General features: G+C 63.7%; 49 protein-coding genes, 1 tRNA gene, 4 pseudogenes and 1 riboswitch (2 of these 55 only partly in view). Of the genes and pseudogenes, 29 read left to right on the top strand and 25 right to left on the bottom strand.

Translation table 11 applies throughout. The features are described 5' to 3' along the window. A protein-coding gene (locus PTE31013_RS02000; RefSeq protein ID WP_150611148.1) for an acid phosphatase crosses the window boundary here: on the top strand, positions 1-810 show its end. It extends 909 nt beyond the left edge of the window; 810 of the gene's 1,719 nt are visible here — the last part of the coding sequence; the start codon falls outside the window, past its left edge; the stop codon is at positions 808-810. 197 nt (positions 811-1,007) lie between these two features. On the opposite strand, the gene PTE31013_RS01995 is transcribed toward PTE31013_RS02000, so the two are convergent. Beyond that, on the bottom strand, positions 1,008-1,463 hold the full coding sequence (locus PTE31013_RS01995; protein ID WP_150611147.1) for a MarR family winged helix-turn-helix transcriptional regulator: 456 nt from the start codon (positions 1,461-1,463) through the stop codon (positions 1,008-1,010). A 191-nt stretch (positions 1,464-1,654) separates the two neighbouring features. Between PTE31013_RS01995 and PTE31013_RS01990 the strand changes: the two genes are divergently transcribed. The 6 genes and pseudogenes from PTE31013_RS01990 (at position 1,655) to PTE31013_RS01965 (ending at position 6,696) form a co-directional block, all read left to right on the top strand. After that, positions 1,655-3,340 (top strand): FAD-dependent monooxygenase, encoded by a 1,686-nt coding sequence (locus PTE31013_RS01990; protein WP_150611146.1) that lies wholly within the window; start codon positions 1,655-1,657, stop codon positions 3,338-3,340. 29 nt (positions 3,341-3,369) lie between these two features. Then, a complete protein-coding gene (locus PTE31013_RS01985; RefSeq protein WP_150611145.1) occupies positions 3,370-3,564 on the top strand; it encodes a hypothetical protein in 195 nt (64 codons plus the stop codon). Positions 3,565-3,662: 98 nt separating this feature from the next. Next, positions 3,663-5,072: an MFS transporter gene (locus PTE31013_RS01980; protein WP_150611144.1), complete on the top strand. Its 1,410-nt coding sequence runs from the start codon at positions 3,663-3,665 to the stop codon at positions 5,070-5,072. A 72-nt stretch (positions 5,073-5,144) separates the two neighbouring features. Further along, a pseudogene (locus tag PTE31013_RS01975) lies at positions 5,145-5,915 on the top strand (NYN domain-containing protein); the annotation flags it as partial. A 102-nt stretch (positions 5,916-6,017) separates the two neighbouring features. Then, positions 6,018-6,094, top strand: a tRNA-Val gene (locus tag PTE31013_RS01970). Positions 6,095-6,399: 305 nt separating this feature from the next. After that, entirely contained in the window at positions 6,400-6,696 is a 297-nt protein-coding gene (locus tag PTE31013_RS01965) for a hypothetical protein (protein WP_150611142.1), read from the top strand. A 108-nt stretch (positions 6,697-6,804) separates the two neighbouring features. Here the strand turns inward: PTE31013_RS01965 and PTE31013_RS01960 are convergent, their stop codons facing one another. Then, on the bottom strand, positions 6,805-7,707 hold the full coding sequence (locus PTE31013_RS01960; RefSeq protein WP_150611141.1) for a LysR family transcriptional regulator: 903 nt from the start codon (positions 7,705-7,707) through the stop codon (positions 6,805-6,807). A gap of 144 nt (positions 7,708-7,851) precedes the next feature. Between PTE31013_RS01960 and PTE31013_RS01955 the strand changes: the two genes are divergently transcribed. The 7 genes from PTE31013_RS01955 to PTE31013_RS01925 all read left to right on the top strand — a co-directional run bounded on the left by PTE31013_RS01955 (position 7,852) and on the right by PTE31013_RS01925 (position 16,238). Next, entirely contained in the window at positions 7,852-8,550 is a 699-nt protein-coding gene (locus tag PTE31013_RS01955; protein ID WP_217426210.1) for a glutathione S-transferase family protein, read from the top strand. A 16-nt stretch (positions 8,551-8,566) separates the two neighbouring features. Next, the gene (locus PTE31013_RS01950; RefSeq protein WP_150611140.1) at positions 8,567-9,541 is read left to right on the top strand and encodes a pyridoxamine 5'-phosphate oxidase family protein; all 975 of its coding nucleotides are present in this window, start codon (positions 8,567-8,569) and stop codon (positions 9,539-9,541) included. A 444-nt stretch (positions 9,542-9,985) separates the two neighbouring features. Next, positions 9,986-10,834 (top strand): DMT family transporter, encoded by an 849-nt coding sequence (locus PTE31013_RS01945; protein ID WP_150611139.1) that lies wholly within the window; start codon positions 9,986-9,988, stop codon positions 10,832-10,834. A 105-nt stretch (positions 10,835-10,939) separates the two neighbouring features. Continuing rightward, on the top strand, positions 10,940-11,836 hold the full coding sequence (locus tag PTE31013_RS01940) for a LysR family transcriptional regulator (protein ID WP_150611138.1): 897 nt from the start codon (positions 10,940-10,942) through the stop codon (positions 11,834-11,836). A gap of 112 nt (positions 11,837-11,948) precedes the next feature. After that, the gene (gene argG, locus PTE31013_RS01935) at positions 11,949-13,283 is read left to right on the top strand and encodes an argininosuccinate synthase (RefSeq protein WP_150611137.1); all 1,335 of its coding nucleotides are present in this window, start codon (positions 11,949-11,951) and stop codon (positions 13,281-13,283) included. 216 nt (positions 13,284-13,499) lie between these two features. After that, positions 13,500-14,903, top strand: a complete 1,404-nt coding sequence (locus PTE31013_RS01930) for an HdeD family acid-resistance protein (RefSeq protein ID WP_150611136.1) — start codon at positions 13,500-13,502, stop codon at positions 14,901-14,903. Between the two features lie 162 nt (positions 14,904-15,065). Continuing rightward, on the top strand, positions 15,066-16,238 hold the full coding sequence (locus tag PTE31013_RS01925) for an alpha/beta fold hydrolase (protein WP_150611135.1): 1,173 nt from the start codon (positions 15,066-15,068) through the stop codon (positions 16,236-16,238). Positions 16,239-16,493: 255 nt separating this feature from the next. On the opposite strand, the gene PTE31013_RS25335 is transcribed toward PTE31013_RS01925, so the two are convergent. From PTE31013_RS25335 to PTE31013_RS01905, 4 genes are all read right to left on the bottom strand, one after another. Further along, entirely contained in the window at positions 16,494-16,664 is a 171-nt protein-coding gene (locus PTE31013_RS25335) for a DUF6726 family protein (protein ID WP_425495531.1), read from the bottom strand. Between the two features lie 228 nt (positions 16,665-16,892). Further along, a complete protein-coding gene (locus tag PTE31013_RS01915; protein ID WP_150611133.1) occupies positions 16,893-17,174 on the bottom strand; it encodes a DUF1653 domain-containing protein in 282 nt (93 codons plus the stop codon). A gap of 66 nt (positions 17,175-17,240) precedes the next feature. Next, positions 17,241-18,032 (bottom strand): bestrophin-like domain, encoded by a 792-nt coding sequence (locus PTE31013_RS01910; RefSeq protein WP_150611132.1) that lies wholly within the window; start codon positions 18,030-18,032, stop codon positions 17,241-17,243. A gap of 194 nt (positions 18,033-18,226) precedes the next feature. Then, complete coding sequence (locus PTE31013_RS01905; RefSeq protein ID WP_150611131.1) at positions 18,227-20,311, bottom strand: ATP-dependent helicase; 2,085 nt, start codon at positions 20,309-20,311, stop codon at positions 18,227-18,229. 166 nt (positions 20,312-20,477) lie between these two features. Between PTE31013_RS01905 and PTE31013_RS01900 the strand changes: the two genes are divergently transcribed. Then, the gene (locus PTE31013_RS01900) at positions 20,478-21,419 is read left to right on the top strand and encodes a DUF72 domain-containing protein (protein WP_150611130.1); all 942 of its coding nucleotides are present in this window, start codon (positions 20,478-20,480) and stop codon (positions 21,417-21,419) included. Here the strand turns inward: PTE31013_RS01900 and PTE31013_RS01895 are convergent. The 5 genes and pseudogenes from PTE31013_RS01895 to PTE31013_RS01875 all read right to left on the bottom strand — a co-directional run bounded on the left by PTE31013_RS01895 (position 21,416) and on the right by PTE31013_RS01875 (position 29,090). Then, positions 21,416-22,753: a voltage-gated chloride channel family protein gene (locus PTE31013_RS01895; RefSeq protein WP_174978398.1), complete on the bottom strand. Its 1,338-nt coding sequence runs from the start codon at positions 22,751-22,753 to the stop codon at positions 21,416-21,418. The genes PTE31013_RS01900 and PTE31013_RS01895 overlap by 4 nt on opposite strands. A 129-nt stretch (positions 22,754-22,882) precedes the next feature. Then, positions 22,883-22,961, bottom strand: a riboswitch (Fluoride riboswitch). 91 nt (positions 22,962-23,052) lie between these two features. Beyond that, positions 23,053-24,210 (bottom strand): annotated as a pseudogene (locus tag PTE31013_RS01890) (cysteine desulfurase family protein); the annotation flags it as partial. 266 nt (positions 24,211-24,476) lie between these two features. Beyond that, positions 24,477-25,574, bottom strand: a complete 1,098-nt coding sequence (locus PTE31013_RS01885) for a saccharopine dehydrogenase family protein (RefSeq protein WP_150611128.1) — start codon at positions 25,572-25,574, stop codon at positions 24,477-24,479. A 307-nt stretch (positions 25,575-25,881) separates the two neighbouring features. Further along, a complete protein-coding gene (locus PTE31013_RS01880) occupies positions 25,882-27,003 on the bottom strand; it encodes a nickel/cobalt efflux protein RcnA (RefSeq protein WP_150611127.1) in 1,122 nt (373 codons plus the stop codon). A gap of 83 nt (positions 27,004-27,086) precedes the next feature. Then, positions 27,087-29,090 carry an aconitase family protein gene (locus PTE31013_RS01875; RefSeq protein ID WP_150611126.1) on the bottom strand — a complete coding sequence of 668 codons (2,004 nt, stop codon included), beginning with the start codon at positions 29,088-29,090 and terminating at the stop codon, positions 27,087-27,089. 293 nt (positions 29,091-29,383) lie between these two features. Here PTE31013_RS01875 and PTE31013_RS01870 point away from each other — a divergent pair, with 293 nt between their 5' ends. Next, entirely contained in the window at positions 29,384-30,370 is a 987-nt protein-coding gene (locus PTE31013_RS01870; RefSeq protein WP_174978397.1) for an SLAC1 anion channel family protein, read from the top strand. A 79-nt stretch (positions 30,371-30,449) separates the two neighbouring features. Further along, positions 30,450-30,776, top strand: a complete 327-nt coding sequence (locus tag PTE31013_RS01865; protein WP_150611125.1) for a DMT family transporter — start codon at positions 30,450-30,452, stop codon at positions 30,774-30,776. Positions 30,777-30,968: 192 nt separating this feature from the next. On the opposite strand, the gene PTE31013_RS01860 is transcribed toward PTE31013_RS01865, so the two are convergent. Next, positions 30,969-31,928 carry a GlxA family transcriptional regulator gene (locus PTE31013_RS01860; RefSeq protein WP_150611124.1) on the bottom strand — a complete coding sequence of 320 codons (960 nt, stop codon included), beginning with the start codon at positions 31,926-31,928 and terminating at the stop codon, positions 30,969-30,971. Between the two features lie 719 nt (positions 31,929-32,647). On the opposite strand from PTE31013_RS01860, the gene PTE31013_RS01855 reads away from it, so the two are divergent. From PTE31013_RS01855 to PTE31013_RS01845, 3 genes are all read left to right on the top strand, one after another. After that, complete coding sequence (locus tag PTE31013_RS01855; RefSeq protein WP_150611123.1) at positions 32,648-32,950, top strand: DUF4031 domain-containing protein; 303 nt, start codon at positions 32,648-32,650, stop codon at positions 32,948-32,950. A 71-nt stretch (positions 32,951-33,021) separates the two neighbouring features. Beyond that, positions 33,022-34,065 (top strand): thymidylate synthase, encoded by a 1,044-nt coding sequence (locus tag PTE31013_RS01850; protein WP_150611122.1) that lies wholly within the window; start codon positions 33,022-33,024, stop codon positions 34,063-34,065. 43 nt (positions 34,066-34,108) lie between these two features. Next, complete coding sequence (locus PTE31013_RS01845) at positions 34,109-35,047, top strand: alpha-glutamyl/putrescinyl thymine pyrophosphorylase clade 3 protein (protein WP_150611121.1); 939 nt, start codon at positions 34,109-34,111, stop codon at positions 35,045-35,047. Between the two features lie 3 nt (positions 35,048-35,050). Here the strand turns inward: PTE31013_RS01845 and PTE31013_RS01840 are convergent, their stop codons facing one another. Then, a complete protein-coding gene (locus PTE31013_RS01840) occupies positions 35,051-36,082 on the bottom strand; it encodes an ImmA/IrrE family metallo-endopeptidase (RefSeq protein WP_246173858.1) in 1,032 nt (343 codons plus the stop codon). 62 nt (positions 36,083-36,144) lie between these two features. Beyond that, positions 36,145-36,474 carry a hypothetical protein gene (locus PTE31013_RS01835; protein ID WP_150611119.1) on the bottom strand — a complete coding sequence of 110 codons (330 nt, stop codon included), beginning with the start codon at positions 36,472-36,474 and terminating at the stop codon, positions 36,145-36,147. 524 nt (positions 36,475-36,998) lie between these two features. On the opposite strand from PTE31013_RS01835, the gene PTE31013_RS01830 reads away from it, so the two are divergent. Next, positions 36,999-37,223: a DUF6471 domain-containing protein gene (locus PTE31013_RS01830; RefSeq protein WP_150611118.1), complete on the top strand. Its 225-nt coding sequence runs from the start codon at positions 36,999-37,001 to the stop codon at positions 37,221-37,223. Positions 37,224-37,247: 24 nt separating this feature from the next. Here PTE31013_RS01830 and PTE31013_RS01825 read toward each other — a convergent pair. Next, positions 37,248-37,970 (bottom strand): annotated as a pseudogene (locus PTE31013_RS01825) (integrase core domain-containing protein). Between the two features lie 128 nt (positions 37,971-38,098). Here PTE31013_RS01825 and PTE31013_RS01820 point away from each other — a divergent pair. Further along, positions 38,099-39,205 (top strand): annotated as a pseudogene (locus tag PTE31013_RS01820) (IS5 family transposase). A gap of 656 nt (positions 39,206-39,861) precedes the next feature. Here PTE31013_RS01820 and glmS read toward each other — a convergent pair. The 5 genes from glmS to PTE31013_RS01795 form a co-directional block, all read right to left on the bottom strand. Next, positions 39,862-41,691 (bottom strand): glutamine--fructose-6-phosphate transaminase (isomerizing), encoded by a 1,830-nt coding sequence (glmS, locus tag PTE31013_RS01815; RefSeq protein WP_150611117.1) that lies wholly within the window; start codon positions 41,689-41,691, stop codon positions 39,862-39,864. A gap of 118 nt (positions 41,692-41,809) precedes the next feature. Next, a complete protein-coding gene (glmU, locus tag PTE31013_RS01810; protein WP_150611116.1) occupies positions 41,810-43,171 on the bottom strand; it encodes a bifunctional UDP-N-acetylglucosamine diphosphorylase/glucosamine-1-phosphate N-acetyltransferase GlmU in 1,362 nt (453 codons plus the stop codon). Between the two features lie 111 nt (positions 43,172-43,282). Continuing rightward, the gene (gene ttcA / locus PTE31013_RS01805; protein ID WP_150611115.1) at positions 43,283-44,239 is read right to left on the bottom strand and encodes a tRNA 2-thiocytidine(32) synthetase TtcA; all 957 of its coding nucleotides are present in this window, start codon (positions 44,237-44,239) and stop codon (positions 43,283-43,285) included. A 1-nt stretch (position 44,240) separates the two neighbouring features. After that, positions 44,241-44,636: a dihydroneopterin aldolase gene (locus PTE31013_RS01800; protein WP_150611114.1), complete on the bottom strand. Its 396-nt coding sequence runs from the start codon at positions 44,634-44,636 to the stop codon at positions 44,241-44,243. 21 nt (positions 44,637-44,657) lie between these two features. Further along, positions 44,658-45,500 carry an SDR family oxidoreductase gene (locus tag PTE31013_RS01795; RefSeq protein WP_174978396.1) on the bottom strand — a complete coding sequence of 281 codons (843 nt, stop codon included), beginning with the start codon at positions 45,498-45,500 and terminating at the stop codon, positions 44,658-44,660. A gap of 268 nt (positions 45,501-45,768) precedes the next feature. Here PTE31013_RS01795 and PTE31013_RS01790 point away from each other — a divergent pair, with 268 nt between their 5' ends. From PTE31013_RS01790 to PTE31013_RS01780, 3 genes are all read left to right on the top strand, one after another. Further along, positions 45,769-46,986 (top strand): class I SAM-dependent methyltransferase, encoded by a 1,218-nt coding sequence (locus tag PTE31013_RS01790; protein ID WP_150611113.1) that lies wholly within the window; start codon positions 45,769-45,771, stop codon positions 46,984-46,986. Positions 46,987-47,013: 27 nt separating this feature from the next. Continuing rightward, a complete protein-coding gene (locus PTE31013_RS01785) occupies positions 47,014-47,208 on the top strand; it encodes a DUF2905 domain-containing protein (RefSeq protein WP_017235747.1) in 195 nt (64 codons plus the stop codon). 290 nt (positions 47,209-47,498) lie between these two features. Next, entirely contained in the window at positions 47,499-48,392 is an 894-nt protein-coding gene (locus PTE31013_RS01780) for a glutamate/aspartate ABC transporter substrate-binding protein (RefSeq protein ID WP_425495530.1), read from the top strand. A 59-nt stretch (positions 48,393-48,451) separates the two neighbouring features. On the opposite strand, the gene PTE31013_RS01775 is transcribed toward PTE31013_RS01780, so the two are convergent. From PTE31013_RS01775 to PTE31013_RS01760, 4 genes are all read right to left on the bottom strand, one after another. Continuing rightward, positions 48,452-49,702, bottom strand: coding sequence for a multifunctional CCA addition/repair protein (locus PTE31013_RS01775; RefSeq protein WP_150611111.1), 1,251 nt, complete (start codon positions 49,700-49,702; stop codon positions 48,452-48,454). Further along, entirely contained in the window at positions 49,699-50,343 is a 645-nt protein-coding gene (locus tag PTE31013_RS01770) for a glutathione S-transferase family protein (protein ID WP_150611110.1), read from the bottom strand. Before PTE31013_RS01770 ends, PTE31013_RS01775 begins: the two co-directional genes overlap by 4 nt. Positions 50,344-50,406: 63 nt before the next feature. After that, on the bottom strand, positions 50,407-51,357 hold the full coding sequence (locus PTE31013_RS01765; protein ID WP_150611109.1) for a complex I NDUFA9 subunit family protein: 951 nt from the start codon (positions 51,355-51,357) through the stop codon (positions 50,407-50,409). A gap of 51 nt (positions 51,358-51,408) precedes the next feature. After that, on the bottom strand, positions 51,409-53,406 hold the full coding sequence (locus PTE31013_RS01760; protein WP_150611108.1) for a lytic transglycosylase domain-containing protein: 1,998 nt from the start codon (positions 53,404-53,406) through the stop codon (positions 51,409-51,411). Between the two features lie 24 nt (positions 53,407-53,430). Between PTE31013_RS01760 and PTE31013_RS01755 the strand changes: the two genes are divergently transcribed. Genes PTE31013_RS01755 through pxpA form a run of 4 tightly spaced genes read left to right on the top strand, consistent with a single transcriptional unit; the run spans position 53,431 to position 56,547 of the window. Then, positions 53,431-54,102, top strand: a complete 672-nt coding sequence (locus PTE31013_RS01755; RefSeq protein ID WP_246173857.1) for a 5-formyltetrahydrofolate cyclo-ligase — start codon at positions 53,431-53,433, stop codon at positions 54,100-54,102. Then, positions 54,099-54,752: a 5-oxoprolinase subunit PxpB gene (gene pxpB, locus PTE31013_RS01750; RefSeq protein ID WP_150611107.1), complete on the top strand. Its 654-nt coding sequence runs from the start codon at positions 54,099-54,101 to the stop codon at positions 54,750-54,752. The genes PTE31013_RS01755 and pxpB overlap by 4 nt, the downstream gene beginning before the upstream one ends. Further along, entirely contained in the window at positions 54,749-55,759 is a 1,011-nt protein-coding gene (locus PTE31013_RS01745; RefSeq protein WP_150611106.1) for a 5-oxoprolinase subunit C family protein, read from the top strand. The genes pxpB and PTE31013_RS01745 overlap by 4 nt, the downstream gene beginning before the upstream one ends. Before the next feature lie 41 nt (positions 55,760-55,800). Next, entirely contained in the window at positions 55,801-56,547 is a 747-nt protein-coding gene (gene pxpA, locus PTE31013_RS01740) for a 5-oxoprolinase subunit PxpA (RefSeq protein ID WP_150611105.1), read from the top strand. Between the two features lie 139 nt (positions 56,548-56,686). On the opposite strand, the gene PTE31013_RS01735 is transcribed toward pxpA, so the two are convergent. Then, positions 56,687-57,671: the 3' portion of a CoA-acylating methylmalonate-semialdehyde dehydrogenase gene (locus PTE31013_RS01735; protein WP_174978395.1), read on the bottom strand. 542 nt of this gene lie beyond the right edge of the window; the window shows 985 of its 1,527 coding nt (coding positions 543-1,527); the start codon falls outside the window, past its right edge — the gene reads right to left on this strand; it ends in the stop codon at positions 56,687-56,689.

The following is a 57,671-nucleotide window of genomic DNA, read 5'->3' as shown; positions in this document are numbered from 1 at the left end:
GACGGCGCCATCACGCCCGATGGCTTCGCGGTGAATACCATGATGCCGGCTTACCAGCCGTCGCCGGTCAAACCGGCCGCCTCGGGCGACAAGCGCCTGGCCGATCCGTCGAACCCCGCCACGCTGCCGCCGCAGACGTTCGCCACCATCGGCGATGTGCTCTCGACGAAGGGTGTGTCGTGGGCCTGGTACGCAGGGGCGTGGCAGTCGGCGCTCGATCACAAGGGCGGCGCGGACAAACCGAACTTCCAGTACCACCACCAACCGTTCAACTACTTCGCCCAGTTCGCGCCCGGCACGGCCGCACGCGAGACGCACCTGCGCGATGGCGGCCAGGGCGACAGCCCGATCTCGAACAAATTCATCGCCGACGCCATCGCGGGCAAGCTGCCGGCCGTCACGTTCTACAAACCGCAGGGCAACCTGAACCAGCACGCGGGGTATTCGGATGTGGAGTCGGGTGACCAACACGTGGCGAACGTGCTGGCCCACCTCATGAAGTCGCCGCAGTGGCAGAACATGATGGTCGTGATTACATACGACGAGAATGGCGGCTGGTGGGATCATGTCGCGCCGCCGCAGGGCGACCGCTGGGGGCCCGGCTCACGCGTTCCGGCGCTGGTGGTCTCGCCGTTCGCCAAGCGCGGCAACGTCGATCACACGTTCTACGACACCACGTCGATCCTGCGTTTCGTCACGCGCCTGCACGACCTGCCGACACTCGAAGGCATCGACCATCGCAACGCGGCCTTCGCTGCGCGCGGCGCCATGCCGCCGGGCGATCTGACGAAGACGCTGTCGTTCGCATGAGGATCGGCTAGCCTGGCGTTGCACGTGCACGCCGGCGGCTTCGGCCATTCCGGCGTGCACGTATCTCACCTCGGCCAAAGGACGCCGGCGTGAACGGCATCGCTACCGCAGGATGAATATCCCTTCTTTGGGGGTATCTCTCACGGGGCCCCTTTCCGCTTTCCGTCGCGCGCTGGGCAAGCGGCCGCGACGCACGATCACCCCTGTTCGTCGAGTTCGTCCGAGCGCAGCAGCAGCTTGTCGAGCAGTTGCTCGTACACGCCCATCTCATCGTCCGTCAACGTGGCGAACAATTGGTCGTAGTGGGTACGGGCGGCATCGATCACTACGCGCCACACACGCTCGCCTTCCGGCGTGAGCGTGACCTTCACCGCACGGCCGTCGTGCTCGTCCGGCGCGCGACGCACCAGCCCGCGCGACACCAGCCCGTCCGCGCCGCGGCTCGCCTGACTCTTGTCGAGATTCGCGCGACGCGCCAGCTCCGAGTTCGACAACGCCCCCGCCGTACCCACTGCCGCCAATACGCGTGACTCCGCGAGACTCAATTGCGCCGTGTCCGCATACGACTGCGCAATGCGTTTGTCGTGCTGCTTCATCAGGCGGTGCATCTTGTACGTCAGGAACTGGTCGAGCGTTTTGTGGACAGGCCGCATCTCAGTGTTTTTCCCTAGTCAAAAAGGGTCGATATTTAGTTGCTAACGCAACATTAGCACACTAGAATTGTTGTGTTAGCAACTATATGCTCGATGGCGTTTTCGTCATTCGCGCGATGGGCACCCGCCGTCTCTCCGCTGACACGAGACCCGATGCCCGAGCGCCGAGCCGTTTTTTTGGGTGCCGCATCATGCATCGACCAGAGACCACGCCACGCGCGTCGCTTTATCACGCGTACCGCGTCTACCCGCACTTCGCACCGCAGGCCGGGACCCCGAGCGTGCCTGTCACCGTCGTTGGCGGCGGCCCCATCGGCATGGTCACGGCGCTTGCGCTGGCACGCCACGGCGTGCGCTGTGTCGTGCTCCAGGCCGAGCAGCAAGTCTCGGAAGGCAGCCGCGCCATCGTCTTCACGCGCCGCTCGCAGGAGATCCTGCAAGCGGTGGGCGTGGCCGACGCCGTGCTCGCCAAGGGCCTGCCCTGGACCAGCGGCAACTCGTACTATCGCGGCCAGCGTGTCTTTCGCATGGACTCGCCGGTGGATGAAGACGACCGCTTCGCGCCGCTCATCAACCTGCAGCAGAACGTGCTCGAGAGCTATCTGGTAGACGCCGTGGAGCGCCAGCCACTCATTGAGATGCGATGGGGCAACAAGCTCGTCGGGCTGACGCAGGACGACGACGGCGTAACCCTGCAAATCGACACACCCGACGGCGAATACACGCAACACACGCGCTGGCTCGTCGCTGCCGACGGCGCACGCTCGACAGTGCGCACCGCGCTGGGCCTGCGCTTCGAAGGCGCGAGCTACGAAGGTCGCTTCGTCATCGCCGACATCCGCATCGATCTCGATCTGCCGACAGAGCGCCTGGCGTACTTCGCGCCCGACTGGAATCCCGGCAACACGGTGCTCATGCATCGCGAGCCGGATGGCATTTGGCGCGTGGACTATCAGTTGCCGGCGGAGGAAACGTCCGAGCACGCGCTGCAACCCGAAACGATTCGCGAGCGCATCGACGCGCAGCTCGACATGATGGGTCTGGCCGGCACGCCGTGGGAACTGGACTGGTGCTCGGTCTATTCGGCGCGCGCGCTCACGCTGCCCGACTATGTCCACGGACGCATTCTCTTCGCGGGCGACGCCGCTCACCTGCTGCCGATCTTCGGCGTGCGAGGCGCCAACACCGGCTTCCAGGACGCCATCGATCTGTCATGGAAACTCGCCGCGGTTGCCAAGGGCGCGGCACCGGCGTCATTGCTCGCGTCGTACACGCACGACCGCGTGGGCGCGGCGCGCGAGATCATCGCGGAGGCCGGCAAGAGCACGCGCTTCATGACGCCGCCCTCGCATGGCTTTCGTGTATTGCGCGACGCCGTGCTGGATCTCTCGCTCGATCATGAATTCGTGCGACCACTGTTCCACTGGCGCACCTCGCGCGCGCACGATTATCGCGACTCGCCGCTCAACAGCCCCAATGACGACAACGCGCGGATGACAGCGGGACCTGGCGTCGGTGCGCCCGCGCCGAACGTCAAGCTAGCCGACAACGACTATCTGTACGACCACCTCGGCGCCGCGTTCCATCTGGTGACGTTTGGCGATGCCGCGCTCGACGACACCGTGCGGCGTGAGCTCACGACGTGGCGCGAGCGCGGTGTGCCGGTGAAGGTCATCGCGTTCGCGTCGTCGCAAGGCGACGTGGCGGGCGCGGACCTCACGCTGCCCGATCCGACCGGCCACGCCGCCGCGAAGTACGGCGCCGCCGACGGCACAGCGTATCTCGTGCGTCCCGATCATCACGTCTGCGCCCGTTGGCAACGACTCGACACGGCGCGTCTCGCCAGCGCGCTCGCGCAGGCAACGGCCCGCGCCTGACCCGTCACGTCATTCAAGGAATCCCTGCCATGACCGCCCAACAAACCGCCACCGCCGGCCTCGAGGAGATCTACGACACCCTCGCACTGGCCATCGACGCCGCGCCGGAAGACCAGCGCGAGCTGCTGCTCGCCAAGGTCGTCCTGCTGCTGGCTCATGAGATTCCCGATTCGCAGCGCGTGATCGATCTCATTCACCAGGCCGCCCATAGCGCACAGGCATAAACACGGTTCCCTTCGGCGTCCGCCCGCGATGGCGGACCCGTTTTCATAACACCGCCACATGACATCCGAGGCGGGGAGCGTTGGAGAAGACACCCATCATGAGTCGTATCACGCCTGCCGCCGGCATCGCCGGCGGAATTGCCGCATCCGCATCTCCCGCCGTTGCCGTCTTCGATGGCACACAAGCGTCGCAGAGCCTTTCGAACGAGGCCCTGGAGCGCGCCGTCGTCCACAAGGTCTCGCGCCGCCTGCTTGGCTTCCTGTTCGTGTTGTTCCTGTTCTCGTTTCTCGATCGCATCAACGTCGGCTTCGCCGCGCTCACGATGAGCCAGGATCTGAAGCTCACGAGTACGATGTTCGGCATGGCGTCGACAGTGTTCTACTTGACGTATGTGCTGTGCGGCGTGCCGAGCAATCTGATGCTCGTGAAGGTTGGCGCGCGGCGCTGGATCGGCACGATCCTGATCGCGTGGGGCTTCGCCTCGAGCGCCACGATGTTTGCGCACGACGCCACCAGCCTCTATCTCATTCGCGCCATCGTCGGCATTACCGAGGCGGGTTTCCTGCCGGGCATGCTGCTCTATATGGGCGACTGGTTCCCCTCGGCCGCGCGCGCACGCGCCAATGCCTGGTTCATGATCGCGATGCCGGTGACGTCCGCGCTCGGCGCCGCCGCATCGGGCTACCTGCTGCGGCTCGACGGCGTGGCCGGACTCGCCGGCTGGCAGTGGCTGTTCGTGCTGGAAGGACTGCCGACGGTACTTCTTGGCGTCGTGACCTGGTGGTACCTCGACGACAAGCCCGCCGACGCGCGCTGGTTGAACGCCGCCGAAAAGCACGCGCTCGATACGATGATCGCCCGCGACCGCACCGCCGCCGCCTCGCAACGCCCAGGCACCGCGCAGGGTGCCGGCCACAGCATGTGGCGCGCGATCCTCACGCCGAGCGTGGTGAAGTTTGCGCTGGGGTATTTCTGCCTCGTCAACACGCTTTCGCTGGCATCGCTGTGGATTCCGCAGATCGTGAAGAGCTTTGGCACGACAAGCAGCAACGTGACGATCGGCCTGCTTGCCGCGATTCCGTCGCTCTGCACGATTGCCGGCATGATCTGGTGGGGACGCCGCTCCGACCGCTTGCAGGAACGCCGCTGGCACCTGGTGCTGCCGATGCTCTTCTCCGCGGCAGGCTGGGTCGTCACATGCTTCGCGCCGGAGCCGTCGCTGCGCCTCGCCGGCGTGGCGATGGCCTCGACCGGCGCCTACACGGCGATGGCAATCTTCTGGACGGTGCCCGATCGCAGTCTCGCACCGCACACGCGTGCCCTCGGGTTGGCGGTCATCAATGCCGTCGGCAATCTCGGCTCGGCGCTCAGTCCCATTGTCGTGGGCGCGCTCAAGGACTGGACGCACTCGTTCACCTCGGGCCTGATGTTCGCCGCCGTGAGCCTGCTCGTCGGCATTGGGGTGCTGTGGTTCGCACCGCTGGGGCAGCGCCGCGGCAACCGCTGATCCCGGTCAAGGCGTGGTGGACACGGTTCCGGGCCATAATGCGAAACGTCTTCGCGTTCAAGGAACCCCGTCATGTCTGTGACACCCCCCGTAGCCGCCCAGGGCCCCACGCTCGTCGTTCTGATCGACGCCGATAACGCCGCGCCCGCCATCGTCGAAGGCCTGCTCACCGAAGTGGCCAAATACGGCGTGGCGAGCGTGAAGCGCATCTACGGCGACTGGACCAAGCCCAATCTCGACGGCTGGAAGAAGTGCCTGCTCGAATACTCGATCCAGCCGATCCAGCAGTTCCGCTACACCGTCGGCAAGAACGCCACCGACAGCGCCATGATCATCGACGCCATGGATCTGCTCTACACGGGACGCTTCGACGGATTCTGCCTCGTTTCCAGCGACAGCGATTTCACGCGGCTCGCCTCGCGCATCCGTGAGCAGGGGCTGATCGTGTACGGCTTCGGCGAGCGCAAGACACCGCAGCCGTTCGTCACCGCATGCGACAAATTCATCTACACGGAATTGCTGCGCCAGGACGATGAACCGGACGACGGCGGCGAAGCCCCGGCGCCGCGCAAGCGCCGCAGCGCGTCGGACCTCAAGCGCGACACGCGCCTCGTGCGCCTGCTGCGCAATGCGGTGACCGGCGTGTCGGACGAGGACGGGTGGGCGAGCCTGGGCCCCATTGGTAGCCATATCGCCAAGCAGGCGCCGGACTTCGACTCGCGCACGTATGGGTTCGGCAAGCTGAGCGACCTCGTGGCGACCATCGGCCTGTTCGATGTCGAGCAACGCACGGGCGGCGGCGGCAACAAGAGCCTCTGGGTACGGATCAAGCCGAAGCGCGCCCCGGCGAAACGCGGCGAATGAGCGTGACCGGGACTTTTTCCGAAGCAATCGCGCGAAACGCTTGCCAGCCCATGAAATTCACCCTATAATCGCCGTCTTTCTAGGCTCGTAGCTCAGCTGGTTAGAGCACCACCTTGACATGGTGGGGGTCGTTGGTTCGAGTCCAATCGAGCCTACCAACGAATCAAAAGCACAGGGCGTTGCGCGTTTTCGCGTAACGCCTTTTGTTTTTTCCGCGACCGCGCGAGACCCATCCCACGCGTTACAAAACGACACATCCCCGACAAACTGGTAGCACCTGCCGGGCAGTGTCGTCGATAGACTCGCTTCAACGGTTCGACGAAAGGCGTCTGCATGGACTGGCAACCAAGCCCGCGCCGCTGACGCGAATCGATCCGACTCACTGGCTTCATTGCCCACGCGTACGCAGGCGCACCATGTCATCAGACGATGCATCGACCTGCAAGCGCCACTGGAGGACATCATGAAACGCATTCTTATCCTGGCTGCCCTCGGCGTTGCCGCCGCTTTCGCTTCGAGCGCGGCGTCGGCCCATATGGACGTTGGCGTCTACCTGGGCTTGCCCGCGCCCGTGATTGAAGCGCCGCCGGTCTATGTCGCGCCGCAGCCGGTATATGTGCAGCCGCGCCCCATGTATCAGGCGCCGAGTCCGGTCGTCTACTACGGTCGCGACCGCTGGGACGACTGGCGTGATCGCCGCTGGGAAGACCGTCATGATCGCGGCCGCCACCGTGGCTGGCGTCACGGCGACGACGACTGATCCCCCAAGGAACGAAGCGGTCCGCCGATTGGCGTCGGCGGGCTTTTTACGCGGGAAGCGGCACCGTCGCTTTCCGCGTTCTTTTGTTTGATGTCGGCCACCGACCGCTCATTGCGTCGAGACGTCGCGCAACGCCCGCAACTCCCGCTTCATCCATTCCACGAACACGCGCGTGCGCGACGGCAACAGCCGGGCATGCGGATACACGATATTGACGGGCCGAGCCGGCCCTTCGTAGTCCTTGAGCACGCGCACCAGGCGGCCGTCGGCCATCGGTGCGGCCACCTGGTACGAGAGGAAGCAGCCGTAGCCCATCCCGTCGAGGCACGCCTCGACCGCCGTGAGGCCATGACTGACCTCGAGATTGCCATCGACCGGCACGACGAACTCACGTCCGCCCTCCCAGAAGCGCCACTGACCGAAGCCGCCGCCGTGCGAGCGGATGCAATTCCTGCCCGCCAGCTCGCGCGGATGCGTCACTTCCCCCTGCTCGGCCAGACACGCCGGACTCGCCACCACCACGCGACGAATCGCCCCGAGGCTCTGCGCGACGAGTGTCGAGTCGTCCAGCGGCGAGATGCGAATCCCGACGTCGATGCCTTCTTCCCACAGATTCACCACACGGTCATTGAGCAACAGACGGCATTTGACCGCCGGATAGGCGCGCAGGAAGCGGTATAGCGCGGGCGCGACGTGCAACTGCCCGAACAGCACCGGCGCCGTGACCACGAGTGTGCCGCTCGGGGCCTCGTGCCGTGCGGCCAGCCGCGCTTCGGCTTCCTGGAGTTCTCCCAGGATTTGACGACACGTCTCGAGATACGTCCGCCCCTCTTCCGTCAACGCAATGCGGCGTGTGGTGCGATTCAGCAGCCGGACATCGAGCGATGTTTCAAGCGCCGCCAGTGTGCGCACCACCGCCGGGAGGGAGGAATCGAGCACGCGCGCCGCCGCGCTCAAGCTGCCCTGATCAACGATGGCGACGAATGTCTGCATGGCGCGAAGTTTGTCCATGTCGCAGATCATTACTCCGAATTTTGGAGTAGTCAAATCAACTTCTCGACATTTATCCGAAAATCGGCTTGATGGAGAATCGGTGTATCGCGCGACGGCCCTGGCAGTGGGGCTTGCGCGGCCGCCCACTACCGGAGACATCTGATGACCCACCCCGCCGAAACGCATGCCCTCTCGCCCGAGCCGTCGGTCCACCCCGCCCGCCCCACCCGACCGATCCGCCTGTATCGGCACGCGCTCTCTGGCCACTGCCATCGCGTCGAACTGATGCTGCACCTGCTGGATCTGCCGTACGAGACCATCGACATCGACCTCACGACGGGGGAGCAAAAGCAACCGGCGTTCCTCGCCATCAACCCGTTCGGGCAGGTCCCTGTCATCGATGATGACGGCCAGGTGATCGCCGATTCGAACGCGATTCTCATCTACCTCGCAAGCCGCTACGATGCCAGCGGCACCTGGCTGCCCGGCGACCCCATTGCCGCCGCCACGACGCAGCGCTGGTTGTCGGTGGCTGCGGGCGATCTGGCCTTCGGGCCGGCCGCCGCGCGCGTGGTCGTCGTGTTCAAGCGCCCCGTCGACGCCACGGCGATGATCGAACGCGCCACGCTGCTCCTGTCGCGCATGCAAGCCTATCTGTCGGCGCCGCACTCGACGCCGTTCCTCGCGGGCGACACGCCGACGATTGCCGATGTGGCTTGCTACACGTATCTCGCGCACGCCCCCGAGGGCAACGTTTCGCTCGAACCGTATCCCGCCGTGCAGGCGTGGCTGGCCCGTGTGGCCGCACTGCCGCGCTTCGTGCCGATGGCATCGACCGCGTGCGGCCTGAACGCCGCCTGAACCCCGGGAGGACACCATGAACACGCCCGGACAACCCTCACACCCCGCGTCACCGTTCCATCCAGGCGAACTCGCCGTGCAGACGCGGGCCGGGTCGCGCGAGGCGATAGCGGAGGTCGGGGCGCGGGTCATTCGCGCCGCGATGCCGGATCAGCATCGTCAATTCTTCGCGCAACTGCCATTCCTGGTCGTGGGTGCGCTCGACGCGCACGGCCACCCCTGGGCAACGCTCTTGAGCGGCGCGCCCGGCTTCGCCCACGCCCCGGATGCAACGCTGCTGCGGGTGAACGCCCTGCCACCCGCGACCGATCCCCTGCATGGCGCCGTGACGCTCGGGGCGCCGGTGGGCGTGCTCGGGCTGGCGCCATCGACACGTCGGCGCAATCGCGTCAACGGCCGGGTCGTCGACGCGGATACGGACGGCTTTGCCATCCGCGTCGACCAAAGTTTCGGCAACTGCCCCCAGTACATCCGCCAACGCGAGATCACACCGCAACGCCACAGCGCGCCAGCGCGGGCCGAACGCCCCCAGACGTCGCTCGACGACGATGCGCAACGGCAGATCGCGAGCGCCGACACGTTCTTCATCGCCACGCATTACGCGGGAGACCGCACGACCGAGCGCAGCGCCGGCACGGACGTCTCCCATCGCGGCGGCAAACCGGGCTTCGTACGCGTCGACGATGCCAACACACTGATGTGGCCTGATTTTCGTGGCAACGCGTACTACAACACGCTGGGCAATCTGTACGCCAATCCGAGCGCGGGACTGGTGTTCGTCGACTTCACATCGGGCGACTTTCTGCACGTGACGGGCGACGCCGACATTCTTTGGCAGGACGAAGCGACGAGCGGCTTCGCAGGCGCGCAGCGGCTCGTGCGCATGCGAGTGCGCGAGGTTCGGCGCGTGCGCGGGGCGCTGCCCGCCACGTGGCGCGATGGCGAGGTGTCGCCGAGTGTCGAACGTACCGGCGCGTGGCCAACGGCTTGATGCCGTGCCTTCACCCTATTCTGACGAGGGGCTCGCCTCGCGCTTGCCGCATGCGATCGCTGCGTGTAAAGTGCGTCCACGCCCACCGAGTATCGGGCGCCATTGTCCTCATCATCGATCCATGACTGCTCACACGTCCCTTCGACTTGCCGTAGCACCGCCGCAACGCGCGGTGGGCGCACGTCTGCGTGGACGTTTTGCGGCAGTCGCGCCTCCCCCGCCGGCCGGCGTGGCACCGCCCGCTGTGGTGGTCGCCGTCGTCGGCGCCGTGGCCTAACGCCACCGTTGGCGCGCTGGGCGTTCGTCGCCCGGCACAACACCCTTTCATTCGAATTTCAGTTTTGATCCGCCTGTCGGCGCATCGAACGCCGTGACGTGTGGTCATGCCACGTCCGCGGCGGCGTCGCGCCCGGCAGGCCGGACATCCTGTTCAGGGGAAGATCGATGCAATCAGAAGGTCTCGCGTGGCGCCGGCATGGCGCGACGCTCTTGTTTGTCCTGTTATGGAGCGGCGGCGCACTGGCTGCCAAATGGGGGCTGGCGCATGCGTCGGCGTTTGCGTTTCTCGTCATCCGGCTGGGGGTGGCGCTGGCTGCGCTTACACTCATCGCATTCACGCGCCGTCGATGGTGGCCCGCCGCGAACACCCGCTGGCAAGTCGCACGCACCGGCGCGCTGCTCATCGGCGGGTATCAGGCGGCGTATCTGCTTGCGCTCTCCCACGGCATCACGCCCGGCGCGCTCGCCACGGTGCTGGGCGTGCAGCCGATTCTCACGCTCGTGGCGCTGGAGCGGGTGCATAGCGCGCGGCGGCTTGCCGGGCTTGCCGTGGCGCTGACCGGTCTCGCGCTGGTCGTCGCGCAAAGCCTGATGTCGGCTCAGCTCTCGGCGGCGGGCTCGCTCTGGGCGCTGGCCGCACTGGCGTGCATGACGCTTGGCACCCTCGCCCAGAAGGGCTCGCGACAAACGCCGCTCGACGTGCTGCCGCTGCAATACGCGGTCGGGCTTGCGATGGCGTTGCTCGTCGCGCCGACGCAACCGTGGCACGTGGATGCGTCGCTCGGCTTCTGGCTGCCGCTGCTCTATATGGGGCTGGTGATTTCGGTCGGCGCCACCCTGCTGCTCTATCGCATGATCGCCACCGGCAATCTCGTCACCGTCACCAGCTTGTTCTATCTGGTGCCCGTCGTGACGGCGCTGCTCGACTGGGGCATCTTCGGACATCGCCCCACGGCACTCGCCGTCGCGGGCACCGCCGCGATCCTGCTGGGTTTGCGACTGGCGCTTCGATAGACCGGCTAGGCATCATCTCGGCTAAGATTGTCAGCAACAGGGTGACAATGACGAGGAAAACCCTTTCGTTGTCACCCGAAACTTCTTGCGACCGGGGGCTGACTGATGGATTTACTCGACGACATGCGCATCTTCATCACCGCGGTCGACGCCATGAGCTTTACGGGCGCGGCAGCAAAGCTCGGCCTGTCGAAACAGTTCGTGAGCCGCCGAATCTCGTCGCTGGAGCAGGCGCTTGGCGTGCGTTTGTTGCTGCGGACGACGCGACGGCTCGCGGTCACGGACCTGGGCCGGATCTATTACGAGCGCGCGCGGCGCATTCTCGACGACGTGGAAGCGGCCAATCTCGCCGTGAGCAGCCAGGGGGAGCGGCCGCGCGGCAATTTGCGCGTCTCCGCGCCGATGTCGTTCGGCACGATGTTTCTCGGCTCGGTCATTCCGTCGTTTCTCACGACCTATCCGGATGTCACCATCGAGCTGGAACTCAACGACCGCACCGTCGACATCATTGGCGAGGGTTACGACGTGGCGGTGCGCATCGGCGCGCTGGCCGATTCGTCGCTGATCGGCCGGGCGGTCGCGCCCATGCGCATGGTGACCTGCGCCAGCCCACGATATCTGGAGGCGCACGGCACGCCGGAAACCCCGGAGGCGCTGCGCGATCACGCCCTTTTGCCCTATGGGCACAGCCAGCGCGTGAGCTGGACTTACGCACGGGACGGCCATCCGCTTGAGGTCCCGGTGGCCGGGCGCCTGCGCGTGAACAACGGCGAACTGGCGCGCGACGCCGCCGTCGCTGGCCTCGGCATCACGTGGCTGCCGGTATTCATCGTCGCACCGGCCTTGCTGAACGGGCGGCTGGTGACCGTGCTCGACGCGTTCGCGCCGACGCCGTCGGCGATTCATGTCGTCTATCCACAGCATCGACAGGCATCGCTCGTGATTCGCGCGTTTTCCGATTTCCTGTCGTCCGCGTGCAGCGTGGCCGGCACGCAGTGGTGACAATTTGGGCGAAGTTTGGCGTCCCGGCACACGGGAATCGGCCGTCAGACTTGACCATCCATAGCCCGGACAGGGATACTTGACAGGTTAAAAACCCAGCTTTTCCACGCCGATGACCACGATTCTGCAACACATTCCCACGGGACAACGGGTCGGCATCGCCTTTTCGGGCGGTCTCGACACCAGCGCTGCGCTGCTTTGGATGCGCCAAAAAGGCGCGATTCCGTACGCTTACACGGCCAATCTGGGTCAGCCGGACGAACCCGACTACGACGAAATCCCGCGCCGCGCCATGGGTTACGGTGCGGAGAAGGCGCGCCTGATCGACTGCCGCACGCAACTCGTGGCCGAAGGCATCGCCGCCCTGCAATCGGGCGCGTTCCACATTTCGACGGCCGGCGTCACCTACTTCAACACCACGCCGATCGGCCGCGCCGTCACGGGCACCATGCTCGTCGCCGCGATGAAGGAAGATGACGTCAATATCTGGGGAGATGGCAGCACCTATAAGGGCAATGACATCGAGCGCTTCTACCGCTACGGTCTCTTGACCAACCCGGGCCTGCAAATCTACAAGCCGTGGCTCGACCAGACGTTCATCGACGAACTGGGCGGCCGCAAGGAAATGTCGGAATTCCTGATCGCCAACGGCTTCGATTACAAGATGTCGGTCGAGAAGGCCTATTCGACGGACTCGAACATGCTGGGGGCGACGCACGAAGCCAAGGATCTCGAACATCTGAATTCGGGCATCAAGATTGTGCAGCCGATCATGGGCGTGCCGTTCTGGCGCGACGACTGCGCGGTCAAGGCCGAAGAAGTCACCGTGCGCTTCGAAGACGGCCAACCGGTGGCCCTCAATGGCAAGACGTTCGCCAACGCCGTCGAGCTGTTCGAGGAAGCCAATCGCATCGGCGGCCGTCACGGCCTGGGCATGAGCGATCAGATCGAGAACCGCATCATCGAAGCCAAGAGCCGTGGCATCTATGAAGCCCCGGGCCTCGCGCTGCTGTTCATCGCTTACGAGCGTCTGGTCACCGGCATCCACAACGAAGACACCATCGAGCAATACCGCGAGAACGGCCGCCGTCTGGGCCGTCTGCTGTATCAGGGCCGCTGGTTCGACCCGCAAGCCATCATGCTGCGCGAGACGGCGCAGCGCTGGGTCGCACGTGCCGTGACGGGCGAAGTGACCATCGAGCTGCGTCGCGGCAACGATTACTCGTTGCTCAACACGACGTCGCCGAACCTGACGTACAAGCCTGAGCGCCTGACGATGGAAAAGGGCGAGTCGGTGTTCACGCCGCTCGACCGCATCGGCCAGCTCACGATGCGCACACTCGACATCATCGACACGCGCGAGAAGCTCATGACCTACGCCAAGGCCGGTCTGCTCACCGCATCGAGCGACGACGCCCTGCCGCAGCTCGAAACCAAGAAGGACTGAGCCGGCTGACTCGCGCAGCGCCTCTCGGGGCGCTGCGTGGGTTGCTTGCCACGACAGGCGGCGCGCCCCGAAAGGAGCGCGCCGCCTTTGTTTTTGGCCTGTCACGGTTCACGCGCTAAGATAGCGTCAAAAGCCGCCACCACCCCGACCCTCCCGCGTTTGGGGCGCGCGCCTTCTCCCATCCCCCGGGCAGGCACGTGCGACGGAGACCTTGCGTTGGTACGTTTAATATTGTTGTTGCTCGGCGTCGATTATTTGCGCCGCCGCGCCCGCGCCCTGATCTGGATCGGTGCGATTTTCTTTGCCTTCGGCCTGGCGCTGATCGTCGATGCGCTCGACGGCGTGGTGCACTTTCCGCTCAACGTGTTCGCCTGGCTGATGCTGCTCGAAGGGATAGCGACGCTGGCCATCGTCAGCATCGGTGTCGGCGGCCAGCGCGTCGTGCGCGGGCTCAAGGGCGGCACCTTCACGCTTGCCGCGCTGCTCGTACTCTTCTTCGACCAGCAGCACGGCAATTTCTGGCTGTCGATGCTGTTCGGCACACTCTTCCTCGCCGACGGGCTACTGCAATGCGTGGCGGCGTACGTCGTACGGTATCCGCGCTGGGGTTGGGCGATGGCGGGGGGATGGGTCGAGATCGCCGTGGCGATCTTCTTCTACCAGCCTTATCCGACGCACTACAAGGGCACATTGCCTTACGCAATCGGGCTGGGGCTCGCATTCACGGGCTGGAACTTACTGGTCCTCGCCATGCGCGCGCGAGGCCTGCGCCGCGACTTCCGCGTCGAGCAGATTCTTGGCAGCCCCAACGACAAACGCCGCATGTGGGAAGACCGTCCCCGCGCACCGCGCTGGGAAGGCCCGCCGACCGACGCCGAACCCGCGTTGACGGTTCACGTCTGGACACCCTCGGGATCGTCCAAGGCCCCCGCACGCCGTCAACCGTTGATCGACCGTTACATTGCCGCCGTCGACAGGAACGGCGTGATCTCGACGGGCCACGCGGCGCTGGAGAGTCACGAAGGCGTGTATTTGAGTCTTTATCCCGCGCAGGAAATCGACCGTTCCCCGGATCAGTTCGGGCAACTGCTGCGCGCCACGCGCGAAAATGACGTACCCGGCGTGTTCCAGCCGGACTACGCGACGGAATCGAAGGCATGGTGCCCATCCACTGTGAAAGTCCGCATTCGCAACTACAGTCCCCGGCAGTTAGGCACCTTTTGGCAGACCTACCGTCAGAACACCACCTATAACCTGACGCATCGCAACTGCTCGAGCAGTGTGGCCAAGGCGCTGGAGGCGGCGATCGAAGGCCGGGTGGGTCACCTCCCGGGCGGCACGGATGCGGGCTGGTGGACCTTCGTGCGCCTCTGGCTCACGCCGGAGTTGTGGGTCGCTGCGCAATTGCGCAAGCGGGCCGAGACAATGGCGTGGACGCCGGGGCTGGTGCTCGATTACGCGCGCGCCGTGAGCATGCTGGTCGATCCGCGTCCCTTCGGCTGGTTCACGATGGCGTCGCTGGCGATGCGTCGCATGCGCCGGGCGCGTCACGCGTGGCGGCAGGCCGCTGAGCAGGCGAGCGTTGCGCAGACTCAGGAAAACCGGCCATCGCACGGCTGACGGCGCACGGCACACGAGCAACGGGAACGATCGAGGCACACGGATAGCGACGACGTAACGTCACAAGTACTGGCCAAGGCAACGGCAGCAGGCCCGCGGGCGACGCGTGACAGCGACTCACGCAAGCGCCGGAAGCACAACTCATTACGAGGACAGTTCAACATGTTCAACCGCCTGTGGCGCTTCATCAGCGCCGCCCTGTTCGCCAGCCTTGTCATTGGCCGCGCCGCCCATGCGGTCACGCCCGAAGCCGCGCCCGCCACCGTGCCTCACGGTGCCATCGTCGACCGGCAACCGCTCGAAGCCGACCACGGCTTGCCCGAGGCCGGCGAGCAATTTCGTATCCGCTACAGCTCCATCGATGGCGTGGGCGGCATCGAAGCCCGCGAGGACACGGGCGCCGTCTTCCTGCCCAAGGGGCCGACGCCGCCCGGTGGCTGGCCGGTCGTCGTATGGGCGCACGGCACGGTGGGGGTCGCCAGCGCGTGTGCCCCGTCGCTCAACGTGCGCAGTCAGCGCGACATTCAATACCTGGGCACATGGCTCTCGCTCGGGTTCGCCGTCGTGGCGCCCGACTACCCTGGCCTCGGCTCGCGAGGGCTGCACCACTATCTGAACTCGCGCGCACAAGCCTATAGCGTGCTCGACAGCCTGCTCGCCGCGCGCAGTGTCTTCCCGTTGCAGAACCGCGTCGTCCTCGTCGGACAATCACAGGGGGCGCATGCGGCGTTCTCGGCGGCGGGCTATCAGCCGCAGTACGCGCCCGACGTCAAGGTGATCGCGACGGTGCTCACCGGCACGCCGTACTTCAACGCCCAGACGTCGGCCGCCATGCTCTTCGCGAGCCAACCCGATCCGGGCGCGCCGGATCCCAAGATTCCGTATGCGATGTATCTGTTCCTGTCGGCGGCCGACCGCGACCCGACGATGCACGCATCGCGGTACTTCTCGCCACAGGCCTTGCCGGTGCTGAACGAAGCCCGCATGCTTTGCATCGACGAGTTGACCGATCATTCCACGGCCGCCGGCCTGAATGCGGGCAACAGCATGCAGCCGGATATCCAGATTCTGCTCGACGACCTGACACCGTCACTGCGTTACCCGACGCTGCACATCCGGCATCCGGTCTTCATCGGCATGGGCATGAACGACATCGACGTGCCGGTCATCATGCAACAAGCCTTCGCGCGCGATGTGACCCAAGCGGGTACGCCCACGCTGGTGCGCTCGTACGAAGGACTCGATCACGATGCGACGGTCAATCCCTCGCTGCGCGATTCGGTGCCGTTCGTCCTGGACCTCATGTCGGCAACACAACGTGCGAACGCACAATAATTAGAGGAACACCTCGAAATTTCGACACAGATTACACAGGGAGACTTATCGGAAAACGATGCAAGTTATTGATTTTAATTGATTTGCATGCCGTTTCATGGACGCAACATGCGGCCAATTACGTAAAACTACATATGGTGCATCGCAACACGACGTCCTATACTGAATTCGTCTCCTCCATGTCTCCTCCTGATATGGATTAAGCCCGCAACACGCGGGCTTTCTTTTTTTCTGCGGCAGGAAGTTGCGCGGCGATCAGTCGATTGCGGCGGCGCACGCGTCAGTCGGCGCGGCCAGCACGCCGCCCACACCGGGAACGATCTTCAGTCCCGCCGACGCCACCCGGCACGGCGCGGCCATCAACCCACACCCCGACACCGACGTCACGAACGGAAGAATCGCGAACAGGGCCCACCACCGGCGCAGATTGCGCGGCGCGGGCTTCGAGGCCAATGGGGCGTCACCCACATCGAGGGCGCGAGAATCGTACCCATCGACCGTTACCGGGCGGGTAGGCGAAGTGTCAATGGCCGGATCGGGCATCGGGGAGAGCAGCGTCATGAGGAGGTGTCCTGATAAGGGGGATGCCGGGGTGTCGTTGGGTCCGTTGGGTCCATTGAGACAGGCGTCGCAACATGAGCGACGCGGCGTGTCTCAGACAGCAGGCGTCGTATGCCCGATGTACGTGAAGCGCGGCACCGGCCCGCTTTCCGTCACCACGGGTTCATTCCAGATGCGCAGCAGGCGGGTGCTCATGGGCAACCCTTCGCGCGGGTACAGCCGCGTGTAGACCACCACCGGTTCGTCGGTTTCATCGGCACGGGCGATGCCCAGCGCGAGATAACAATTGCCTTTGTAGTGACGGTAGACCCCTGGGCGGAACGCCTCGATTTCCGGCGTGGATTCCGCTGACGGTGCGGATACATTCGATACCATCTCTCTGCTCTCCTGCTGACGACAACCGGATAAGATCCGGCATCAATAGCTTGCTGAAGTTCCGCGTCAGCGCGGCACCGCGATCCCTACGGATTTCGCCAGCGGCGCGGGCGAGATTCCCGAAACGCCGCGGAACGGCTCGTCGAGATTGACGATCAATGCGATCACCATCCCGATCACGCCCATGTGAATCGCGATAACGAAATTGCTTTTCCACGAACCGGGATATCGGCCATTCATCGCCATCGCCGCGAGCATGAAGAACGAGATGACCCACCAGAACACGTCGGGCACGGTTTTCGTCGAGTTCTCGAAGCGCCCCTGGCGTGAATCTTCGAGCCGGTCGAGCAGCGTGCGGATCGAACTGGCGCTGTCCTCGTGTTTCGCGACCACACGACGCGTGGCCCCGACAAACGCCGTCAAGGCCGCTTCGGTCACGGGCGACAGATCGGGATCGGCGGTGCTCAATGATTTCCATTCGTCGGTGACGGCGGACGCCACGTAGCTGCGCAGCAACGCACGCGCGGCCTGCGCATCGCTGTCGCCCACCGCCTTGAGTTCGCGATCGAGGCGCCTCACCACCGACGCCTCGCGCAGCGCCTGATCGTCCGCATGGCCAAGGTTGGCGCGCACGTCGGTCAGCACATGGGCGAGCACGAAGACGATAAACGCGAGCAGGCTACCGTGGACGACATCGGACACCGTGCCGCGCACCTCGGACGGATCGGCCAATCGATCGAACAACAAGACTCGCGCCAGCCATGCGACGACCGTGGCGAGCATCGCCGTGCCGATGGCCATACTCGCGAGCAACAGCCCCGTCGGCATCAACGTCATGTGGTTCACCAGCCATTGCATTCACGTTCCCCCGCATCTGTCTCGACAAATCTTTGCGAAACTTTCATGACGGCGCTCACCTGCGCACCGCCGCCGATGCGGCGACTATACCTGATGCGCGACCGGTGACAACGTCGTGCGTCACGGTCGCTCAGCACACGCGAATATCGCCCACGCGAACGGCCGCACGGGTGCCCCGGTCACGCAACACGATCTCAAGACCATGCACTGCGAAGCTTGCGGGCAACGTCGATGTGCACACTCACGTCGCCCACCGGCGCCTGCGGCCCATCTGCCTCGCGCGGCTTTGGGAACATGTCGTACAGCGGCAACATCGCCTCGGAGATGAAACGGCTGCGCGTGCCATACACATGACGGTCCCCCATTGCCGTTTGCTGATGTACGTAGAACCGTTGCGGCACGACCAGTTGCAGCGATTCCTTCGCGCGAGTCATCGCCACGTACAACAGCCGGCGCTCTTCCTCGATGTCCTCGTCGTCGCCCGTACTCATATCCGACGGAATGCAGCCGTCGACAACGTTGAGCACATAGACCGAGTGCCACTCCTGCCCTTTCGCACTGTGGATCGTCGACAGGATCAGATAGTCTTCGTCGAGCAACGGCGGGCCGGATTGCGCGCTCGTAGCGTCGGGAGGATCGAGCGTCAGCTCGGTCAGGAACTGCTCACGCGAGGCATACGTGCCCGCAATGCGGGCGAGCTGTTCGAGATCGGCCTGGCGCACGGCGGCGTCGTCGAAGCGTTGCGTGAGCATTGGCGCATACCAGCGCAGCGCCAGGTCGACATCGGCCGGCCATGCCAGACGCGTGTCGTGCAGCGCGATGAAGATCTCGACGAACGCACGCCAGTCGGCGGCGGCCGCCGACGGCGGCTTGAAGCCCGCGAGCACCTGCGCCGGCGTGGCGGACGCCGACATGGCGTCGAGCAGGCGCGTTGCGCTCACGGGGCCGATCCCGGGAACCAACTGGGCCACACGAAACCCCGACAAGCGGCTGGCCGGGTTGTGCGCCCAACGCAGGATCGACAACATATCCTTGACGTGCGCCGCTTCGAGAAACTTCAACCCGCCGAATTTCACGAACGGGATATTGCGGCGCGTGAGTTCCAGTTCCAGCGCCGCGCTATGACTCCCCGTGCGGAACAGCACTGCCTGTTGCATCAAGCGCGTGCCGGTCTCGCGTTGCGCCAACACCTGGTCCGCGACCCAGCGCGCCTGTCCCGACTCGTCGCTCACATTGACGAGCTGCGGCAGACGCGTCGAGCTTCGATCGGTCCACAGTGCCTTCGCGTAGCGCTCGCTCGACTCGGCGATGACGGCATTGGACGCATCGAGAATCGGTTGCGTCGAGCGGTAATTGCGCTCGAGCGTGACCACATGCGCGGGCTCGGCGAACTGCCCGGGGAAGTCGAGGATGTTGCGGATCGTGGCCGCGCGGAAGGCATAGATCGACTGTGCGTCGTCCCCCACGACGGTGAGGCCGCGCCCGTCAGGCTTCATGGCACACAGAATCTGCGCCTGCAGTCGATTGGTGTCCTGGTATTCGTCGACGAGCACATGATCGAAGCGCCCGCCCAGCTCACGCGCAAGTTCCGGCGCGCTCATCGTCTCGGCCCAGTACAGCAGCAGATCGTCGTAATCGAGAACGTGCTGGGCCTGCTTCGCATCGACGTAGGCGCCGAAAAGCGTCTTGAGTTGCGCTTCCCATTGCGCGCACCAAGGGAAGTGTTTCGCGAGCACTTCCGCGAGCGGTGCCTGACTGTTCACCACGCGCGAATAGATCGAAAGACAGGTGCCCTTGAGCGGGAAGCGAGACTGCGTGGCGGAAAATCCGAGGTCGTGGCGCGCGAGACCCAGCAGATCCTCGGCATCGCTTCGATCGTGAATGGTGAACGCTTCCGACAAGCCGATGCGCGTTGCAACGTCGCGCAGCAGGCGCGCACCGATGGCGTGAAACGTACCGGCCCACGGCAGCGACGGGGGTTGTGACGATGCCAGCCCCAGCACCTTTTGCAACACCGCGCCTACGCGCCGCTCCATTTCACCGGCCGCGCGCCGCGAGAAAGTGAGCAGCAGGATGCGGTTGGGGTCGGCCCCGCGAACAATGAGGTTGGCCACGCGATGCGCGAGCGTGCTGGTCTTGCCCGAGCCTGCGCCGGCAATGACGAGCAGCGGCCCGCCGGGCGTGCCGTCGTCGCCCACGCCATAGTCGACGGCCTCGCGCTGGCGGTCGTTGAGTTCAGCCCACGGATCGCGGGCAGGGACAGTCGGCTGGTCGGACATGCGAGATCTGGGAGCGCCACGACAAGGCGGACCGTGGCCCGCAAGTACGCTCATCAAGTACTGTATATTTATACATTATAACGGCGGCTTCGACGCCCATCGAGCCTCTTCAGCAATTGAGACAAATCCCGGCCGTCGCCCTGCCGACGGCCCACTGGCTTACCGCATGACGATTCGCACCGGCACATCGTCCTGGACCGACCCGACGCTCATTGCGTGCGGACGGTTCTACCCGCCGGGCGTCGATACGCCCGAGGCGCGGTTGCGTCATTACGCATCGCAGTTCGATCTGGTCGAGGTCGACAGCAGCTACTACCGTCTGCCCGACGCCGCCGTGGCATGGCGCTGGACGCAACGCACGCCCGCGTCGTTTCGCTTTCACATCAAGGCGTTTCGCGCATTCACCGGCCATACCACGCCGCTCACGGCACTCCCTGGCGATATCGCACAGGCGCTTGGCGCGCGGGGCGAGTCGACATCTGGGCCCACGACGCCGCTTGCGTCGCTCGCCCCGGGTGACCTCCCCACCGAACTCCGCGATGAACTCTGGCGACGCTATCTCGAAGCCATCGAGCCGCTGCGTCAAAGCCGACAACTGGCGGCAATTCACTTCCAGTTCTCGCCCCGGGTGCAGAACGACCGCGCCGGACGAGCCCTCGTCTTCGAGACCGCGCGTCGGCTGGATGGGGAACGGCACGCCATCGAGTTTCGTCACCGTAGCTGGTTCGACACGCCATCACGCGAAGCCGCCACGCTGGCGATGCTGCGCGAGACGGGGGCGGCACACACGATCGTCGACAGTCCAGGCGAATCCGACAACACGGTGCCCGCGATCTGGGCGACAACGCGCGGCGACCTGTGCGTCGTCCGTCTGCACGGCCGTAACGCCGCCGCATGGAACCGGCGAGGCGTCGCGGCCTCATCGGGACGCTTCGTCTACGAGTACAGCGCGAGCGAGTTGATCGACATCTCGGCGCGTGTTCAGCGACTGGCCGCGACCGTCGACGACACGCACGTCCTCTTCAATACGAACCACGAAGATCAGGGAATGAAGAACGCATCGGCGTTCATCCGCACGCTCACGACGCTTGCGGGGGGCATCGCCTAGGGGCGACGCGTGGCGTCGGTTGCCCTGGCACTTGCCCTGAGCGTCTTGCGCCATGCGGGCAGATCGCCGAGCCGTGCGTCTTCCGGCACCGCCCCGTGCTTGCCATGCCCGACGCGTTGCGCGCGATAGATGCCCGTGTGTCCCGAGCACAGATACGCGAGCACGCATGCAATCGCGGCATAGCCGCCGATCTGCGGGCCGAAGATCTCGATGGCCATCAACGTCGAGGCGATCGGTGTGTTGGCCGCGCCGGCGAACACGGCGACAAAACCGATACCGGCGAGCACCGCCGCCGGCAACGTCAACACATGCGACAGCGCATTGCCCAGCGTCGCGCCGATGTAGAACAGCGGGGTCACTTCCCCGCCCTTGAAGCCCGAACCGAGCGTGACGACAGTAAACACCGCCTTGCCAAGGAAGTCGTACCACGGCAGCGACGTATGGAACGCATCGACGATGGTCGGAATGCCCAACCCGAGGTACTGCGGCGTGCCCAGCACCGTGGCCGCCACCGCGACGAGCAGGCCCCCGGCGAATGGCCGCAGCGGCGCGTAGGCGATACGGCGCTTCATGAAGGCCGACGTCGCGTGCGTGGCCTGTGCGAAGGCCATCCCGGCGAGTCCGCACACCACGCCCATGGCAGCGGCACTGAGCGCGCCCGTGAGCGACAGCGACGCGGCGAACGCGCCGGGCGCGATCGTATACGCTGTGTGATGCACACCCCAGGCACGTGTGACGGCGTCGCCCACCAGCGCCGCGACGAGGCACGGCAACAAGGCGTCGTAACGCAGGCGTCCGATAGCGAGCACCTCCAGGCCGAACACGGCGCCGGCGAGCGGCGTGCCGAAAACCGAGGCGAAGCCTGCGGCGATGCCCGACATCAGCAGCACACGGCGCTGTTCGCCGGACAGGCGGAAGACATGGGTGAGTTGATCGGCCAACGCGCCCCCCATCTGCACGGCAGTGCCCTCGCGCCCGGCGGACCCGCCGACCAGGTGCGTGACAACCGTGCCGAAAAGCACCAGCGGCGCCATGCGCAACGGCACGACGCGCTGCGGATCGTGAATTTCGTCGATCAGCAGATTGTTGCCAGCCTCGACACTGGCGCCGAGCCGCAGATAGAGCCAGCCCACCGCGAAACCGGAGATGGGCAGCAACCCGAGCAGCCACGGATGACCCAGGCGAGTCTCGGTCGCAAGATCGAGCGCCACGAGAAACAGCGCCGACGCACTGCCGGCCATGACGCCGACCAACGCCGCGAGCGAGCTGGCACGGGCGGCGCGCGGCAAAACGCCGAACACGTCGCGCAGGGGAGAGTCTTGAAACATCTTCATGGGGTCAAACACAGGGGACACGCAACGCGCGTCGACAAATTGCCTGAACACCGCCGGGAATGAGACGCAGAGCCAAAGGAAACGAGAGAAACGCTCGTACGCATAGCCCGCAACCTCCCGGCACGCCAGGATCTTGCAGGCATCATCAGCCCCGGGGAGGGGCGGTTTGCGAAACGATCGCCGGAGGTATGCCATCTCCGTGGAGCCGCCGACATGCTATCAGGAAGCGCAGAACCCTACAACGCGTGACATTTGGTGCGGCGCAATGCCAAGCCGGTTCGGCGCATTCCGATCACTCAGGCGGCTAACGCGCGACACTGTCCGATGGCACGCTCGAAGCACGCCGTTGCGAAGTCGACCGACGCTTCGGTCGTGAAGCGTCCGAGGCTCACACGCACCGTACGGCTCGCGGCTTCGTTGTCAAGACCGATGGCACTCAGCACATGGGACGGCTGCCCCGACGCCGAGTTGCAGGCCGACGTCGACGACACCGCCAGGTTCCCGTTGAGCATGAACGTGGCGAAACCCGGATGCCGCACCGTCAAGCTCAGCGTGTGAGGAATACGCTGCGCCGTCGCAGCGTTATGCACGACGCCATCAAGCCTTAACACCCCGTCGAGGAAACGGCGACTCAGTTGTGCGATGCGTGCATTGTCCGTCGCCATCGTCTGCCTGGCGAGTTCGCATGCGGTGCCCATGCCGACGATCTGATGCGTCGCCAGCGTGCCGGAGCGCAAGCCTCGCTCATGGCCGCCGCCGTGCATCTGCGGCGCGATGCGCGCCATCACATCCTGACGAACGTACAGCGCACCCATGCCCTTGGGGCCGTAGACCTTGTGCGCCGACATCGAAAGCAGGTCGATGCCCATTGCCCTGACGTCGACAGGCGTCTTGCCAAGCGCTTGCGCGGCGTCGACATGCAGCAGCGCCCCGGCCGCGTGCACCACCTTTGCAATCGCCGCCACGTCGGTCAGCGTGCCAAGCTCGTTGTTGACGAGCATGAGCGACACCAGCCCGGTGTCGGGACGCAGCGCCGCCGACACGGCGTCGGCGGTGATCTCGCCGGTGGCCGAAGGCGTGAGATACGTGACGGATGCGCCGCGCGATTCCAGGCACGCCATCGTGTCGAGAATCGCTTTGTGTTCGAGCACGCTCGTCACGAGGTGCGCGCGCGCCTGGCCGCGTTCCGCATATCCTTTGAGCGCGAGATTGTTCGACTCGGTGGCACCCGACGTCCACACGATCTCGGCCGCCTCGGCACCGATGAGCGCCGCAACCTGAGCACGCGAGCGCTCCACAAGACGACGCGCACTCACGCCCGGCGCATGCGAACTCGACGCCGGATTGCCGAAGACACCGTCCACGCCGAGGCAATCGGCCATGGCGGCAATCACGGCCGCGTCCGCGGGTGTGGTGGCGGCGTAATCGAAGTAATGGAGTGGTGCAGTCTCGCGCATGATCGGACCCCGGATAAAAAGTGCATCGATCGTACGCGCCGCAACCGAGAAAAGGCTTGCGGAATTCCTCGTTAGTCGAACGTTTCAGGTAAATTTTTTCCCGAAATAGCGCCAAATCAGGAATTTTCATCCGGCCGCGACCGATTCCCCTCACTGGCGGGGAATCGCACGGTGACGTCCATCCCGCCCCCCCCCCCCGGGCGCTGACGGTGGGCGACTCGCCTGCCGGGTCGTCGTAATTTTTGCGAGGCAGCGCCTCGCCGACCTCAGGAGAGGGATTCAATATGCGTCGAGTGCGCGTAGACCTGGCCGAACCGGTTGGCCAGGAAGTCCGCCAGGGCAATCTGTTCCTGGCGCACGAAGCCGCGTTGCGGCAACTGTCCGGCGAAGAACATATCCACCGCCGCGCAGATGGCCGACGCCGTGGTGATCTGTATCGCGCTGGCGCTGTGGCCGTTGTTGCGCTCGGCGAAGATCTTCCGCGCAAAGACTTCCTGCGTCAGCACCCCGCCGCGAAGACCGCTCACGACCACGAAGATCAGCACCACGTCCTGCAAGGTGCTCGGCACGGCGCGCCGGAGAATCGTCTTGATCGTTTCCGGATCGTCCTTCAGGCGCAGTTCATTGAGCAGCACCTTCATCAACGCCCCGTGGCCCGGATAGCGCACGGATTTGTAATCGAGATCGCGCACACGCCCGCTGAGGGTTTCGCACAGCGTGCCCAGCCCACCCGAGGTGTTGAACGCCTCATACTCCACGCCATCGAGCGAGAAGTGCTCCAGATCTTCCAGGGGCTGAACGCTTAGCCGGATCCCATCGCGAATCGCTTCGCACGGCTGGCAGTACTCGTTGATGAGTCCGTCGACACTCCACGTCAGGTTGTACTTCAGCGAGTTGGTGGGAAACGCCGGCAAGGCGCCGACGCGCATCTTCACCGAGTCGACCTGTTCGAAGGTGGCCGCCAGATGATGCGCCGCGATGGCGATGAAGCCAGGGGCCAGGCCGCATTGCGGCATCAGCACGGTGGATGCCCCCTCGGCCAGTTGCTGAATCGTGTGCGTTGCCGCCACGTCCTCGGTCAGGTCGAAGTAATGGCATCCCGCCGCGACGGCAGCCGTCGCGGCGCTCGTCGCCATGGTGTAGGGCAGCGCATTGACGACCGCGTCGTGGCCCGAGACGGCCTGTTGCAGCGTGCCCGTGTCGCAGCCCGTCAGTTCAACGAACGCGTGGGCATAGTCGCGCACCACCGTCGCCGCCTGCGCGTTGCGGTCGAAAACCGTGACGCGGTAATCACCGCTATCGTGCAACAGGCGCGCGATGGTCTGGCCGATGTGTCCCGCGCCAAGCAAGGCGATCTTCTTCATGGTCTCCCCCTCGAATGGAAACGTCGAACGATGGGCTTGGCAACGCGCCGAATCGATGACGTCGACGTTTGCGCAACACCACTGTCACCATTTTAGGGAGAGCGTCGGATGAAATGTAGCGTCAATTCGTCGAAAATTATCATTTTCTCGCCGAAATGACGAACATCATGACGAACTGCGATTCCACGGGCTGTCGCCACGAGCGATGCCCGCTGCACCGGCGTTATCGCGATCGGCGTCGCGCACGAATCGGGAAGGCAGGCGCTGGCGTGTGAGTCACACACGCCAATCACCGGAAAATGCGACGTCAGTGAGTCGCCGTCAGGCCGAGATATCCCTGGTAGCCCACGTACAAACCGACCATCACAATCAGGGCACTGGAGAAATACGGAGCCTTGCGCGCGAACTCCCCAAAGCCGCTCCAACGCCTGGACACGTGCTTGACGCTGAGCGCGGCGAGCGTACCTGAGGCCACCATGGTCAGCGCGAGTCCGATACTGAAGCACAGCACCAGCCCGGCGCCGAGCACGAACTTCTTGAGTTGAAGGCAAAGCAGCAGCACCGTGATGGACGCCGGACAGGGCACCAGTCCGCCCGTCAGGCCGAACATGACGATCTGGCCGGTCGTGACCTCGCGATTCGCGAAGCGGCGCCGGATATCGTTGGCGTGAGCCTGCTCGTGGGCGTCCTGGTACGCATCGGAGGACACGTCGAGGCCTTCATGCGAATGATCGTGCTCCGCGAATTCGACGTCGTAATGATGGCGATGGAAGCCATGCTCCAGCAGCAGGCGCACGTTGAACGCGTGAGGTTCCGGTATCGCTTCGACAGATTCGAGATACCCGTCACGCTGCGCAAACGTAAACGTCTGTCGGGTGCCTCCCGGGCGTTCGGTTTCGATCCGTGCGTTCTCCGCGGCCCAGTCGTGTCCGTGGTTTCCTTGACGAAACAGCCGGAAGCGGGGCGGCACCCCGTCCTCGAATATCGCCAGACGAACCAGACCGTGTCCGGTATCGATCACCCGCACGTCGTCATGCTCGTGGGTGTGGCCGTGATCATGCTCGTGACCGTGATGAGGGTCATGATGATGCTGGTCGCGCCAGGTCCGCCAGATCATCCAGCAGGCAACGGCGATGATCAGCGCCGCTGACGCCACCTGGAAGTACGGTTCGGTCGCTTCGGCATTCCAATTCCGGCCGAGATACAACCCGCCCAGCGCCACGGCCCAGACGACCGCCGTATGCGACAGCGTCGCGGACAGGCCGAGCAGCACCGCTTGCCCGACGGTGCCGCGAATGGCCACGATGAACGCGGCCATCATCGTCTTGGAATGTCCTGGCTCCAGCCCATGAAGCGCCCCCAGCAGGATTGCGCTGGGGATGAACAGCCACGCGTTACCCTGCTGAAGTAGGTTTGCGAAGTCGGCCATGATAGAGAAAGTGCAAAGTGTCGATGGCGCAAATATACTCTACCCCAGTATATTGACGCCACGTTTTTTGCACATGGTCCGCGTCACTCATCTCCCGCAAACGTTTGTGCGACGGGTGCGCGATCATCGAACCGTCGTTGCAATTCCTCAAACGACACCAGCTCACCGGCAATGGCGCTCGCAGCGACCGTCGGCGGACTGGCCAACCATACGTTGCCGGGTCCGGAGCGCCCGGGGAAGTTCCGATTGATGGCGCTGATCGTCACCTGGCCGGCGTGCGTCGACGACCCCGGGCCACAGTTCGCACACGCGCCACATGCCGGCTGCAACAGTTCCGCGCCGACCTGTTCGAACGCTTTCAGGTAGCCACGACGCTCGCAGTAGTCCCGAACGGCGACGGTCCCGAACTGCAGATACAACTTCACATGCGAGGGCACCACCAGTCCGCGCTCCGCCGCCCATGACAGGACCGTATGGTAATCGTCGAAATCTTCACGCTTACCGGCGGTGCAAGATCCGCCGTAGGCGATGTCGAAGCGGATCGGTCGTTCGGTGACTTCGGTGATCGGCACGCCGTTTCCGGGATCGCCCGGCCTCGCCACCATCGGGACGACGGCGCTGCAGTCGATGCGAATGACTTCCGCATAGACCGCGCCCTCATCACTGTGCATCCAGTCTTCAATGACGAACGTCACGCCTCGGCGTTCGCGAAGGAATCGAACCGTTTCCGCGTCCGGGGCAACGATGCCGGTAAATCCGCCGAGTTCGGCGGTCATGTTGGTCAGCGTCGCGCGCTCGTCCGTCGACAACTGCCTGATCGCCTCGCCCGCGAACTCAAAGATCCTGCCCACGCCCGCGCCTGCCTTGATGCGCGGCTGCGCGAGCAGTTCGAGCACGATGTCCTTTGCCGTCACGCCGGCGGGAATCGTGCCCACGAGATCGATGCGCAGCGACTCGGGCACCGTCAACCGCACGGCACCGGTGACCATGCTGTTGGCCATGTCCGTCGTTCCGACGCCGAACGCCACACAACCCACCGCGCCGCAGTGCGGAGTGTGGGAGTCCGTGCCGACCACGACCTGGCCGGGCAGTGCGTAGGTCTCGGCCATGACGGCATGCGAGATGCCTTCGGACCCTTTCCCATGCGCCACGTCGGCGTCGCCGAGGTAGCCGTGATGACGGACGCCGTACTCGCGGACGAAGTCGCGATGCGCGTTGGACAATTGGTACACGCCGGTCATCAGCCCGTCCTGACGATGGGCCGGGCTACGATTCGAATACGACAGATGATCTTCGAAGGCGATGATCGACTGCGGTTCATGGAGCACGGTCGGTCGCCCGAATGCCGCATGCAGCATGTGGGCGCACATGCCCGTGTAGTACTCATGAATGAAGCGCCAGTCGGCCTTCACGAAGCCGCCGACCCCCGGTTGCAGACTGCCGTCGACATCGTCGGTCACGACGAGATGACGCGACAGGATCTTTTCCGCGAGGGTCCGCGGCCGGGGCGACGTGCCCGCCATGGCGTAAGGGCGAACTTCGCGCATGCGTGCCTGGCCGTACTTGAGCAGGCCGCCCTGCCTCAGAATCGCGGCCGCGAGCGTGTCACGCGGCGCCACCAGCGCTTCGATGTCGATCGCCTCGCCGCGCTGGATACGGTCGATGAGTCCGAAGTCCGTCGAGGTGAACAGGCCGACATTGTCGGCGTTTTGCCGATAGATGCGCTCAAAGCTTTCCGCGATGACCAGAACCACCCCCGCCCGGCGCTCCGCGACCGGACTATGCTCGCGCGAAGAGCCCTTCCCGTAACGTTTGCCAGCGACCGTCACGCTGAACCCGCCGCGCTTCACGCTGTCCGTGCCGATCGGGGTACGATCGCCAGCCTTCAGGCCGACGTAGGGGTAGCGTCCCAGGCGGTCGTCGTAATACGTCAGCACCGGAATCGGTGTGATCTCGTCGGTCGACACATCGTTGCGCAGCGACCCTGCCTGGGCAAGTGTCAATGAACGCCCGTGAAGCTGGATGTCGATCGTGTTGGGGTCGTCGCTGAGGAAAAGTATTCGGCCTGGAATGTGAAGTTTGCTCATACCGCGCTCCTAGTCCCGAAAATGTACCGAACGCTCCCGAGATCCCGAAGTGCCGATTCGTGCAGGTCACCATTCCGATTTGCGATGGCCCCTGCCCCTGCCCCATCGCCGGCGCGCCTTTCCGACCCACTGGCAACGTTTGTCACAACGTTGGCAGGAATTGCCGCATTGCATCACTTTCGGTCTTGCCCAACGCCGCCCATAATTCCCTCACGACGCGAACGGCGCTTCGCTCTCGCGAGTCCGGTAGCCACTGCGGCACCGGCGTACGACCGAAAGTCAGTGAGGACATCATGAGTCATGCAACGACCGCTCCGCGATATGTTCAGCCGCGTAGTTCGGTAAAGCACCTTCCCGTCAACTTGTTTGCGTCTGTCATGGGCATCTCCGGACTGTCGCTTGCATGGCGTGGCGCACATCAGCTCTTCGGCGCCGATGTGGCGATCGCAGAGACGATTGGCGTCATTGCCATTCTCACGTTCCTTGTCCTGGCCATCGGCTATGCCGTGAAGTGGGCGCGGTACCCCGCCGTTGTCAAAGCGGAATTCAATCATCCCGTCGCCGGCAACTTCTTCGGCACCATCACGATTGCCGTGCTGCTGCTCTCATCGGTCATCGGTTTCTACGACGCGGCGCTCGGCAAAGTCGTCTGGACCTTCGGCGCCGTGCTGACCATCGGTCTGGCCTTCATTATTGCTGGCCGACTCTTTCGGGGTAAGGAAGACCCGACCCACGCGGCGCCGGCCTGGCTGATTCCTGGCGTTGCGACCCTCGATATCGCCGTGGCGGGTGGCACGATGCCGATGGCGTGGGCACACGAGGTCAACATGTTCTCGATTGCCGTCGGCACGATGATGGCACTCGTGTTCTTCACGATGATCTTCTCTCGCGTGGTCCATCATGAACCGCTGCCGACCGGCATGGTTCCGTCGCTGATCATCATGATTGCGCCGTTCGAGGTGGGCTTCCTCGCGTACGTGAACGTTATCCACCATGTAGACATGTTTGCGGGCCTGCTCTTCTACTTCGGCCTGTTCCTGTTCATCACGCTCGCCTTCAAGGTCTTCCGCCGGTCGATCCCTTTCGCTGTCTCCTGGTGGGCCATCAGCTTCCCAATCGCGGCGCTGTCCAATGCGGCCATCCGGTACGCGGCCTATTCGGATACCTGGGTGCTCAAGGCGCTTGCCGGACTCATCCTGGCCTTCCTGAGCGTTGCCATCCTCGTCCTCTTCGTGCGCACGTTGCACCGTCTCTTCACGCATCGGCTCCTCGTCGGCTGAGCGTGTCGGCATCGCCACGGCGCCCTCCGACCCGAGGGCGTTTTTTTCGTCGCCCCCTACGTTACATCGGTAATACGCTATGTCTTGGATCGTTCTCAGTGTCGCTGGACTTCTGGAAATTGCTTTCGCCTTCGGGATGAAATGGTCGGCGGGGTTCAGCCGACCCTGGCCAAGCGTCTATGCCGCCATCACCGGGCTGGGCAGCATCTGGCTGCTGACGACATCGCTCAGATCGCTCCCGGTAGGAACCGCGTACGCGGTCTGGACGGGGATTGGCGCCGCCGGCACGGCCATCGTCGGCATGATCTTCCTCGGCGAGTCGGCGTCGGTGGCGCGCGTGGTATGCATCGCGCTCATCCTGTCTGGCGTCGTCGGCTTGCGCATTACGGCGGGGGCGATCGCCTAGCGGCGCGTCATGAGGGATCTGCGTGGCTTTCCGAATGGCGGACAAGCCACATCACATTTCAAGGCGTAGGAGCGTAGAAGCGTCGAGGCGTCAAGGCGTCAAGGCGTCAAGGCGTCAAGACGTCGGGGCGTCGGGGCGTCGGGGCGTCAAGGCGTAAGGGGTTGAGGCAAGGTTATGGGTGGCAGGGCGCCACTACGCGGCAAACCGGAAGCGTCGCCGGTACTCGACTGGGGAGACACTCAGCTTACGCAGGAAAGCGCGCCGCAGTCCGTTCGGGTCGGCAAAGCCCGTCAGACTCGCCACCTTCTTCAGGGGCTGTTTCGTTTCCTCAAGCAACCTGCGCGCCGCATCGATGCGCGCGTCTTCCACAAAAGACGCGGGCGTCGTGCCACATTCCTGCTTGAAGATTCGCGCGAAATTCCGCGCACTCATGCCGGCGCGCTCCGAGAGTGCTTCGACCGATAAAGTCTGGGTCAGATTCTGGAGCACCCACTCCTGCACGTCTCGTATGGCGTTCTTCTCCGACGCCTGGGCGGTCAGGTAAGCGCTGAACTGCGACTGGCCGCCGGGGCGCTTGAGAAACATGACGAACTGCCGCGCGACGTTGAGGGCAACGGTGCGCCCCAGGTCTTCCTCGACAAGCGCCAACGCGAGGTCCATCCCCGCCGTCACGCCCGCCGACGTATAGATACCGTTGTCCCTGACGAAGATCTGGTCCGGCTGGACATCCACCTTCGGGTACATACGACTCAGGCGCGCAGTGTAGTTCCAGTGTGTGGTTGCCTTGCGCCCGTCGAGCAAGCCGGCACGCGCGAGAAGGAGGGCGCCCGAGCACACGGAACCGATACGGCGCGCGGTCCTGGCATAACGCACTATCCAGTGCTGGATAGCGGCATCGTCCTCCAGAAGCTGCACCGATGGGCTGCCGGCAATCAGCAACGTATCGATATCCGGGCTGCTTGTCTCCAGCGTCGCATCGGGTGCGATTCGCATCCCATTTGACGCCAGCAATTCGCCAGACGTCGTGGAGACAATTTCGAACTGGTAGGTCGACGGCGCTCCGGCTTGCCGCGCCGCTTCGTGGAACACTTCCACGGGTCCGACGACGTCCAGCATTTGCACGTTTGGAAAGCAGAGCACTGCAATTTTCATGGCCGCGACCTGTTGTCCCGATGACATTACAGTGTAGCTGCCGTGACCTATGCTCGCCAGGAAGTGGCCGAGAACGCGCGCATTCTGGCCGAAATGGGGCGATCGCGCCGCACGATAGGCCTGGAAGGAGAAACCCGTCAGGCCCGTGGATTTCCGTGCGGATCGATGCCGAGACGACTTCGCCCGGAATGCCGCGCTCTCCGGGCGGAGCGCGCGCATCAGGACTGGCTGGTGTCTAAGCTAAATAGAAACACTTCAATTACGACAGCCCCGCCCCCGGAACACCGTATCATACGGGCCTGCCCGTGACATCCGCGTCCGCGAAAATCACCGGGAACACCCCCAGCTTTTTCGAAAAGTCTGATTTTCGGCCTATTTCGCGCTGAAACGCTTCGACACTCCAGAATCCTCTTGCAAATCAACCGCCTCCGACATATTTAGGCCGAGGGAGACCCCTTAGAAACAGACTCAGTTTACAAAGCTGCCCCCCGGTTGTCGAACGGTACGGAGCCTCGAAATCGCGGCAAACACATCTCCCTAGTCGGCCAACCCGTGTTAAGAAGTGGCCTGCCCGTCCTCGTCGCGGGATTTGAATGACGTATAGCGCGAAACGCGCCGGATGCTCGGCGGGCGACTTAACAAGTCGACAGAATTGTTAGGGAATACAGTATCATCGACCGGAAAATTCGTAAAAGTAGAAGATTTTCAGTGAGGGGAAAGTGGCAATCTACGTGGACAATGCACGAATCACGTGGCGGGGGCGCCAATGGTGCCACCTGGTTGCCGACTCCCTTGATGAATTGCACACATTTGCTGCATCCCTTGGCCTGAAACGAGGTTGGTTCCAAGCCCAAGCTTCGTTCCCCCACTACGACGTTACGGTGGAAGTGCGTGAAATTGCGTTGAGCCGTGGGGCGCAGGTTGCGGACCGTCGTACATTGGTCACGCGCGGCCGACTATTGAAACAAGAGTTGCAGCAGCTACGGGGTAGTCGCGACAGCCAGTTGAAGCTGTTCGACTGATTCGGCGTGGTTCCGACGCAGAACCGCGCGCAGCGTCCATTGAACGCGGGCGCACGCAAACTTTACAAGCCATGCACGTCAGCGCGAACACGCTGGATGACCTGCTACGGAAAGTTTTTCAGCAGCTCTTACAGCAACGGAAGACCTTCGAGATTAGGCCATCAAAGGGGCCCGCGACCGAACTCAACGGCGTGCTCCTTGAACTAAAAAATCCCCGCGCCCGCCTCAGCCGCACGGAGAAAAAAGGCACGATTTTTAGTTGCCTTGGCGAGTTCCTCTGGTACTTGTCTGGCCGAGATGACCTTGCTTTTGTCGAGTATTACATCCCGGGCTACTCAAAGCATGCCGGAACGAGTCCGAACGTTTACGGCGCATATGGTCCCCGGCTCTTCAAACTAAACGGGAATATCGACCAGGTTGCAAATGTCATTTCGGCACTAAGAAAGAGCTCTGAATCGCGAAGAGCCGTCATACAGCTATTTCACGGCCGAGACCTCGCGAAGACGTTAAAAAAGCGTCTTGACGACATCCCATGCACATGCACGCTGCAGTTTTCTGTGCGAAAAAATCGACTGCATTTGCTGGTCATGATGCGGTCGAACGACGCATTCATGGGACTGCCCCATGACGTGTTCGCTTTCACCATGCTTCAAGAACTAATCGCCCGCTCACTTGAGAACGTTGAGGTTGGGTCATACAAGCATGCGGTAGGCAGCTTGCACCTTTATACCGAGAACATTCAGGCCGCGGAAGAATACATCGACGAAGGCTTTCAAGAGAAAGTTGCAATGCCGCCCATGCCTGCCGGCGACCAATGGACTGAAGTCGAGAAATTGCTTTCTGTCGAGGCTGAAATCCGCGAGAAGAAGCCCGAAAGCTCGGTCGAATTCGAGCCTTACTGGGCGGACTTGGTGCGCTTGCTTCGGATATATGAATTGTCGACCGTAGCCCCGACCCGAGAAGTTAAGAGGAAGTTTGTCGAGCTTAAGAAAGCAATGCATGCCGACTTGTACGCGACCTACATCCTTAAACGGGAACAGCGCTTGGACAAACAACTCTTCTTGTTTGACCGAAAGACTCTCGACTCGCAACAAGCTAGCGCTTCCCATCGTTGATGCGTCTCATAGTTTTCATCTGAAACCGAACCACCGCGCGACCATGAACAAGAAAAAGCAGCAAGCAGTCGACCTTGAAAAAGCACTAACGCAAAAGCTCGCCGACTACACCGTCGACGGCAAGCCACTCCCGGGCATCGCAACACCGGACACACGCTCGGCGCTAGTAGCTCAAATGATTGAGAGCGTGCGTCGTATTGACTACGTGAGCGCCATTGGAAACCGCCCCATCGCGGAAAGCCGGAAAGACCCTAAGAACGCGGAGATGTTTGACCCGCTTCGCGCCGCCATCTTGTACAAGAACGCCGGAAACATCGATGAGGCCTTCTGGCTAACGTTTCTCTTCGTTCATTGTGGCAAACATCTATCGAAGGGGTACGGCCTTTTGCGAATGGTTTACGGCGCTTACAACGACGAGTTCGTGTGGACCTGGGAGCGGTTCTCTAGCCAACCCCAGGACTTTGCCATCTGGCTGCACCAACATCTAGATGACATCCTACGAGAGAGGAAACGCTTTCCGTTCGGCAATCACCGGAAGTACGAGAGCATCAACCACCTTGATGCGGTGCTGAAAAGCTACGTGGATTGGGTGGGACCAGAAAGGTCGCACGTCACTATGATCAACCAGGCCGCACAACAGGTGGGACAGAACCCCAAGAAACTCTTCGACTATCTTTACAAAAGTATGGATGCTGTCGAACGGTTCGGGAGAACCGGGAAATTTGACTATCTCACGATGGTGGGAAAGCTGGGGCTTGCGAACATTGCACCGCCATCAGCATACATGATTGATGCAACTGGCCCCGTTCGGGGTGCACGGCTGCTCTTCGGTGGCGATGTAAAGTTCAATATCGCAAAGAAAGACTTGGACACCCTTAGCGTACAGCTCGACGACACCCTGGGCATCGGCATGCAGGCGATTGAAGACTCGCTCTGTAATTGGCAGAAGAGTCCCGATAAGTTCAAGGCATTTCGTGGTTGAGCGTCAGGACCAGCGATACTTAACTTTCAGATTATTGAAGTGCTGCTGCTTCACCAGACCGCGATGTTGCATTTGTCCGACCACGATGCCTTTGGACACACCGGCGTCGCGAGCCAGCCTCACTATCCCAATCAGGCTCTTCGCAGCCTCCGGAAGACGGCGCTGCAACTCGGGAGTCAGAAGCACGTCTTCGGCAAAACGATTGGCCTCGGTCTCGAGTGCTGATTGTGGCCCCTCCCGAGACGTTTCGAGGATTAGTGACTTCGTGTCGTAATGCAGCACTAAATGGCCTGCTTCGTGAAAAAAGGAGAACCAGAATTGGTCATCTCTCAAATAGCGGAATGACAGCATCAGGACAGCCTTCTCCGGCGTCGAGAAGAACGTCGCACCGCTCGCACGGCACCCCGACGGAGGCTTTGCCACCACAACAGCCACACCAGCCTTCGCGCAGAGAAGCTTGAGTCTCGGGAGAAATTCCGAGGGAGCGGGGATTAGCGTCAGTTCGCGAATTTCCGGGAGTAGAGCCTCGAACAGCCTCGGGTCCCAACGCTGACATTCAGTTTTGTCGGCGACGACCTCCCCCCACCTTAACCACGCAGCAGTAGCGAAGTCGTCCTCGACATGAGCCGCCGTCGTTCTGAACGCTGCTGCCTCTCTAATTTCGCTGTAACTCTGATTCCAAGCAGCCAGGCTTGATACGCCAAAGAACTCCAAACACTCTCTGAACTTTGTCGTCTTATTTGTGACGGGGCGAATCCATCCAAAGTCCATCATCTGCTTCACTGGAAGGCTTCGGAGCCATGTCCTGGATGCATCATCGGCAATGTCGTCCTCTTTCGCGAACTCGGCTAACTGCTCACGATATTGCTGCTCACGGCTCAGCCAAAATCCAATCGGAGCCCCAAAAATTCCTTCAAGTCGCGAAGCAATCGGAGGAGTGAGAGGATGACGCCCATCCAACAAGGTCGACAGTTCATCTGTCGTCATTTGCATGGACCGCGCCAAATCGTCTTCCGCTATAGATTTCAAGGCCATGAGGTCGGAGACAGTCCGACCGGGCGGGACAGCCCAGTTAGGCGAAAAGTCAGCGTCTGTTCTCATTGGTTTGCTCGGCAGATAGATAGAATTTTCAGGCGCGTGACCTGATGCCAATTGAGCTCTCCGGTCTCCAACCGAGGTTCTGGTCGATGGTTGGGCGAAGCGACCATAACACAGCCATCGCCGAGACTAATCTCAATCCGCGAAGGCACGTCTGCCACGATTTTCCCGAGTCCCAGTCCAACAACGGTGCTGAGTGAGTCGGCGGCACGCAAATCAGCAAGACGATTCTGAAGAGCGTCAGCAGCGCTTTCCCCAAATTGTCGCTTTGCCTTTATTGAGCTCTCGCACAAGGTACGAAGCTTCTCGTCCTGAAAAGCAAGTTGCATTGCCATTCGAGCGAATAATGATGTGAATCTCGCTCAGAAAGTCTGCACACCCCGACATGTCATGAGCATCACAACTTTGTTATAGGCGGGACCACCTATAACAGGCGAGGCGGCCATGAAATCACTAGTCCAACGTCGATATATTAACAGCACGCACTGAGTATCGATTCATGGCCTGCTAAATCCTAATTACCGAAAAATTTAAGCGCGTCCAATTTTGGAGCCCGACTTCAGCACGCCCCAAAACCTTAGCGTCACATTTGGCATGTTCAGATTCATCGTCTAACGTATAGCGAGCAATACGACAGATATTCGAGAACATCGTCCAACGCCAAACATCCCTCCATATCGGGGACCGCTGTTCAGCCCATTGCCGCCAGTTCCACGTTCTCGTTCAAACAGTAAAATTCACTGACGTCGCCCCTGATTTCCCGCTATGCGTCATCTGAACGTTGCCAATGGCGATACTTTTCGGCAATTTATACTTCAGTTAACTTCGGCACTTCACGACTGCAAGGAACCCTGTGAGCCAGGTCGATACCACTTGGGCGGATATGGCTGCTCGCGTCGTTCGAGTCATTCTCGCGCGCAAGGGGATGGGATATGCCGAACTGGCGACGGCACTACAATCCGTCGGCGACATCGAAAACGAACGCTCACTTGCTCTACGCGTGACGCGAGGTCGAGTGAAGCTATCAATGCTGCTTCAGATTCTGCAGGTCACACATTCGACGGTACCCCTGACCTGACTGCTTTTCTCGTACCACTGGGGTCTAGAGATTTATGGCCCCGGTGGTTGTAACACCTTCGCTAGCCCGGCGAAATTCTGCCGGGGTCATACTGCAAACTCGAATGCGGACGCACTTCGTTGTAGTGAGTCCGCCAATCTTCGATCACGATCTTCGCTTCGATCCGGTTCCGAAACCACTCCATCGCCAAACACTCATCACGGAATTTTCCGTTGAAGCTTTCGTTGGTGCCGTTCTGCCATGGCTTGCCCGGATCAATCAACGCTGTCTCGATCTGCTCCTGGACCGCCCATTTCAACAGCGCCGTGCTGACAAATTTCGGCCCATAGTAAGTGCAGAATGGTTGTCAGCCAAACAGGGCGAGAGGCATCCTGAGCTCGTAACCCAAGCTCGAACGGCTGACCTGCATCAGCGTGCACGCTCGCCGTTGGCTCAAGCCCCGTGCCATCGCAAACCGGGCTTGCTCACAGCGAGCCTGCACGCTCACCACTTTTTTGCGTCAATCTCCCGCATGACCTCGATCTCGAGATCGCGCTCGGCCACCATCTTCTTGAGTCGCGCATTTTCGGCCTCAAGCGTCTTGAGTCGCTTGACGTCATCGCTGGCCATCTCGCCGAAGCGCTTGCGCCAAGCGTAAATCGACGCTTCGCTCACACCGTGGCGCTTGGCCACGTCAGGCACCGTGTCCCGATCTGCTTCGCGCAGTATCCGAACAATTTGTTCGTCGCTGTACCGGCTCTTCTTCATACCAACTCCTCGTCTGAGCTGAGGAGCCATTATCTCTAGCAGGCTGTTGAAATACCTCCCGCAGACGTCATCCGAGCGGGAGGGGTAAACGTTGAACGAAGGAATCGAACAACACTGAGAGCGAAGCGATGCGCGGAGCGGACGGCTACACCGAGACGATGTTCACGATGGCAAAGCTCGATGACTTCGTGCCGGCCAATCACCCGCTGCGACCGATTCGCCTCTGGTTGAACGACGCTCTCAAGCGCATGGATGGCGTGTTCGCGCGCATGTACGAGAGCGACGCGAAAGGCGGAAGGCCAAGCATCGCGCCCGAGAAGCTGATTCGCGCGTTGTTGCTGCAAGTGCTGTATTCGATTCGCAGCGAGCGCATGCTGATGGAACAAATCTCCTACAACATGCTGTTTCGTTGGTTTGTCGGCTTGGCGATGGACGATGCGGTGTGGGACCACTCGACGTTCAGCAAGAACCGCGACCGACTGCTCATGCACGATGTCATTGTGGGCTTGTTTAACGAGACGGTCGAGACGGCGCATGCACGCGGTCATCTCTCGGGCGAGCACTTCAGCGTCGACGGCACACTGATTCAGGCGTGGGCGGGCCATAAAAGCTTCGTGCGCAAGAACAAATCCGACGACGATACGCCGCACCAGGGCGGTGCTCGGCAGCGCGAGGATTGGCACGGCGAGAAGCGCAGCAACGAGACGCATGAATCGAGCAGCGACAGTCAGGCGAAGCTGTTCCGCAAGAGTCGCAACACCCGCGCGATACTTTGCTATATGGGGCACGTGCTTACGGACAACCGGCACTGACTGGTGGTCAACGCGCAGGTGACGCAGGCCAACGGTACGGCCGAACGCGACGCAGCAGCCGACATGCTCGCCGATGCGGCGCGCCTTGCCGAGAGGCCGATTACGGTGGGTGCCGACAAAAATTACGACACAGCGGGATTCGTCGCCACGTGCCGAACCAATCGTGTGACGCCACATGTTGCACAAAACGACGCGCGCGCAGGTGGTTCGGCCATCGACGGTCGCACCACTCGCTGGGCTGGTTATGCGGTCAGTCAGCGCAAACGCAAATGTATCGAACAGGTGTTCGGCTGGGGCAAGACGGTTGGCCGGATTCGGCAGGTCATGTGTCGCGGGCGCGAGCGAGTCGAGCAGTTGTTCCTGCTGACGCAGGCCGCCTACAACCTCACGCGCATGCGAACGCTCGCAGCGAAGGCGGCGTAGAGGCGACAGTGGGTGAGCGAATGACATCGAATCGGTCCGAATTTAGGAAATCCAGCATCAAAACGACATGATCCGAATCAGCGTGATGGCTCTTTGGAAAGGTACCGCCGCGCCACGACAGGGATACTTCAACTGCCTGCTAGATTCCGTTGGTACGAAATTTCCCGGACAGGTCAGCAGCACCAGCGAGAGCAGCGATTACACCTAGCGCGAGTGGTGTCGAGTTCACAACGCCAAATCGTACGCAGATGTGACCGACGTCATATTCAACGCGTTCAGCCCCGCAGAACCACCGCAGCGCCTCCAGTAGGCGCGCTCCCACGCCGACCCCAATCCGGCGCACGCACGCGACTCCAGAAGGCTTAGCGGAGCCGCCTCGCGCATCAACTTGCGGCCGAGAAGCGCTTAGGTTTGCCGGGAGACCCCTTTCCACAGATTGCGCATTTCGACGGAAAAAATCCCCGATTTGAGGAAAAATGTGGGGGTATTTCCGGGGATTTTTGCGCGAAAAAAAGGCCAACGTGCAAAAGCATCGTCGGCCCTATTTGGCGGGACTCTCCACGGCGGGAGACCCCCTCATTTATCCAGCATTTCGCGGACGTTTTGAAGCGTTTCTATTTGTTTTAGACAGCTGGCTATCCACCAGCCCCCTTCCCTCACTCCACCGTCACCGACTTGGCCAGATTACGCGGCTTGTCGACATCGGTGCCGCGCGCGCAGGCGGTGTGATACGCGAGCAATTGCAGCGGCACGACGTGCAGAATCGGTGAAAGCTGGCCGTAGTGCTCCGGCATGCGAATCACGTGGATGCCATCCGCGTTCGCGATCTGCGTGTCCGCGTCGGCGAAAACGTACAACTGGCCGCCACGCGCACGCACTTCCTGCATGTTCGACTTCAGCTTCTCGACCAGCGCATCGCGCGGCGCGACCGTCACCACCGGCATCTCTTCCGTCACCAGCGCCAGCGGACCATGCTTGAGCTCACCGGCCGGGTACGCCTCGGCGTGGATGTACGAGATTTCCTTGAGCTTGAGCGCGCCTTCCAGCGCGATCGGGTAATGCAGGCCCCGGCCCAGGAACAGCGCATTCTCACGACGCGCAAAGTCCTCCGCCCACGCGATGATCTGCGGCTCCAGTGCCAGCACGCTGTGCAGCGCCGCCGGCAAGTGACGCAACTGCGTCAGGTAGTCGGCTTCCTGAGTCGCCGTCAGACGGCCGCGCAACTTCGCAATCGTCAGCGTCAGCAGGAACAGTGCCGTCAACTGCGTGGTGAACGCCTTCGTCGACGCCACGCCGATCTCCGTGCCCGCGCGTGTGAGGTAGTGCAGCGCCGTCTGGCGCACCATCGCACTCGTGCCCACGTTGCAGATCGCCAGCGTGTTCGTCATGCCCAGCGACTGCGCATGTTGCAGCGCCGCCATCGTGTCGGCCGTCTCGCCCGACTGCGAAATCGTCACCACCAGCGTCTTCGGATTCGGCACGCTGTCGCGATAGCGATACTCGCTCGCCACTTCCACTTGCGTCGGAATCTGCGCCAGCGACTCCAGCCAGTACTTGGCCGTCATGCCCGAGTAATAGCTCGTGCCGCACGCCAGAATCAGGATCGAGTCGACGCTGCCCAGCACCGCTTCCGCCGTCTCGCCGAAGAGCGTCGGCGAAATGCCTTCCACGCCCTCCATCGTGTCGCCAATCGCACGCGGCTGCTCGAAGATTTCCTTCTGCATGTAGTGACGATACGGGCCCAACTCCACCGCGCCCGTGTACGCCTGCACCGTGCGCACTTCGCGCTCCACGGCCACATCGTTGCGGTCCACGATCGTCACGCCGTCGAGCGTGAGTTCGACGACATCGCCCTCTTCCAGGTAGATGAACTGATCGGTCGTGCCGGCGAGCGCCAGTGCGTCCGAGGCGAGGAAGTTCTCGCCCTCACCCACGCCCACGACCAGCGGCGACCCCGCGCGTGCGCCCACCACACGGTGCGGCTCCTGCTTGCGGAACACCGCGATCGCGTAAGCCCCATGCAGACGGCGCGTCGCCAGGCGCACCGCGTGATACAGATCGCCCGCCGCACCGTTCGACAACAGGTGATGCACCAGGTGAGCAATGACCTCGGTGTCGGTCTGCGACACGAACACGTAGCCCAGACCGCGCAGCTCGTCACGCAGGCTCTCGTGGTTCTCGATAATGCCGTTATGCACCAGCGCCACATCGTCGCGCGAGAAAATCGGATGCGCATTGTCCGTGACCGGCGCACCGTGCGTCGCCCAGCGGGTGTGGGCAATGCCCGTCTCGCCGCCCAACTGCGTCTGCGCCAGTTGCTCGTCGAGATCGGCCACGCGCGACACGCTGCGCGCACGCTGCGGCACACCATCCTTCAATACCGCCACGCCGCACGAGTCGTAGCCGCGGTACTCCAGACGACGCAGCCCCTCGACCAACACCGGTACTACATTACGTCGCGCTACCGCGCCGACAATGCCGCACATATTCGCTTCCCTTAGTGCCAGGAACCCTGGCGCATTCGATCGGATGCAATCCGTTTTGACTCGCCGGCGCGCGCTTTGGATTGCCTCCGCTTCGCACGCCGGTCCATTACCGCCGATTTTACTGCTTCTGCTTGCGCGGACGAACGTAGCCCAACTTCGCTTCCTGCGTCTTGCCGTTGAGCACCAACGCGTCTTCCGGCGTGTCCTTCCACACGGTGGTACCCGCGGCGATCGTCGTGCCGCGCCGCACCGTCACCGGTGCCACGAGCTGGGTGTCAGAGCCGATGAAGACATCGTCCTCAATCACCGTGCGATGCTTGTTCGCCCCATCGTAATTGCACGTGATGGTGCCCGCGCCGATGTTGACCCGCGCGCCTACCGTCGAGTCGCCGACATAGGCCAGGTGGTTGGCCTTCGAACCCTTCGCGAGCGACGCATTCTTCACTTCCACGAAGTTGCCGATGTGCACCTCGTCAGCCAGATCCGCGCCCGGACGCAGGCGCGCATACGGCCCGACGTGCGCATCGGCACCTACCACGGCGCCGTCCAGATGACTGAATGCCTCGATGCGCGTGCCCGCGCCGATGCTGCTGTTGCGAATCACGCAGTTCGGACCGATCGTCGCGCCATCGCCAATCGTCACCTTGCCTTCGAACACGCAGTTCACGTCGATCGAGACGTCGGTGCCGCACACGATCTCGCCGCGCAGATCGAAGCGCGCCGGATCGATCAGGGTGACGCCCGCCGCCAGCAGCGCGCCCGCCGCATTGCGCTGGTAGTCGCGCTCCAGCTCGGCAAGCTGCGCCTTGTCGTTCACGCCATTGGGCTCCCACGCGAAGGCCGGCTGCGTGGTGACGACCGGCACGCCGTGCGCGACCGCACACGCAATCACGTCAGTGAGGTAGTACTCGCCCTGCGCGTTCTGATTCTTCAGACCGGCCAGCCAGCCCTTGAGCGCTCGCGTCGGCGCCACGATGATGCCCGTGTTGATTTCGCGAATGGTCAGCTCGGCCTCGTTGGCATCTTTCTGTTCGACGATGCGCAACACATTGCCCGCCGCGTCGCGCACGATCCGGCCGTACCCAGTCGGGTTGTCCAGATCGACAGTGAGCACGCCCAGCTTTTCGCGACCGGCGGCGTCCAGCAGCGCCTGCAAGGTCTCGGGTCGCGTGAGCGGCACGTCGCCGTAGAGCACGAGCGTCGGCACCGACTCGTCGAGCAGCGACGCCGCTTGCTGAACCGCGTGACCGGTACCCAACTGCTGCGCCTGCTCGGCGAAGTGCACGCCGTCGCCGGCCACCGCGTCGCGCACAGCCTCGCCACCGTGGCCGATCACCACGATGAGCTTGCCCGGCGTGAGCTTGCGTGCGGTCGCAATCACGTGCGACAGGAGCGGCCGGCCGGCCAGTGGCTGCAACACCTTGGGCAGCTTCGAGCGCATGCGCTTACCCATACCGGCGGCGAGAATCACAATATTCATGGCGTCGTGACGATTCGAGAGTGGAAATCCGTGTGTCGGGGTCAGGCGACCGCGCCGGTTCGTCCGGCAGGCCGCATCCAGCTAGGGTGCCGCGAGTGGTCGCGAGCGCGTTCAGTCGTCGAATTGCGTGATACGAATGATGCCGGCGTCGTTCTCGTCGCCACACGGCGCTTCGTCGAACGCGATATCACCGAGCGGATCGGGCTGCCCCGTCGCACGCAAATGCTTGAAGTCGTGAAGGTTCGTATCCATCAGATGCGACGGCACCACATTCGAGAGCGCACTGAAAATCGATTTGATACGCCCGGGGTGCTGCTTCTCCCACAGGCGGATCAGCGCCTTCATCTCCGCGCGCTTCAGGTTCGGCTGGCTGCCGCACAGCGTGCACGGAATGATCGGAAACTGCTTGTACTCGGCGTAACGCTCAAGATCCGACTCGCGCACATAGGCGAGCGGGCGGATCACCACGTTCTTGCCGTCGTCCGACTGGAGCTTCGGCGGCATGCCCTTGAGCTTGCCACCGTAGAACAGGTTCAGGAAAACGGTCTCGATGATGTCGTCGCGATGGTGGCCCAGCGCGACCTTGGTCGCACCGAGTTCGCCGGCCACACGATAGAGAATGCCGCGACGCAGGCGCGAGCACAGCGAGCACGTCGTCTTGCCCTCGGGCACCACACGCTTGACGATCGAATACGTGTCCTGGTTCTCGATGTGGAAATCCACGCCGATGGAGCGGAAGTAGTCGGGCAACACATGCTCGGGGAACCCCGGCTGCTTCTGATCGAGGTTGACCGCAACGATCGAGAAGTCGATCGGCGCACGCTCGCGAAGCTTGAGCAGGATGTCGAGCATGGCGTAGCTGTCCTTGCCGCCGGACATGCACACCATCACACGGTCGCCCTGCTCGATCATGTTGTAGTCGCCAATGGCCTGCCCCGTCAGACGGAACAGCCGCTTCTCGAGCTTGTTGTTCTCGAACGCGAGTTTCTGCGCTTTCTTCACGCTATCGGCGGCGACGCTTCCGGCCGCAGCCAGCGGCGCACCGGTCTCGGGCATGACGGCACTCATGTCAGGCACCCTTCATCTTGAACACTTCGATGCCGACCGAGTGGCAATCGGAATAGACGTCGGGCTTCTCGGTCGACACGCCCACGGCGCGCACGCGCGGATGCGCGAGCAGCGCACTCGCGACGTCGTCGCACAAGGTTTCCTGCAGGTGGATGTGCCCCAGCCCCACGCGCTTGGCGATGGTCTCTCGCATGAAGTCGTAATCGACCACTTCGTCGAGCTTGTCCGCCACGGGCGTGCTCTCGGCGAGCGGCACGAACAGTTGCACGTTGATCAGCACGCGCTGCTCGCCACGCTTTTCGTAATCGTGCACGCCGATGTTGATGAACACTTCATAGTCGCGCAGGAACATGCGACGACAGTCCATCAGGCGAGGGTGGGAAAGAGCGCTATGCATTTTGAAAACTCTTAATGACAATCAACGAGACCGGTCGGCTTCGGCCGGCTCGGTCAGAAATTTCACGTCGCGCGACGAACTCGCGAGATGTTGCCCGCCATCGACATACAACACGGTGCCGGTCACGGCAGGCGCGTCGGTCAGATACGCCACCGCCTGCGCAATGTCCTCCGGCGTCGACGAGGCGCCCAGCGGAGTGGCCGCGTGCGCCGCCGCAAAGCCCACCGGGGTCTGGTCGACCGACAGCAACGTGACCCCAGGCGCCACGCCGACCACGCGCAAGCGGGGTGCGAACGCCTGGGCAAGCAACGTCGTCGCCAGTGCCAGCGCCGCCTTCGACAGCGTGTACGACAGGTAATCGGGATTCGGATTCGCCAGCTTCTGATCGAGCAGATTGACAACGACGCCGCGTCCCGACTCGCCCAATGCGGCATGCATCTCGCGCGCGAGCACGAGCGGTGCGCCCGCATTCACGCGCATGTGACGCTCCAGTGCCTGGTAGCCGAAATCGCCGGCGCTATCGTACTCGAAGCGTGAGGCATTGTTGACGAGGCACGTGGGCACGCCCAGCGCCGCGGCACACCGGGCGATGAGCCCGGCGGTGGCGGCTTCGTCCGCCAGCGACGCCTGCAAGGCCACTGCACGGCGCCCCAATGCCTCGATGGCCGTGACCGTCTCGAGCGCTTCGGCGTGCGAACGCTCGTAGTGAACGGCGACGTCCCACCCCATGCCGGCGAGCCGCAACGCGATGGCGCGACCGATCCGGCGCGCGCCTCCCGTCACCAGCGCCACGCGCGGCACGGCAGGCGTACCGGCAGGGTCGCCTGCGACAGACGTAGGGCGTGGCGTCGATGCAACGGTCATGCGGCGAATTCCTGTCAGAGAACGGTTGGGTTGATGCACTTCGGGCAACAAGGGGCCTCGAGGGGCCTGGACGAACGCTCGGTGCTGTCGCTCGCGACGGCGTCTCCCTTCGTCCAGTCGGCGGGAAAATATCGCCAGCACTGGCGAAAATCACGCAAAAACGACTCGAAATTGACGAAAATCGGCGCAAATCACCGCAAAATGGCGCGTTGACGCGCCAATATCGACCGAAGCAGCCAGCCAGCACCGTCTCCGTTACAATGCCCGCATGAATCAGGCCGCACCCAAACCCCGTAGTTTACCCGTTCCGGAGCCGGACGCGCTCGAACACTCGCGCCGCCTCACGGCGTATCTTGCCGACACCATCGACGCGGCTGGCGGCTGGTTGCCGTTCGATCGCTTCATGGAACTGGCCCTTTACGCGCCCGGTCTTGGCTACTATGCGGCCGGTGCCGCGAAATTCGGGCGCCTGGCCGCCGACGGGAGCGACTTCGTCACCGCGCCGGAACTCACGCCGTTCTTCGCACGCACGCTGGCCCGCCAGGTCAGCGAGATCTTCGAACAGACAGGCGACGCGCAAGCGCTGGAATTCGGCGCAGGGTCCGGACGCCTGGCGGCCGACCTGCTGCTCGCGCTCGACGCCGAAGGCACGCCCTGCGAACGCTACTCGATCATGGAACTCTCCGGCGAGCTGCGTGCGCGCCAGCGCGAGACCATCGCCACCGCCGCGCCGCATCTGCTCGATCGCGTCACGTGGCTCGACCGGTTGCCCGACGCCTTCCAAGGCGTGATGCTCGGCAACGAAGTGCTCGACGCCATGCCGGTGCGCCTATGGACACGCCGCCCGGACGACGGCGGGCAGCCCGTTTGGTTCGAGCGCGGCGTGGTGCGTAACCAGGAAGGCGGCTTCGACTGGGAAGCGCATCGCCACACTGGCCCGTTGCCGCAGGCGCTCGATGCGCTGGCTGATCTGCCGCCGACGCAGGAATATCGGACGGAGACACACGAAGCCGCCTCGGCATTCGTGCGCAGCGTGGCGCCTCTGCTCGCGCGCGGCGTCTTGCTGCTCATCGACTACGGTTTCCCCGCGCGTGAGTATTATCATCCGCAGCGCGCAGACGGCACCTTGATGTGCCATTACCGCCACCACGCTCACGACGATCCGTTCTATTACCCCGGCTTGCAGGACATTACCGCTCACGTGGAGTTTTCGGGGATCGCCGATGCCGGCGTCGAAGCGGGTCTCGATCTGCTGGGGTTCACCTCACAGGCCCGATTCCTGATGAACGCAGGCATCATCGAGCTGATGAGTGCGCTCGATCCGACTGATCCGAAGACGTACCTGCCGGCCGCGGCCGCCGCGCAGAAACTGCTCTCGGAAGCCGAGATGGGCGAACTCTTCAAGGTCATCGCGTTCGGTCGCGGCATGGACGAGTGGGCGGGCCTGCTCGGCTTTGTCACCGGCGACCGCAGCCACGCCCTCTGATCCCCTTTACCGCGAGGCCACACCGATATGTTTCGCTGGATGTTCACGATCTTCATCGCGATCTGCATCCTCTCGGCGGCCTCGCCGTGGCTGACCAAACTCGGCATCGGCCGGTTGCCCGGCGACCTGCGCCTTCGCTGGCGCGGCCGCGAGATGGTCTTCCCGTTTGCCTCGACCGTCGTGCTCTCGCTTGTCTTCAATCTGCTGATTCGCCTGCTGTAGTCGCGGTCGGGCGATGCAACACCTGTTGCCACGTCCGTCCGACCGGCCCGCTCCCGGGTTCCCGGTTCCCTTTTTGCGCGCCCACCCGCAACGCCGATCCGCCGTCGATCCACCGTCGATAGCCGGTTCGGCACGCGTCTGCGCGCGTCGCCGTCATGGCGGCGCGCCGGACGGCTGTCATCGCTAGGGTTAACAACGATTTGATCATTTGTTGCAAAAAAATTAATATGAAACAAATGATTCAATCGTGAATCAAGGTGAGGCCATTTCAGGAGCAGAACATGATCAAGATGCGATTGACCGGGGTGATGCTGGGCGTAGCGATGAGTGTCGCGACGGGAGCGGCGCTCGCGCAGCCTGCGTCCGAGACGCTCCAGAAGATCGAGAGCAGCGGCGTGATCTCGATTGGGCATCGCGAGTCGTCGATTCCGTTTTCGTACTACGACAACAATCACAACGTCATTGGCTATTCGCAGGATCTATGCAACAAGGTCGTCGAGGCGGTGAAGACGCGCCTGAAGAAGCCCGATCTGCAAGTGCGCTTCATTCCGGTCACCTCGCAGAACCGCATTGCCCTCGTGCAGAACGGCACCGTTGATATCGAGTGCGGCGTGACGACGAACCTGAAGGCGCGTCAGGCGCAGGTCGATTTCTCGGACACATTCTTCGTCGCGGGCACGCGGCTGCTCGTGAACAAGCATGCCGGCATCAAGGACTTCCCGGATCTGGCGGGCAAGCCGGTCGTGACCAATGCGGGCACGACGTCGGAGCGCATCCTGAACAGGATGAACAACGAGAAGAAGATGAACATGAGCGTCATCTCGGGCAAGGACTATGGGGAGTCCTTCACCATGCTCCAGGGCGGTCGCGTGCAGGCGTTCATGATGGACGACGTACTGCTCGCCGGTGCGCGCACGATGGGCCGCAACCCCGACGACTGGGTCGTCACGGGCACGCCGCAATCGTTCGAAGCCTACGGCTTCATGATGAAACACGGCGACACCGAGTTCAAGAAGCTCGTCGACGACACGCTCGCCGGTGTGATGAAGAGCGGCGAGATCAACAAGATGTACAAGAAGTGGTTCGAGTCGCCGGTGCCGCCGAAGCAGATCAACTTCAACTTCGCAATGAGCGACCAGCTCAAGCAGATCTACGCGAATCCGAACGACAAGGCGTTCGAGTAAGCGAACCTTGCCGGTCGCGGGCACGCGCAGACGCCGACGTCTCGCGTGCCCCCGGAGGCTCAGTCTCCCTCGCCCCTCAACCCCGCCGCCTTGACGGCATCGATTCTCGCGGCCTGCACGGCGTCGCGAATCTTCAAGGGATGATCGGCGTACTGACCCGCCACCGCCCCGGCGTCGATGCTGCGCGCCGCGCCGAGTGCCGCGATCAATCGATCGCGTTGCGGATACGGTGCCGTGGCAAAGTCGCCGCCGCGTCCGCGCGCATCGGCTTCGCAGGCCTGAAGCACCTCGACGAACCGATCGGGCTTTCGCAAGGCGTCGCATCGCTCCAGCAACCGCACGAGCGCCGCCGCCCCGAACTTCAGACACCCGTGGATATTGCCGTGCTCGCGCGCGACGACCTGCGCGAGCGCTCGGCATTCGACCGGAACGCGCAAGCGCGCGCACAATGGCCCGAGCAGGTCGACACTGCGCCCCTCATGCCCGATGTGACGCGGCAACACATCCTCCGGCGTCGTGCCTTTGCCGAGATCGTGTGTGAGGGCAGCGAAGCGCACCGGCAGCGAAAAGCCCTGCGCCGCGGCGTAGTCGAGCACCATCATCACGTGCACGCCGGTGTCGACTTCGGGATGGAAATCGGCGCGCTGCGGCACGCCCCACAGCCGCGCCACCTCCGGCAGGATGCGATCGATCGCCCCGCACGCGCGCAGGACATCGAACATACGCGACGGACGACGCTCCATCAGCCCGCGTGAAATCTCCTGCCAGACGCGCTCGGCGACCAGGGCATCGACCTCGCCGTTGGCCGTCATCTCGCGCATGAGCGCGAGCGTCTCGTCGGCCACGGAAAAGTCCGTGAAGCGCGCGGCAAAACGGGCACACCGCAGAATTCGCACCGGATCTTCCGCGAACGCCTCGCCGACGTGGCGGAACAACCTCGCCTCGAGGTCGCGCCGGCCGCCGTAGGGATCGACCAGTTGATCCGACAGACTGTCGTCGGGCATGACCTCGCGCGCCATCGCATTGATGGTGAAATCGCGCCGCACGAGGTCTTCTTCGAGCGTGACTTCGGGGGCGAAGTAGAACGAAAAGCCGTGATAGCCGCGTGCCGTCTTGCGTTCGGTGCGCGCGAGCGCATACTCGGCCTGCGTCTTGGGATGGAGAAACACCGGGAAGTCGCGGCCCACCGGTTTGAAGCCCTGCCGCACCATGTCCTCGGGCGTTGCGCCCACCACCACGTAGTCCCGATCCTTCACGGGCAATCCCAGCATGGCGTCGCGAATCGCGCCGCCAACCGCGTAAATCTTCATGGACGCACTTCGTAGTAAGCAACGCGCTGCGCCTCGCCGCGCCCCGCGGCCACCCACGCCTGCACGGCAGCCACTTCGCGAATGCGCTCGGCGTATGCCTGCGCGTGCGCCGACAACGCCGGCTCGAACGTCGCAAAACGCATCACGACAGGGGCGTAGAACGCATCGGCAATGGTGAAGTCGCCAAACAGGAATGGGCCTTCGTGGCGCGCGAGGCAATCCTCCCAGATCGCTTCGACGCGACGGATGTCGGCGAGCACCTCCGGCGTCGCGCCCGCCCCCGGCCAATGTACGCCGACGTTCATCCACATATGCGTGCGCAGCGCGGTGAATCCGCTGTGCATCTCGGCGCAGACGCTACGCGCATGGGCTCGCGCGTCACGCGATTTGGGCCACAGCGGCAGATGCGGATAGCTGTCGGCCAGGTACTCGCAGATGGCCAACGAGTCCCAGACGGTCACGCCGTTGTCGATCAGGCACGGGACTTTGCCCGTGGGCGAGTAGCGCAGGATCTGCTCGCGCGAGTCAGGCTGCGCGAGCCACACGTTGCGTTCTTCGAAGGCGATGCCAAAATGCTTGAGCAAGACCCACGGACGCATCGACCACGACGAGTATCGCTTGTTGGCAATGATCAGTTGCATGACGACTTTCCTTGCGCGCGTGGCGCATCGGGATTGACGCGCCGGATGGAAATGGGGAAGGCGTCAGCGCCCCGCGTAACGCCGATAGTCCGACAGACGACGCGCCTCGCTGTCGCCATCGAGATAATCGACGGCAACCTCCAGACCGTTCGGGATGAGACCGAGTTCAGGCGCCAGCGGGCCGCTCATGACGTTATCCACACGCATCGAATCGAGATTGTCGCGCGTGATGATCGGCTCGCCCGGCATCACCTCGAAGAGGATCGCCTGCAGGCGCGCGGTGCGCTCCGGCAACGGCAGGATCGGCCGCTCGCAGCCGCACGCGGCACCGGCAAAGCGAACGAGCGCCTCGAGCGTGTACACCTCCGGTCCGCCCAGTTCATACGTCTTGCCGAGCGTGGCGTCGTTGTCGATCGCTCGCGCGAACACCTCTGCCACATCGATCACGTACACCGGCTGGAAGCGCGCCGTCGCACACGCAAGCGGCACGACCGGCAAGCGCCGCTGCAGCTTGGCGAACGTATTCAGGAAGTGGTCGCCCGGACCGAACACCACCGACGGGCGAAAGATCGTCACGGGGATGCCCGTCTCGCGAATCGCCACTTCGCCGTCGCCCTTCGAGCGCTGGTACATGCTCGGGCCGTTCGAGTCGGCGCCCAGGGCGCTCATGTGGATGAGCCGCGCGATGCCGCGGTCGCTGCACGCCTGCGCGATCTTGCGCGGCAGTTCGACGTGCGCCCGCGCAAATGCGCGACCGTAGGGCATGCCCCGGTCGCTGTGCAGAATGCCGACGAGATTGATGACCGCGTCGCTGCCCGCGATCACACGCTCCAGCGCGCGCGGGTCGTGCACATCGCACTCGACGAGTTCCACGCCAGGCAGCACGCCAAGCGCCTTGGCGGCATCGGCGCGACGCGTGGGCAAGCGCACGGCGTAGCCCATCGACACCAGCCGGGCAACCAGATGGCTGCCGATGAAGCCGGTGCCACCGACGACACAGACGTTATAGCGCATGCGTCACCTCCGCATCATGACTGAGGGTGCGCGACCCCGATCGCCGCCTGGTCACTCGGGCAGGATGACGCCGAGCCGCTCCTTGAGCGATTGCGGACGGCCCGTGATCAGGGCCGAGTAATACGTGGTGTTCGACAACACGTTCTCGACATATGTGCGCGTCTCGTTGAACGGGATCGTCTCGGCGAAGATGGCCCCCTCGACCGGACGATCCAGCGTGGACCGCCATGTGCGCGGACGCCCCGGGCCGGCGTTGTAACCGGCCGACGCCAGGACCGCCGAGCCGTCGAACTTGTTGTAGATATCCGCCAGATAGCTCGTGCCCAGACGGATATTCGTGTCGATGTCGTGCATCATGCCCGGCTGGTAGTCCATGCCGATCTGCCGCGCGACCATCTTCGCAGTGGCCGGCATGATCTGCATCAGACCGCCGGCGCCAACCGACGAGCGGGCATTGATGATGAAGCGCGACTCCTGCCGGATCAGGCCGTAGGCCCACGCTTCGTCAAGATCGACGGCCGCGGCCAGGGGCTCCACCTTGTCGCGGAATGGCATCAGGTAGCGCAGCGCGAAGTCGTGCTCGACCTTCGTGCGATCGGCCGTGTTGACCGTGCGGTCGAACAGTTCGATCTGGTTGGCGTACTGGGCGGCGGCGAGCAACTGGCGATCCGTCATGTTGCGCAGCTCCCAGTTCCACTCGCGATTGCCTTCAAAACGCAAACCGAGATCATAGAACTTCGCGGCGCGCCGGAAGCCGGCGTTCGTCCGGTTCGCGTCGATCTCGGCCTGGGTGACGGTCGTGCGCGGCGGCAGCGACGTCTTGTTGCCCAGTTCCTCGTTGGCCAGTTGGCCGTAGAAGTTGGGCTGCATGGCGATCTTCTGGAACTGGGCACGCGCGGCATCGCCCTTCCCGGCTTCGCGCAGCGCACGGCCGTACCAGTAAGTCCAGACACCGTCATTGCGCAACGCCGTCGGCATCGCTTCAATGCCGGTGCGCACCACGTTCCAGTCGCCCGCGCGCAGCGCCGCACGAATCTTCCATTCCTGCGCCGTGGTCGAGAGCTTGGCGCTCCCGGCCTGACGATACCAGGTGATCGCCATCGGATTTTGCGACAGTGCCCCGCGCATGCCGATGCTGCCCCAGCCAACGGCGCGCTCGCCCGGCGACAGGCTGTCCGCAACACTCGAGAAAGTACTTGCCGCCAGCATCGCGTCGCTGCGGGCCATGCGCACGATGGCGAGCAGCGTGAGCTGATGCGACGCCTCCGAACCGTCCACCCCACGCGCGAGAATCTGCGCCGGACGCGTGGCGGCCATGTCGAGCAGGCTGTCGTCCGGGCGCGCGGCGCCCAGCGCATCGGCAATCTGCTTGCCGAGCGACGTGTAGTTTTCCTCGTAGGCCAGACGGATCTGATGCCAGACTTCCTTGCGCGGCAACTGGCCGCTCGCGGCCAGCGTATTGATCATGTCGACACACCCCTCGCCATAATGCTTCGGCGTGGTCAGCAGATCGGTGGCGGCCTGCGCGACGTTCTCGCCGCGCGCGGCACGCGACATCAGCGCGTAGCATTTGACCTGGGTGTCGTCGTCGAGCACGAACTTCGGATATTCGGCGTCGAACGTCTGCCAGTCGTGGCGCTTGCCGAGCACCAGCAGCCAGTCGTTGCGCAGGCGGTCGGCGATCGCCTGACCATCATACGTGCGCAGGAAGGCGCGGATGTCGTCGTCGGGCGCATCGATCAGTGCCTTGCCCGAGCGGTCGAACATGCGCGGCTTGATCTGGAAGTACTGGACATACGACGGCACGTCGTAGCCGGAGAGCATGGCGGCGAGCGCCGTGGCGCGCGGCGCGTCGTTGGCGCGGGCCGCTTCGCGCAGTTGCACGAAGATGTCGTCGGGCGAGAGCGGGTTGGCAGATGCCGCCGAACGGCTCGCCGCCGAATGCGCCTTGGCGCGGCCAGTCGCCTGGGTCGTGCTGCAGGCGACGAGCGCAGCAGCGGTCAGGGCCAGCGCAACGGCGCGATATACTCGGGTCAAACGTTCTGACATCTTCGGGGGAGCGTCGGATAAAAAGTGAATTCAAGCATAGCACGGGACCCCACCCAGTCGGCGGCCCAAACGTCAGGAAATGGGACCGAATCGGCGGTCGGAAAGGCACGCCTGCGCAAGGCGTTGCTCGATACGCGCACCACGCTCGCCGGGCGTGCCGCACGCGACGCCGCCCTCGCCGCGCGCCTCGCTGACGCGCTGACGCGTCGCGCGCCGCGCTGTGTCGGCTTCTACTGGCCGATCCAGGGCGAATTCGACGCGCGCGAGGTCGTCTCGGCATGGCTCGCGCAGGCATCGCCCAACGCGCCGCGCCTGGCCGCACTGCCGGTCGTGACCGCCCTGGGCGCCCCACTCGTCTTTCACCGCTGGACGCCCGACGCGCGCATGACCGAAGGCCGCTACCGCATTCCGGTGCCGCTCGAGGGCGAGGTGCTCGCGCCCGACCTGCTGCTGGTGCCCTGCGTGGGCTTTACCCGCGACGGCCTGCGACTCGGCTACGGCGGCGGCTTCTACGACCGCACCCTGCATTCGATGACGCCTGCGCCGCAAACGCTCGGCATCGCTTACGACGCCCTCGAAATCGACAGTCTCACGGCCGAAGCCCACGACCTGGCGCTCGACGCCATCGTGACCGAGTCGGCGACCTTCGCGCGCACCGGCGGCAACCCAGGCGAATCCGGGATCACCACGCCATGACAACGCTCAAGATACTGCCGCTCGGCGACAGCGCGCTCGTGTGCGAAGCGGGCACCACCCCCACGCTCGCGACCCAACGCCGCGTCTGGCATGTGGCGGCCCTCGCGAAGGATTGGCCTGATGTGCGCGAAGTCGTACCGGGCATGAACAACCTCACGCTGGTGTTCGACCCGTTGACCATCGATATCGACGTGCTGGGCGAGCGTCTGCGCGACGCGTGGCAGACCCAGCCGATCGCCGGGGAGGTCGGACGCGACATCGAGATTCCCGTGCACTACGGCGGCCAACAGGGTCCCGACCTGGCCGAGGTCGCCAGGCATGCGCGTCTGCAACCGAAGACGGTCGTGCAACGCCATGCCGCACCGGAGTACATCGTCTACTTTCTCGGCTTCCAGCCGGGCTTCGCCTATCTGGGCGGACTCGACGATTCGATTGCCACACCGCGTCGCGCCGAACCTCGGCTGTCGGTCCCGGCCGGGTCGGTCGGCATCGGCGGCAACCAGACCGGCATCTATCCGCTCACCTCTCCCGGCGGCTGGCAAATCATCGGCCACACATCCAGTGCGCTGTTCGACCCCACCGCGACACCGCCCGCCTTGCTGGCCCCGGGCGACCGTGTGCGCTTCACCATCGCGAGCCTCGACCTGTGATCGATATCCTGCGTGCCGGCCTGCTCACCACGGTCCAGGATCTTGGCCGCTCCCGTCTGCGTGAATTCGGCGTGGCCAGCGGCGGCGCCGTCGATCCGCTCGCCTGCGCCGTCGCCAACCGCCTCGCGGGCAACGAACCGAACGCCGCCACGCTGGAAATCACGATGGGGGCCTGCGTGCTGCGCTTCGCATCCGCGACCCTCGTGGCGCTGGCTGGCGCCGATTGCCATGCCGATCTCGATGGCACCCCCGTGTGGTCCTGGTGGCGCTTCCCCGTCTCACGCGGCCAGACGTTGACGTTGCGCCCGGCGCGGTTCGGCATGCGCACCTATCTGGCGGTGGCCGGCGGCATCGATGTTCCCGAGACACTGGGCTCGCGCAGCACCGACCTGGCAGCCGGCTTCGGCGGCTTCGAGGGCCGCGCCCTGCGTGACGGCGACCGCATCGCCATCGGGCAACCCAGCGCCGCCGCACGCAAGGCCGCGCCGCTGGGGGTGCGTCCGCCGGTGTGGTTGTCCGATCCGCTGGCGCACCGCGTCCGGGTGCTGCCCGGCCCGGAATACGACGATTTCACGGCCGTCTCGCACAAGGGTTTCTGGGAGCATGCCTGGCACGTCACGCCCAACAGCAACCGCATGGGCTACCGGCTGTCCGGCCCGGAACCGCTCGCGCGCAAGAAGAACCGCAGTCATGACCTGCTGTCGCACGGCGTGTTGCCGGGCGTGATTCAGGTGCCGCCGTCGGGGCAGCCGATCATTCTGCTGGCCGACGCGCAGACCACCGGCGGTTACCCGAAGATCGGCACGGTGATCAGCGCCGATCTGTGGCGGCTCGGACAGGCACGACTCGGCAGCACGCTATATTTTTCGGAATGCAGCGCCGCCGAGGCGCGTGAAGCACTGCACGACCAGCGCCGTTATCTCGCCCAGATCGAGCGCGCGCTCACGTGGCACGATCGCGGCATCCTGACGACATCGCGAGTGCACGCGATCTCGCGCAAGCGCTGACATCGCGCACGCGCAACGGCATCCCCGCAGGAGAATCCCGGATGAAAATCGATCTGAACGTCGACCTCGGCGAAGGTTGCAACTACGACGAAGCGCTGCTCGGCCTGGTCAGCTCAGCCAACGTGGCTTGTGGCTGGCACGCGGGCGACGCGGGCACGATGCAGCAGGTGGTGCGCTGGGCGCTGGCGCGCGGCGTGGCCATCGGCGCGCACCCCAGCTTTCCCGATCGTGAGAATTTCGGCCGCACGCAGATGCAGCTTCCGCTCGACGAGATTCGCGCGGGCATGCTGTACCAGATCGGCGCGCTCGCCGCGATGGTGCGCGCCCAGGGCGGCTGGCTGTCGCACGTCAAGCCGCACGGCGCACTCTACAATCAGGCGGCACGCGACCCGGCACTGGCCGAGACGATCGTCGAAGCGATTCGCGCGTTCGACACCGACCTTGCGATCTTCGGGCTGGCTGGCGGCGAGTTGGTGAACGCCGCGCGGGCGGCCGGTATGCAGGCCGTCGATGAAGTCTTCGCCGACCGCGGCTATAACCCCGACGGCTCACTGGTCAAACGCGGCACGCCCGGTGCGTTGCTCGAGCGCGAGGAAGATGCGCTCGCCCAAACGCTGATGATGGTGCGCGAGCAGTGCGTGCGCGCCATCGACGGCACGCTCGTGCCGATCCGGGCGCAAACCGTCTGCCTGCACGGCGATGGCGAACACGCACTCGAATTCGCACAGCGCATTCGTGGCTTCCTGCTCGACGAGGGCATCGACATCGAGCCGGTTCGCCAGCCCTGACGTTCGCTGTCATCCCAGGTCAAAACGCCGTCCGAGGGCAGTTCACCCTCGGACGGCGTTTTCATTTCGATGCCGGCAGGCACCGGCACCTTCGCGGCACGGCGCGATGTTGATCGAGCTGATCGCCGCTTGATCGCCGTTATTGGCCGAGCGTCGGCATGACGAGCGACGACGCGGCATTCGCCGGGCGTCCCTCCGACCAGCGACGCGTGACCACCTTCGAGCGCGTGTAGAAGCGCACCGACTCCGGTCCGTAGATGTGCTGGTCACCGAACAGCGAATTGCGCCAGCCGCCGAACGAGAAGTACGACACGGGCACCGGAATCGGCACGTTCACGCCGACCATGCCGACTTCGATCTCGTCTTCGAAGCGTCGTGCAGCACCGCCCGACGTCGTGAACACCGCCGTGCCGTTGGCATACGGATTACGGTTGATGAGTGCAATCGCTTCTTCCAGCGTCTTCACACGCATCACGGCCAGCACCGGCCCGAAAATCTCGTGGCGATAGATCGACATCTCCGGCGTCACGTTGTCGAACAAGCACGGGCCAATGAAGAAGCCCTCGTCACGCTGGGCGACCTTGAGGCCACGGCCGTCGACCACGAGCTTCGCGCCTTCGCCGACACCGGCATCGACATAGCCACGCACCTTGTCGCAATGTGCACGCGTAATCAACGGCCCCATCTGCGCGACGGGATCGGTCCCGTCGCCGACCGGCAGCGACGTCGCGGCTTGCGCCAGACGCGCCACCAGCGCGTCAGCCACGTCGCCGACCGCCACGGCCACCGAGATCGCCATGCAACGCTCACCCGCCGAGCCGTACGCCGCGCCGATCAGCGCATCGACAGTGAAGTCGAGGTCGGCGTCCGGCATCACCACGCCATGGTTCTTCGCGCCGCCGAGTGCCTGCACGCGCTTGCCGTGTGCCGACGCCGTGCTGTAGATGTATTGCGCAATCGGCGTGGAGCCGACGAACGACACGGCGTTGACCTCCGGATGCGCCAGCAGGGCATCGACCGCCGCCTTGTCGCCGTTCACGACGTTGAGCACGCCGTCGGGCAGTCCGGCGTCCTTGGCCAGGCGCGCGAGCAGCAGCGCCGCCGACGGCACCTTCTCGGACGGC

Source organism: Pandoraea terrigena (assembly GCF_902459705.1).
GTDB classification, from domain to species: Bacteria; Pseudomonadota; Gammaproteobacteria; order Burkholderiales; family Burkholderiaceae; genus Pandoraea; species Pandoraea terrigena.
This window is presented reverse-complemented; position numbering and strand designations above follow the sequence as displayed.

Coding starts and splice junctions, on each gene's coding strand:
- PTE31013_RS01995 (WP_150611147.1), bottom strand. CDS start 1,463: ATGCGGCCTGTCCACAAAACGCTCGACCAGTTCCTGACGTACAAGATG.
- PTE31013_RS01990 (WP_150611146.1), top strand. CDS start 1,655: ATGCATCGACCAGAGACCACGCCACGCGCGTCGCTTTATCACGCGTAC.
- PTE31013_RS01985 (WP_150611145.1), top strand. CDS start 3,370: ATGACCGCCCAACAAACCGCCACCGCCGGCCTCGAGGAGATCTACGAC.
- PTE31013_RS01980 (WP_150611144.1), top strand. CDS start 3,663: ATGAGTCGTATCACGCCTGCCGCCGGCATCGCCGGCGGAATTGCCGCA.
- PTE31013_RS01965 (WP_150611142.1), top strand. CDS start 6,400: ATGAAACGCATTCTTATCCTGGCTGCCCTCGGCGTTGCCGCCGCTTTC.
- PTE31013_RS01960 (WP_150611141.1), bottom strand. CDS start 7,707: ATGGACAAACTTCGCGCCATGCAGACATTCGTCGCCATCGTTGATCAG.
- PTE31013_RS01955 (WP_217426210.1), top strand. CDS start 7,852: ATGACCCACCCCGCCGAAACGCATGCCCTCTCGCCCGAGCCGTCGGTC.
- PTE31013_RS01950 (WP_150611140.1), top strand. CDS start 8,567: ATGAACACGCCCGGACAACCCTCACACCCCGCGTCACCGTTCCATCCA.
- PTE31013_RS01945 (WP_150611139.1), top strand. CDS start 9,986: ATGCAATCAGAAGGTCTCGCGTGGCGCCGGCATGGCGCGACGCTCTTG.
- PTE31013_RS01940 (WP_150611138.1), top strand. CDS start 10,940: ATGGATTTACTCGACGACATGCGCATCTTCATCACCGCGGTCGACGCC.
- argG (WP_150611137.1), top strand. CDS start 11,949: ATGACCACGATTCTGCAACACATTCCCACGGGACAACGGGTCGGCATC.
- PTE31013_RS01925 (WP_150611135.1), top strand. CDS start 15,066: ATGTTCAACCGCCTGTGGCGCTTCATCAGCGCCGCCCTGTTCGCCAGC.
- PTE31013_RS01915 (WP_150611133.1), bottom strand. CDS start 17,174: ATGGTATCGAATGTATCCGCACCGTCAGCGGAATCCACGCCGGAAATC.
- PTE31013_RS01910 (WP_150611132.1), bottom strand. CDS start 18,032: ATGCAATGGCTGGTGAACCACATGACGTTGATGCCGACGGGGCTGTTG.
- PTE31013_RS01905 (WP_150611131.1), bottom strand. CDS start 20,311: ATGTCCGACCAGCCGACTGTCCCTGCCCGCGATCCGTGGGCTGAACTC.
- PTE31013_RS01900 (WP_150611130.1), top strand. CDS start 20,478: ATGACGATTCGCACCGGCACATCGTCCTGGACCGACCCGACGCTCATT.
- PTE31013_RS01895 (WP_174978398.1), bottom strand. CDS start 22,753: ATGAAGATGTTTCAAGACTCTCCCCTGCGCGACGTGTTCGGCGTTTTG.
- PTE31013_RS01885 (WP_150611128.1), bottom strand. CDS start 25,574: ATGAAGAAGATCGCCTTGCTTGGCGCGGGACACATCGGCCAGACCATC.
- PTE31013_RS01880 (WP_150611127.1), bottom strand. CDS start 27,003: ATGGCCGACTTCGCAAACCTACTTCAGCAGGGTAACGCGTGGCTGTTC.
- PTE31013_RS01875 (WP_150611126.1), bottom strand. CDS start 29,090: ATGAGCAAACTTCACATTCCAGGCCGAATACTTTTCCTCAGCGACGAC.
- PTE31013_RS01870 (WP_174978397.1), top strand. CDS start 29,384: ATGAGTCATGCAACGACCGCTCCGCGATATGTTCAGCCGCGTAGTTCG.
- PTE31013_RS01865 (WP_150611125.1), top strand. CDS start 30,450: ATGTCTTGGATCGTTCTCAGTGTCGCTGGACTTCTGGAAATTGCTTTC.
- PTE31013_RS01860 (WP_150611124.1), bottom strand. CDS start 31,928: ATGAAAATTGCAGTGCTCTGCTTTCCAAACGTGCAAATGCTGGACGTC.
- PTE31013_RS01850 (WP_150611122.1), top strand. CDS start 33,022: ATGCACGTCAGCGCGAACACGCTGGATGACCTGCTACGGAAAGTTTTT.
- PTE31013_RS01845 (WP_150611121.1), top strand. CDS start 34,109: ATGAACAAGAAAAAGCAGCAAGCAGTCGACCTTGAAAAAGCACTAACG.
- PTE31013_RS01840 (WP_246173858.1), bottom strand. CDS start 36,082: ATGGCCTTGAAATCTATAGCGGAAGACGATTTGGCGCGGTCCATGCAA.
- PTE31013_RS01835 (WP_150611119.1), bottom strand. CDS start 36,474: ATGCAACTTGCTTTTCAGGACGAGAAGCTTCGTACCTTGTGCGAGAGC.
- glmS (WP_150611117.1), bottom strand. CDS start 41,691: ATGTGCGGCATTGTCGGCGCGGTAGCGCGACGTAATGTAGTACCGGTG.
- glmU (WP_150611116.1), bottom strand. CDS start 43,171: ATGAATATTGTGATTCTCGCCGCCGGTATGGGTAAGCGCATGCGCTCG.
- ttcA (WP_150611115.1), bottom strand. CDS start 44,239: ATGAGTGCCGTCATGCCCGAGACCGGTGCGCCGCTGGCTGCGGCCGGA.
- PTE31013_RS01800 (WP_150611114.1), bottom strand. CDS start 44,636: ATGCATAGCGCTCTTTCCCACCCTCGCCTGATGGACTGTCGTCGCATG.
- PTE31013_RS01795 (WP_174978396.1), bottom strand. CDS start 45,500: ATGACCGTTGCATCGACGCCACGCCCTACGTCTGTCGCAGGCGACCCT.
- PTE31013_RS01790 (WP_150611113.1), top strand. CDS start 45,769: ATGAATCAGGCCGCACCCAAACCCCGTAGTTTACCCGTTCCGGAGCCG.
- PTE31013_RS01785 (WP_017235747.1), top strand. CDS start 47,014: ATGTTTCGCTGGATGTTCACGATCTTCATCGCGATCTGCATCCTCTCG.
- PTE31013_RS01780 (WP_425495530.1), top strand. CDS start 47,499: ATGCGATTGACCGGGGTGATGCTGGGCGTAGCGATGAGTGTCGCGACG.
- PTE31013_RS01775 (WP_150611111.1), bottom strand. CDS start 49,702: ATGAAGATTTACGCGGTTGGCGGCGCGATTCGCGACGCCATGCTGGGA.
- PTE31013_RS01770 (WP_150611110.1), bottom strand. CDS start 50,343: ATGCAACTGATCATTGCCAACAAGCGATACTCGTCGTGGTCGATGCGT.
- PTE31013_RS01765 (WP_150611109.1), bottom strand. CDS start 51,357: ATGCGCTATAACGTCTGTGTCGTCGGTGGCACCGGCTTCATCGGCAGC.
- PTE31013_RS01760 (WP_150611108.1), bottom strand. CDS start 53,406: ATGTCAGAACGTTTGACCCGAGTATATCGCGCCGTTGCGCTGGCCCTG.
- pxpB (WP_150611107.1), top strand. CDS start 54,099: ATGACAACGCTCAAGATACTGCCGCTCGGCGACAGCGCGCTCGTGTGC.
- pxpA (WP_150611105.1), top strand. CDS start 55,801: ATGAAAATCGATCTGAACGTCGACCTCGGCGAAGGTTGCAACTACGAC.